This is a genomic window from Algoriphagus alkaliphilus (assembly GCF_900103735.1).
GTDB lineage: Bacteria > Bacteroidota > Bacteroidia > Cytophagales > Cyclobacteriaceae > Algoriphagus > Algoriphagus alkaliphilus.
This window is the reverse complement of record NZ_FMXE01000020.1, coordinates 1-57,057: the sequence shown is the minus strand read 5'-3', so window position 1 is coordinate 57,057 and position 57,057 is coordinate 1. Positions and strand designations below refer to the sequence as shown.

Below are 57,057 nucleotides of genomic sequence, written 5' to 3'. Positions count from 1 at the left end.
AACGAACATGATACCTGCAAGCATGAACAAAGCGATTAACTTTCTCATAATGTGTTTTGAATTAGACTTTTGATAAGGGTTAAATGGTTTCTAGATTAAAATCGAACTTTAAAGTTATGATTTTTTAAATTCAAAAAACAATGGGCTCTTTTAACTTTTTTGAAAGAATCCCCTGTTTAAATCGAAATTAAGGCAATTTTTACATGAATGGATTAATTAAAACCTCTTTTTGATTTTCATAAAACCAATTCTCATTGTATACCAAAGGAATTTTTAAGCAGTTACATTTAATTAACTTTATTAAGATTCAAGCTTATCCATTTTTTATCAAATTACCCAACTCTTTTCTGCTTTTAATTAAAAAGAAAAATCTCATGCCGATTCATTGGCGGAATTTTTACCAAAAAAGATCTAATTAGGCATTCCAGAATAGAAATATTAACAGAACACTCTCTCCTTATTTTTTTCGGTCGATTTGCTTGAAGGCAATCGGATGTCACTTTTTTAAAAAATAAAAAAAGCCAGCCTTTTGGGGGCTGACTTTCCGCAGAGAGAGAGGGATTCGAACCCTCGATACCCTTGAGGGGTATACACACTTTCCAGGCGTGCTCCTTCAGCCACTCGGACACCTCTCTGTGTTGATTCTTCGCTGATTTTGCGAATCGGAGTGCAAAGAAAATTATTATTCCCGCCGATTCCAAACCCATTTCCAAAATTCCGGTAAAATCACGCAGTAATCTCTCCTGCTATGGACTGGGTTAATTTTTTACATATTTCTTCCCGAGTGTAATTCTGCCCCAATAAATACATCATTTTGGTCACAGCGGCTTCAGTAGTCATATCTGCACCACTGACTACACCTACAGCCAATAACTCCTTGCTAGTCTCATATCTTCCATGGATCACTCGACCACCATTACACTGGGACACATTCAGGATGATCACTCCTTTTTTGATCGCTCGATCCAGAGATCTCATAAACCAAGCTTCCGAAGGACTGTTTCCTGACCCATAAGTCTCCAATACCACCCCTCGAAGCCCATCAATATTGAAGCAAGCATCCATAATTTTGTCCGTAATCCCCGGGAAAAGCTTCAAAATCATCACGCGATTATCCAAGTGATTCATTTTAATCAGCTTCCTTTTGGGTTCAAAGGGACGAATGGCATTCATATTATAATCTATCACTATACCTGCCTCCGCGAGTGACGGATAGTTTTCTGACTCGAAGGCATCGAAATGAATACTTTGCACTTTTTTGGATCGATTGCCACGGAGCAACATATGATTGAAAAAAATACAGACTTCCGGTACGATGGGGCGATCGCTGATTTTTGCCGTAGCGATTTCCAGTGCGGTCATCAAATTCTCACGGGCATCCGACCGCATAGCTGAAATAGGCAACTGAGCGCCAGTAAAGATTACAGGCTTATTTAAGCCCTGAAGCATGTAGCTCAACATTGAAGCCGAGTAAGCCATCGTATCCGTTCCATGCAATACGACAAAGCCATCATAGCTGTCATAGTTCTCATAAATGATATAGGACATGTCAATCCAATGTCTCATTGTCACATTGGAAGAGTCGATAGGCTCGGGAAATGAAATCACGGTAATCGCAATATCCATATTGGAAAGGATCGGGATCTTTTCCAGAATCTGTCCAAAATTGAAAGGAACCAGCGCACCTGAGTCGTCATAGGCCATTCCAAGCGTGCCTCCGGTATAAATAATTAAAACAGAAGCTGTTTTTGCAGTTTTAAGACCGGTATTAAGGCGGACAATTTTATAGTTCATAATGAATTTCCTTAAATAATTTCAACGCATTGGAATTGGTAACTTTGGCAACCTCGTCCGAAGAAACCATTAGAAAATCTCCTACGCGCTGTGCAATAGCCGGTAAATAGGCCGGCGTATTTCTTCTCCCTCTGAATGGAACCGGTGCCAAATAGGGCGCATCGGTTTCCAATACCAAATTTTGAATCCCAATAAAAGGAATAACCTGATCAAGACCTCCATTTTTATAAGTTGCCACTCCCCCAATCCCCAGCAAAAATCCGAGTTTTATTATTTTTTTGGCTTGGCCCAAATTCCCGGTAAAACAATGGAAAATTCCCTTTAACGTACCATCCTGTGCTTTTTCGATAATTTCAATTGTCTCATCGATAGACTCCCTACAATGCAATACGACGGGTAGATTCCGATCCTTAGCCCAAGCAATCTGAATATTAAGCGCTTCCTTTTGTCGCTCAAAGGCACTTTTATCCCAATACAAATCTGTCCCAATCTCTCCTACTGCTGCAAAAGGCCGCTTGTTGAGCCAAGCTTCCATGATGTAAAGCTGCTGTTCAAAATCCTCCCTGACATCACAGGGATGAAGCCCCATCATCGGAATACACAGGTCACCGTATTTAGACTCGCATTCGAGCATGCTGTCGATCGTTTCCACATCCACATTGGGCATATAGATCCGTTCTATGCCAGCCTGCCTGATTTCCGCAATGACCTCATCTCGGTCCGAGTCAAACTTGGAAGAATATATATGTGCGTGGGTATCGATTAAGTTCATGCGTATTTGCGGGATTTCCATTCTACTTGACCGGGCCAAAAGTAATAAAGAATCGTCAGGCTAAGGTTCCATATCTGGTAAAAATCAAACAAGAGTAGTGGTATTGTTCCGATTTTTTGACCGCCCTTTTTAGAAAAATAAGCAAGAAACAGGCTCTGAGTAATGATTTTGGATCCAAATAAAATGAACCCAAGTTGCCAATGCAGTGCTATTAATACCAATACTGCCGGGAAGACCAAAAATTGAAGTCCCAGTAAAATTTTCCAAGCCCAGGAAAGTGTCATGGCACCTGCCATCCATCGTTTTCGTTGTTGAAGCAGCGCGTTCAAGCCCTTCTCGGCTTTGGTTTTGACAAGGAAATTTTCGCTGACTTGATGTCTGATGCTATACCCAACCTTTCTGATCGCTTTGGAAATTTCCAGATCTTCCGTGAGCGAAAATGGAATTTTTTCAAATCCTCCACTAGCCAAATAAGCAGGACGGCTGATCACCATATTATTTCCCAAACCGGTGGTGGGAAGTTTTAAATCAGTTACAATTTTGACAATACCCAAGGTATTCCACCAATCGATTTCCTGCATTTTTCCAAACCAACCCTTGCTTTTGACTTGGGTAATACCCAAAACCAGACCTACTTCTTGACCAAAACAATTGATGCCTTCCAGGATCCAATTTTGAGGAACTTCGCAGTCGGCATCTGTGAAAAAGAAAAAATATCCGGAAGCCTTTTCGCATAAAACGGCAAGCGCATTTGCTTTCCCGTTTCTTTGAATTTCATCTTTTGGTTCAGCTTGGATGGATATCAGGTTTCGATTCGCTCCTTTTTTGGCCCATGCCGCAATTAACAGTGCCGTCTGATCAAGGCTCTGATCGTCTGCAATCAAGATTTCAAGTTTTTCAATGGGGTAATTTAATCTCTCCAAACTCCTCAATAGATTTGGAAGGTCTTTTTCTTCATTTCTCGCGGCAATCAAAACAGAGACTTTGGGAAGCTCTTCGGTTTTTATAAAGTGGTCCTTCCAACCCGTTTTTAAAAAAAACAAAAGCAGCAAGTATTGGATGATCAGTAGTCCAACAATCCCCACAAGCCAGATCATCATCACAAAAGACTGGTTTTAAACCCATTGCTACCTAAGAAATCCAGAAAATCGGGAAGTAATTTTCGCAAAATCTCCTTGGTTTTTTGTTGATCATGGAATAGGATTATACTTCCTGAACGGGTATTCTGAATACTTTTGGTCAAAAGCCGAGAAGGTTCAATAGACAAATCAAAGTCTCCTGACAACACATTCCACATCACTACATCTTTCGATTGCATCACTGCTTTCGCTTGTGAATCCCTCATGAGCCCATAGGGTGGACGAAACAGCTGAGTCTTAACTCCCAAGGTAGTGTCTAACACCTGATCAAATGCCTGAATATTTTTGAGGTAAACGGCATCATTGGTTTTCCATCCATTGAGGTGATTGTGGGTATGATTTCCGATCCGATGCCCTTGTTCCAAAACTTCATTCCCCAGTTTTGGGAATTTTTGGAGATTGTCCCCGACCATAAAAAATGTTGCCTTTTGATCCCGAATGGCCAATTCATTCAATACAAAATCTGTGACACCGGGTACAGGGCCATCGTCAAAGGTCAGGTAAACGCGCTTATCCGAGGAATCACCTTTCCAAACCCGTTTTGGAAAAAGCAACTGGACAGCCCGTGGAACAGTGTGCCAAACCATAGTCTAACTGAATCTCAGGCTCAGCAAAGTCAAATCATCCCGTAATGCGACCTTTTTGGTGAAGGATTGCATTTGGCCAAAAAACTCCTGGTGAAAATCTTCGGGATTCATGCCCAGATGCAAGTCCACAAAGCTTTGAAAGCGCTCCTCTCCAAATTCTTCCTCTTCAGGGTTCATCGCCTCTGTGAGTCCATCGGTATACAAATGGATAGTGAAATTGGTCAGGTTTTCTCGCTCCCCTATTTCAAGAAATGGAAGTTCTTCAAAAGCTCCCAAAATTGTTGTTCCAGCCTCTAAAATTTCACTTTTCATAAATTTTTCCCAACAGAGAATCGGCGGATTATGACCGGCATTCACATACCTGAGTTTTTTCGTTTTGCGATTATATTCTCCAAGAAAAAAAGTGATAAATCGTTCACCCTTGGTGTTTTCAATCAGCGTGTAATTCAACTGCTGGATAATTACCCTGAAGTCTGCATCACTGCGAAGCAACGTCCGTAATGCGGCTTGGAAATTAGACATCAGGAGTGCGGCGGAAATTCCTTTTCCGGAAACATCCGCAATGCAGAAGTATACGATATCTTCCGATTTCTCAATCAGGTCATAATAATCCCCGCCCACCATACTGTGTGGATAGTAGGTGACCTTGGCTTTGAGTGCTTTAGTGTTGGGAAGGGAAGCCGGGAAAAGCATCTGTTGAACCTGTGAGGCAATGGCAAGCTCACGGTTGAGAACTTCTTGTTCAAGCTGTTTTCTGGCGAAGCGTTTATTTTCCAAAGCAACCACAAGAATATTGGCCAGGGCTTGCGTGAAATTCAGATCCAACTCTTGTTCCGCCGACTTTCTTTTCAGAAAAAGAATTGCCAGCATGTGGTCTTTATGATAGACAGGCAGATAGGTCTCAAGCTCCTCAAAAGTGTATTCTTCGCTCAGTTGAATTTGAAGTTGTCCGCTTTCCTTTTTGTCTATGACATCTGAAGAATGAAGAGTCTGGGGAATTTTTCTTTTGACACCATGCGAAATTTTTCTTTCAAAAACCTCACTTTTTGCCACGTACAAGATCAGCGACTTGATATCGAGATGGACAAGGCAGGTAAATTTAAAAATATTGATTAGCGTCGCCTCAGACTGATTCTCATTGATCGCCTGAGTGATCTCCAGCAGCGCCTTCAGCTCCAGTTCTTTTCTTTGGTATTTATAGGTCTCGTCGATCAAGGATTATAGCGTATTGTGGGCCATGAGACCCTTTTTGGTTGCGAGATAGAAGAGATTTTTTCCTTCTTTAAATAGATCCACCTGGTCAAACCGCTCCGTATCCGGTGCACTCAGACATTTTATCATTCCCGATTGATATAGGGAATTCAGTGTCTCCAGCAGTAGCTCATCTTCCCATTTCAGGGATTCTTTAATAAAGTCGTAGGTCTGTACAAAATAAAGCTCATCGAGCAAGTCAAATTCCGTGTCGCTCATAATTTTCAATTCAAAAGCTAAATTAAGGATTCTTCAATTGGCACGGCCTTTCCATGTAAATTTTCCCAAAATCGCACCAAAAGCGACAAGAATAACATAGAACGGATGGGCTATTGCGGTTTTGACAAAGTCAATAAATGAAAATCTAAGTGATAAAGTATTCAAAACCATTCCCAATGCCATCCTTTCCGAAAGAATCTTTCCTGTCCAAACCAGTAGAAAAACCATGAATCCTACTTTGCCTAGTCCAAGTAAAATCAGACTTAAAAGCCAAGTAAGTTGGGTTAAAAAGGAAAGCAACGCTGAAAAAGCATGAACAAAACTCCGATGCGCCTTCCATTTTCCAGCCCATCTTATGCGTTGGTTTAGCAAGTCGGATAATCTTTTCTGAGGCTGGGTACAAACCAGACTCCCAATAAAGGGGAGGTACATGCAGCTCTCTTTACCATATCGTGCTGCTATTTTCTTCAGCAGAAACTCATCATCTCCAGACAAATACTGCAAGTTTTGACCATAGGCATTGACGGATTGAAAAGCTTGTCTCCGATAGGCAAGGTTTGCTCCGCTACACATCAATGGCCGCTTGTGACTGAAAAAGAACTGAGTTAGCAGCAAAATACTCGACCACTCAATCTGCTGAAATCTTTGAAAAAAATTATTTTGACCAGCACTGATGACCGGTCCGGCTACCAGCTGAATTTCCGGATCCATAAAAGGCCCCACCATTCGCTCTACCCAATTATTTGGATAGCGACAATCTGCATCCGAACAAAGAATCAAATCTCCTTCGGCGGCTTGAACACCAATTTCAATTGCTCTTTTTTTACCGATACCGGTACTTTGAATGACATGGATCCGGCTGTCTGTCTCAAACTTCTCCTTAAAAAGCAAAAAGGAACCGTCTTCGCTTTGATCATCCACCAGGAGAATGCGTAAATCAGGATATGTCAATTTGGATAGCTCCTCTTCCAGATTCCCGAGATTTTCCAGTTCATTTCTGAAAGGAATCAATAAAGTTACTTTGGGAAAAAAATTATGAGAATCGTCACTGGATTGTTTTTTAGGCCATCTCATTCCAAGTAAGCAAAGCAAAACAAAATAGCACCCTGTCCAAAGGAGGTAAAAACTGATCATCTTTTCGGCTAACTTGCGGCAGTGAGTAAAGAAGAGAAAAAAGAGCCAAACGAAAAAATTATCCTAGGCATCGATCCGGGTACGAATGTGATGGGCTACGCACTGGTCACGACTGAGGGTAAAAAGTATAAAATACTTCAATATGGCGTCATTCACCTTAAGAAGTACGAGACCCATGAGCTGAAACTGAAGAAGATTTTTGAGCGGGTCACAGGAATTATTGATGAATTTTTGCCCGACACAATGGCCTTGGAAGCTCCGTTTTATGGGGCAAATGTGCAGTCCATGCTGAAATTAGGAAGAGCTCAAGGAGTAGCTATGGCGGCCGCTTTGGCGCGTGAGATTCCCATTACCGAATATTCTCCAAAAAAAGTAAAGCAATCCGTCACAGGGAACGGAAACGCGTCAAAAGAACAGGTGGCTGCAATGCTACAAACTTTGTTCAATCTGACTGAATTGCCAAAAATGCTCGATGCTACCGATGCATTGGCTGTGGCGCTTTGCCATCATTTCCACGAGGGAAGAGTCCAAACCCGAGGCAGAAATGAAGGCTGGAAATCATTTATCGAAGACAACCCAAACCGAGTTAAAAAATGAATCCCAGCCTGATGGCCGGGATTAAGATTTAGTAGTTATTCATTATTACTTCCAAAAGAATACCCTAAGGAGATTTTGAATACCTGATTTTTGACATCTGTGTTGTAGTAATTGAGAGAACTGAGCCCAAAATCGTAGCTTGCCTGTGCATTAAGACCCATTGGCAACTTTACCTGGGCACCGACTACTCCACCGAGGTCATATCCTCTGATGGCTGCAGAACTGTCAAAAGTATCATCACCCAATTTGTAAACGCTTGATGCTAACAAAGAAGCCTGAGGACCAGCGAAAATATTGACGGACGGGATCAAATTCAACCGCACAAGAACCGGTATATCTATATAACCTAACTTCTCATCGACTGATCTACCGGTGCCAGCCTCTGTCGCTTGATACCCTTTTTGGGAATATTGGATTCCAGGCTCAAACGAAATAAAATCAGTCCCAATCGAATAATAGGCTCCTAAATGAAATCCGGCTTTTGCTTCAAAATTGGTATTTGAGAAGTTAGCTGAATTAAAACCTGCCCTTACTCCAAATTGTGCCTGTGCTGTGGCCGCTATTCCGACCAGAAAGAATGCCATCAAAACTTTTCTCATGATTCAAATATTTATAATTTCCGTAAAACTAACGTTTGATAACCCAATTAGTAATTATCCTTGACTTTTTTAAAAAAACAGATGAAGAATAACATTAACATGTTTGACCAGTTTCCGGGCCTTGGCGAGGAAGCTAAAATTGCCTTTGAAAAGGAACTGGATTCACTTTTGGTGGATAAAGGGGGATTGCTTGAGCAAGAAGGGAAAGTTTGTGACCACTTGTATTTTATAATAGAAGGCTCGGCCAGAAGTTTTTACAGAAAAGAAAACAAGGATATAACCGTCTCATTTTCGCTGGAGGGAGAGTTTTTGACAGCGATGCATTCCTTTATTTCCAGAAAACCTTCCTATGAGAATATCGAGGCAATGGAAAAGACAAAGGTTGCACGGATAAAATATGAATCACTTTTAAAACTATTCGAGAAACATCATGACCTCGAACGAACCTACAGGCTGATTCTCGAGCGGTATTATGTTTCACTTGAGGAGCAGTTGATATTTTCAAAATTCAAATCTGCCCGAGATCGGTACCTGGATCTGATGGATTACCGCCCAAAAATTATCCAACGAGCATCCGTCGGACAGATTGCCACTTATTTGGACATGAGCATTGAAACCCTAAGCCGGATCCGGGGAAAAATCTGATTATTTGACTTTCCTCAAAAGATTATTTTATGGCTATGCGGTAGATTTAATTATTATTAACCCAAAGCCTAGAAATCACGATGAGAAACTCTCTGAATTCAATCCTCCTTTTGATCGCGGGACTGGTCTATTTTTCCTGTGGAAGCAGTACTACCGAGCAGACCTTTGACTCATCTAAGTTGACACGAGTGCCCCGAGAAGATGTTGATAAAATCGTTGAAGCCTTCATCATGGCCGAAGATTCCTCCACCATTGAAATCCCTGCAGGATTCTATGAAATGAATACTCAATTGATCCTGGACAACAAAACTGCTGTAAAAATAAGGGGGGCAGGTATGGATCAAACGGTCCTCTCATTCCGAAATCTGAAAGCCGGGGGAGAAGGCGTGAGAATCGTCGGAAACAATATCAGCATAGCCGATCTAAGCATTGAAGATGCACCGGGCGATGGCATCAAAGCACAACATACCGACGGACTGACCTTCCGCAGAATCAACGTCACTTGGACGAACGGTGATAAATCCAAAAATGGAACTTACGCCATCTATCCTGTACAGTGTAAAAATGTGGTGATCGATGAATGTATCGCCTCTCACTCCAAAGATGCCGGAATCTATGTTGGCCAATCCGAAAATATAGTGGTCAAAAACTCCCTTGCTTTTGGAAATGTGGCAGGTATTGAAATCGAAAATTGCGATAACGCGGAGGTTTTCGGCAATACGGCGAGGAATAATTCGGGAGGAATCTTGGTATTCAACCTTCCCGGTCTTCCAAAATCTGACGGTAAGGGCACTAAAATCTACGATAACGACATCATTGACAACAACCATGAAAATTTTGCGACTCCCATGGGCGAAGATCCAAATGGAAATACCGTAACGATGGTTCCTCCGGGATCCGGAGTAATACTCCTGGCAGCTAAAGAAGTAGAGATCTATGGGAACAGAATATTGAGAAATAAGACTTCCGGAGTATCTATTGCAAGTTATCAAATCACCGGATTTCCGGCTGAAGCCCCAAATTGGTCTCCTTATACATCTGATATCTTCCTCCATGACAATAAATACGAGCGCAATTGGTATCGATTCCCGGATTTTTCCAGAGAGCTCGGCAAATTGGTTTTAGTGTATAACGCCTATGGATTTGGCAAAACTCAGGACATTATATACGATGGAATTTGGGATGAAAATATCAGCTCTACCATAAACTCCAATCCCATGAGGATCTGCATACAGGAACCCGACATCGAAAACCTTCGATTTACAAGGTTCTTTTTATTGGATGGCGAAAAAAATATTGATGCCTTCAAAGACTATCAATTATTCCAGAATTGTAAAGTGGCGGTAAAAACAGATATCACCGGTCTTGCAGGGCTATAATTTGGAAGCTATGAAGTTTAGTCAAAAAGTTACGCAAAACGGAATTTTCACGATCAGTCTCATCTTATTATTCTTCATTTTTTTGATTTCCTGTCAAAATTCTCCCGATAAAACAAATTCTCAGCCTTCAGCACCGGAAGAAGTGCTGGCTAAGGAAGCGGCGGACGGCAATTATCCCTACCGCAGACTTTCGACTTATGGATTTTTTACCGGGGAAATAAAACAATTGATACCTGCTTCAACAGTGATTTTTTACCAACCAGCTTCTTCCCTTTTTACAGATTATGCACTGAAAAGCAGATTCTTATTTATTCCTCCAGGAGAAAAAGCAAAAATTAACGGTGAAGACATAGACCTTCCACATGGATCGGTTTTAATAAAAAATTTCTATTATCCCGCAGACTTTAGAAAACCTGTAGAAGAGCGAAGAATAATCGAAACTCGCCTGATGATTCATGAGAAGAAAGGCTGGCAGGCTTATCCTTACATCTGGAACGAAAGCCAAACCGAGGCAGTACTTAAAGTAGTCGGTGGTGAAATCAATGTTCGCTTTATCGACAACCAAGGAAAGGAGCAACTGATCAATTACTTGGTTCCCAACAAAAATCAGTGCAAAAGCTGCCATAACAAAAATGAAACCCTGTCACCGATAGGGATGCAAGTCAAGCATTTGAACAATGAAATAGCATACGGAACCTCCAAGCCCAACCAGTTGGCACATTGGACAGAATTGGGCGTTTTGGAGGGCTTTAATGAACCTGCTGCCCATCCATCTATGGTGAATTACCAAGATACAAGTCAAGCCTTGGTTGATCGGGCAATGGCTTACCTCGACATCAATTGCGCACATTGTCACCGAGCCGAGGGCCCGGCTAGTACATCAGGATTGTTTCTCACCTATGACCAAAGAGATCGGATGAAGTTGGGAATTAACAAAACTCCAATCGCTGCAGGTAGTGGCGCAGGAAGTTTCAAGTTTGATATTGTTCCCGGCAAACCGGATGAATCGATAGTGATTCACCGCATGAGTTCAACAAAAGTAGGTGTAGCCATGCCGGAAATAGGGCGAACTACTGTAGATCAGGAAGGAGTGGAACTTATCCGAAATTGGATTGCGGAGATAAAATAAGAAAGGGCTGCTTTCGCAACCCTTTCAAACCAACGCTCATATTAAAAAGTATAGCCTAAAGAGACTTTAAAGCCCCTGTTATATACATCTGCATTACTGTTTTTGAATATTGGAGTTAATCCGTAATCATACGAACCTTGGACATTTACTCCTTTGGGAAGATTATATCCGATACCAAAGACAAATCCGACATCGGTATCCTTAATGTTGTTTGTGTTTATAGAAACCGTAGAATTTCCAAAATCACCTTCAAACTTGGACTTGACAAGGAAGGAAACCTGAGGTCCTCCGAAGAAATTAAAGCCTTCTCCAACTTTCAATCTTAATAGAAGTGGAACGTCAACATAGTCCAAAACTGATCGGGTATTGGCCGCATCTTTATTTTGAGTTCCTTTGATCGAATAATAAACTCCAGGCTCTAGAGAGATGGCACTGCCCCCCAGGATGCTTGCGTAAATTCCAGCATGGAATCCGGTTCGATTGGTATAATTATTATCCGCAACATCATCTCCTCCAAAATTAAAGAAATTGGCACCTCCCCTGATTCCAATCCCCGATTGTGCACTTGCACTCGCCGCAATTAAAATTGTCAGAGAAAATATTAAAAGAATTTTTTTCATCGGTTTCTGGATTTAATCTGGAATATAAAAACCCAAAACAATGCCAATACCCAATTCCCCAATGTCAGGATGTTTAGTTTAAACGACTGCCTTCTCGATATAACTGGAGTTCATCAAAGCCAGCGCACCCATATATTTTAGCCTAAAAATCACTGTATCACCTACTTTAAGGCCTTTTTGATTCGCTCCAAGGTTAATGATTAACATATCCGAACTGGCTCCCAAAATTTCAATTTCCGGGTCATTAATGATCAAATATTTCGGATCTACGTCAAGCAATCCGATGTCTAAAATTCCCCGAATTGAGGTCTTCCCGTAGAGAGACTCATCAATATCGGCAAATTCCCCCTGTGGGTTGGCCTCCAAAACGCCCGATGGCAAAAGCGGCTTTTCCTGAAGCTCAATGATCTCAGCTTCCAGTTCAAAAACATCCCCCTGCATTCCTTCAATTACTTTTTCGCCTACCAAATCAACTCCAAAATATAAGGTCTCTCCTACCCGGAAATGGTTGATCCCCTTTGGTAATTGGTTGGAAAATATCAGCGGGATCGTCACTGAGGTACCAGCCGAAACCCATGGGATTTTTCGTCCAAATTTCAACTCAATAATCTGCTTTTAGAGCGAAAGTTGAATCAACTTGTCCGTACTTGGCATGACCCCATTCAGACAATTAAGATTGGTTCCCAGTCCAATCACGTCGATTTTCGGTAATTCAAAAATCTCCTCGTAAAAATCTACCAAATTTCCCCCCATCACTCCTTCCCGAAGGTCGCCAGTTTCCACCATAATGATGATTTTGTGGGGTTTGTCCTGTCTTACAGCCTCTTCGCTGATCATTCGGATCGTCTCCAATTCACTGTTCAGACACACATCGGCAAATTTTACCATTTGAGAGACATTCTTTTTGGAAACAGGCTTGATGTAGCCTGTCTGAATGGATCGATTCAGGGGGGGGGTGACCATAGCCAGATTTGAAATCCGGCTATCGTGAATTCCCCGGATTCCCAGATTAATCAATTCCTGTAGAAAAAGTTTATTCCCGCAAAGCAAATTGGATACTACACCCCATTTCACCTCTTTTTCTTCAAAGAGGTTTTTCAAAAACTCAAAGTTGGTCCGAAGTTTTTCAAAATTTAATGTCAGACTTTCCATTTTATTTCCGGTTTAGTCTCATTTCCAAATATTTATTGGTAAAGCCCAATCGCTCATAAAGTTTACGAGCAGGATTGTCCGCTTCGACATGTAGTGCGACAGCACCATTGGCCATTTTGATCTCCAAGTCCAATGGAAAATCCCCCTCCTACATCCGTAGCTACTACAGACAGGCCAATATGCCAACTACCTATCGAACGCCCGCCTACATAATAATCTTCCTGACTGGAGTTCTTTTTCATGAAATAATATCCTACTCCAAGCATGGCGAGCATGTAGGCTATGAAGATCCCCATATCTATGAGATGCATTACTAGTTTGGTTTTGACTCAAATTGATTTTAGAATATAATTTTTCAAAGGTATCTAAATTGAGCCATTTTCCCAATTTTATTTGGTTTTTAAGTAATAAAATGATATAATAATTCAATTTAGTCTTGAAATAGTGAAACAAAAAAAAGCCAGGCCCAAGGCCTGGCTTTCTTCTTTATTTTTTAAAATTAAAGGTTTTCGCTACTTACTACTGCTGAGAAATATTCTCTGTTCATCCGCGCAATATTGGTTATAGAAATACCTTTTGGGCATTCCGCTTCGCAGGCACCTGTATTGGTACAAGCACCGAAACCTTCTGCATCCATTTGAGCCACCATTTTTTCTGCTCTTGTTTTTCGTTCCACTTGACCCTGCGGAAGTAAAGCTAGTTGGGAAACTTTGGCAGAGGTGAAGAGCATTGCAGAGGCATTTTTGCAGGCCGCTACGCAAGCACCACATCCAATACACTGGGCCGCATCCATTGCGAGGTCAGCGATAGTTTTTGGAATAGGAATTTCGTTGGCATCAGGTACTCCACCCGTTCCGACAGAAACATAACCGCCGGCTTGAATGATTCGGTCAAATGCATATCTATCTACCACCAAATCTTTCAGAACCGGAAAGGCTTTTGCCCTCCAAGGCTCAATGGTCACTGTTTCTCCATCATTGAAAGACCTCATATGAAGCTGACAAGTGGTAGTTTGAAGTGGTCCGTGAGGCTTGCCATTGATGTAAAGCGAACAACTTCCGCAGATACCCTCCCGGCAATCGTGATCAAAATGTACAGGATCTTGCCCTTTTTCAGTTAGTTCTTCATTCAACACGTCCAACATTTCTAAGAAAGACATGTCTTTGGAGACATGATCCACCGGATAAGTGGCAAATCCACCTTTGTCCGATGCGTTTTTTTGTCTCCAGATTTTTAAAGTCAATTGCATATTACTATGAATTTTTGTCTTGAAGTTATTTGTAAGAGCGCTGGGTAAGCTTCACATTTTCGAAAACCAAAGGCTCTTTGTGAAGCTCTTCTTCTTGATTTTCACCCATATACTTCCATGCTGCGACATAAGCAAAGTTTTCGTCGTCGCGCAGAGCCTCACCTTCCGGAGTTTGATATTCTTCACGGAAGTGTCCTCCGCAGGACTCCTCTCTGCTGAGTGCGTCATCAATCATCAACTCACCGAGTTCAATGAAATCAGCCACTCGATGAGCCTTCTCCAAGGTGAGATTTAATTCTTCATTGGTTCCCAGCACTTTTACATCAGCCCAAAAATCTCTTTTTAATTCTTTGATCTCGGCTTTTGCTTTCTTTAATCCTTCAGCTGATCGAGCCATTCCACATTCATTCCACATGATTTTACCAAGTATCTTGTGGAAGTAGTCGACGGATTTTTTACCCTTTATTTTCAGTAATTGGCTGATTCTGTTTTTTACTTCTTCAGCTGCCTTGATGAATTCAGGATGATTTGCATCGATTGGCTTAGGAAGGGTCTGAGCCAAATAATCTCCTATAGTATATGGAATCACAAAATATCCATCCGCCAATCCCTGCATCAAGGCAGATGCACCAAGTCGGTTGGCACCATGATCGGAGAAATTCGCCTCACCCAAAGCATATAATCCCGGGATTGTTGTCATTAAATTGTAATCTACCCAAAGACCTCCCATCGTGTAGTGAACCGCAGGATAGATCATCATTGGTACTTGATAAGGATCCTCTCCGGTAATCTGCTTGTACATGTCAAAAAGGTTACCATATTTGGAGGCAATGATGGCTTTGGTGTCACGCTTGATTGCGTCACGGAAATCAAGGAATACAGCTTCACCAGTTTCATTTACACCTCGACCTTCGTCACAGACATATTTTGCATTTCGGGAAGCAACATCTCGAGGGACAAGGTTACCAAAGGAAGGGTACTTTCTTTCCAAGAAGTAATCCCGATCTTCTTCCTTAATGTCATTCACCTTAATTTCTCCTTTTCTGAGTTTTTCAGCGGTTTCTTTTGTAGCCGGAACCCATACCCGTCCGTCGTTTCTCAAGGATTCGGACATCAAGGTCAACTTGGACTGATGGTCACCGGATACAGGTATGCAGGTCGGGTGAATTTGAGTAAAGCAAGGGTTCGCAAAGTAAGCGCCGCGCTTGTGAGCTCTCCAAGCCGCCGTTACATTGGAGCCCATTGCATTTGTTGAGAGAAAAAATACGTTACCGTATCCACCGGTACACAGCAAAACCGCATGAGCGGTGTGAGTCTCTACTGCGCCTGTAATCAAATTTCTTGTAACAATACCTCTGGCTTGGCCATCAATCATAACCACATCCATCATCTCAGAGCGAGGATAGAGTTTCACTTTACCATTGGCTACTTGCCTGCTTAGTGCTGAATATGCGCCTAAAAGCAACTGCTGTCCTGTTTGTCCACGGGCGTAAAAAGTTCGGGAAACCTGAGCTCCTCCGAAAGAGCGATTAGACAACAGTCCACCGTATTCGCGCGCAAAAGGAACACCCTGGGCTACACATTGATCAATGATTTTAACCGAAACTTCTGCAAGGCGGTAGACATTGGCTTCACGGGCACGGTAGTCACCTCCCTTTACAGTATCGTAGAAAAGTCTGAATACAGAGTCACCGTCATTCTGATAGTTTTTGGCAGCATTGATACCACCCTGAGCGGCAATAGAGTGTGCTCTTCGTGGACTGTCATGGAAAGTAAAGGCTTTGACATTATACCCCAACTCCGCCAGGGAAGCAGCCGCCGAAGCACCTGCGAGGCCTGTCCCCACAACAATGACTTCGTACTTTCTTTTATTTGCCGGATTGACCAGCTTGCTGTTAAACTTGTGCTTAGTCCATTTTTCAGCCAAAGGACCAGCAGGTATTTTGGAATCTAGTATCATACGGAACTGTTAATTAGCTCGTGAAATAAATATAAAGCGGCATACTGGCGAAAAGAACCGGCACCAAAACGCAATAAATGCTGCCCAATGTTTTGATAGCAGGAGAATATTTTTTGTGATTTAAGCCTAGAGTCTGAAAGGCAGAAGCAAATCCATGAGATAAGTGAAAACCTAAAAATGTCATCGCAACAACATAGAGTGCTACCATCCATTCTTGCTGGAAAGCTACCTTAACCACACTGTATAGGTCTTTGTACTCTTCTCCGGCGTAAGTCACAATAGGCACATCTCCCCAATGAATTTGAAACCAAAAACTATACAGGTGCCCTGCTAAAAACACCAATATGATCGTGCCTAAAATCCCCATGTTGCGTGATGACCAAGTACTGTTGGTGAATGCCCCAGACTCCGCATAGCCAATAGGCCTTGCCGATTTATTAAGTCTATTTAATGTAATGGAATAAATGACATGTCCGATTACTGAAATGTAAGTCAAGTAAGAAAGTAGCTTTACCGCAGGATTGGTGGTCATAAATTTGGCATACATATTAAATGCCTCTCCTCCATCTCCTTTAAATAACAATAAGTTTCCTGATACGTGGCCAGTCAAAAACAGAATCAGAAAAAGCCCTGTCAAGGCCATGATCAACTTTCTACCGAGGGTGCTTTTCAATGTTTTTGTAACCCAACTCATACAAATTTGTGATTAGTTTAGAACGAAAGTCTTTAATTATTTGTGCTGCCAAATTTACATGCGGAACAGGTAGCAAACAATGAAATCAAATTCCCTTCTCTTATTTTAAAAGGTTCTAAATAGCCTTTAAAACGGATTATCTTTTATTACATATTCAAGCTTTTAACATCCTGATTAATTTTATTGTTTGAATTTCCCGTGAAATTCTCCTTACTTCCTGTTATTTCGTATAGTATAAAAATCTAAACTGAAGAAAAAGGAATTAACATTTAGAATTCCTTTGACGTTTTCAGTTAAAGTATTAGCAAAGTCGACCAAATATGAAATTCAAATTTTCTTTAGGACTCTTTTTTATTTACCTGATCACAGGTGTTACTGCAGCTTTTGCCACACACATCCGAGCAGGTGAAATTATCGCCGAGCGAATTTCCGTTCAAACACTCACTTATCGAATCACAGTGGTAGGATATACTGATACCCGCTCAAGTGTCATATTTGGCCCGGGAACTATAAATTTTGGAGATGGAAGAGTAGTAGAAGGTCTAAACACCCAGAGCGATTTTTCTTTGGTTGAAAATCTTGGAGATCAAATCGAAAAAAACACATTCGTCATCACCCATACCTTCCAGGGTCCGGGGAAATATAAAATTCGCTTTCAGGAATTTAATCGGAATGACCTGACATTGAATATGGATAATTCGGTGGACACCCCTTTCTACGTGGAAACTGAAATCAATATTGATCCTTTTTTTGGTGTAAATAACTCCCCGGTTTTGACTATTCCTCCGGTGGACAATGGAGCAGTAAACGTAAGATACATTCACAATCCGGGGGCATACGATCCGGATGGTGACAGTCTTTCCTATGCGATGGACATACCTAAGCAGCAATTTGAAAGGCCGGTAAATAATTACAGAAGTCCTGCCAGCCCTGAATTCAGCAGAAATCAAGAGAACGGAACGACTCCTGCTTTTTTGAGAATTGATCCGATTTTCGGTGATTTGATTTGGGACGCTCCCGGCACTGCCGGCCAGTTCAATGTAGCCTTTCGAATCATTGAATGGAGAAAAATTGATGGTAAATTCATTCAAATCGGGTATGTGGTCCGGGACATGCAGATCATCATCGAAAACTCCAATAATCGACGTCCTGTACTAATTTTACCTCCCGATCTCTGCGTGGAAGCAGGTACACTCATCCAAAACATCATCCAAGGATCAGACCCGGACGGTGATCCCATAAAAATTGAAGTTTTTGGAGAACCAATTGAGATTACTACCTCTCCGGCAACTTATGATCCAAAGAGTAAATTTCAACCTCAGCCCGGTATAGTAAATTTCAAATGGCAAACAGTCTGTAACCACGTCAGAGCCCGGGAATATGAGGTTCGGGTACGAATCACAGATCAGCCTCGATCGGGACCAAAATTAGTTGATATTAAAACTTGGCGGATCAAAATCGTCGGCCCCCCGCCTGTCTGGAACGAAATCGAACAATTGCCGGGAAGAAATGTGAATTTAAAGTGGGATCCCTATGTCTGTGCCAACTCAGCCAGCGAAATGCAAATTTGGAGAAGAATCAATTCCAATCCCTACCAACCTGACAGTTGTGAGACAGGCATTCGTGCAGGATATGAATTGATCGGAATCACCAATATGGCCACCTTCTCTTTCAATGATTCGAACGGCGGAGAAGGACTTGCTCCGGGCAATACCTATTGTTACCGATTGGTGGCAGGATTCCCTCAACCTAGATCAGGAGAAAGTATCGTGTCGCAAGAAATCTGTATTACCATTGATGTGGACGTACCGATCATCACCAATGTCAGTATTGAAGAAACTGATCCTGCCACTGGAGAAATCTTCATCAAGTGGACTCCGCCTTATGATATTGACAAATTACAATTTCCCGGGCCTTACACTTATGAGCTATTAAGGAGTGAAGGGTTCACGGGAAACACCAACAGGATCTCCTTGGGAGTCACCTCAGATACGCTTTTCACCGACAGCGGATTGAATACTGAAAACTTGGTTTACAATTATCGGGTAGTCTTACTGGATAATAATGTCAAGATTGACACCTCCTCATCCGCTTCATCAGTGCGACTGGAGCCAACCATAATCAATGAAGCAATTGAACTCAAATGGACGTTTAATGTACCTTGGAACAACCAAATTTCAGAATTCAAGCATGAGGTATATCGAAATAGGACTGATCCTGCCGCCGCTGATGCTGATACATTTGTGAAAATTACAGAAGTAGACGTAACCAAAGATGGATTTAAGTACCTCGATAACGGAAGTTTTAACGGCAAACCTTTAATCAAGGAATTGGAGTATTGTTACTACGTGATAACCAAAGGAGCATACAACGTCGCAGGGCTGGTTTATCCATTGGAAAACAAATCTCAAATCACCTGTGCTTTGCCGGATGATAACAGACTTCCTTGTCCTCCTGTCCTGACATTTGAAGGTCCCGAGTGCTCTGCCTATGTAGCCGAACAGCCCTGCAACAGTAACTCCTTTGTTCATAATCTGAGTTGGAAACCAAATTTCACTGGAGATTGCGACGACGAATTGAGCGGATACAAACTTTATTTCACCCCAGACGGGGAAGAAGGAACCTTTAATTTGGTAGGGCAATATTCTTCGTTGAGTTTGAGTGCAAGGCTGAATAATCTCCCTAATTATCGTGGGTGCTATTACATCACTGCTGTGGACCGTTCGGGCAATGAAAGTGCAGCCAGTAATGTGGTATGCGTGGACAATTGTCCTGTGTATAATCTTCCAAATGCATTTACGCCAAATGGTGACGGGAACAACGATACCTTTATAGCTTTCGACAATCCTTTTTCACTATGCCCACGATTCGTATTGGGGGTTGAAATATTCATTGTCAATCGATGGGGAGTGGAAGTATTCAGCTACAACAGTCTAACTTCCAACGAAAATGACCCCCTCATCCGTTGGGATGGTCGGGACAAAAACGGAAATGAATTGCCTGCAAGCACCTACTTCTATTCCGGAAAAGTCACCTTTGATGTTCTTGATCCGACACAGCGAACACGCAGCTTGAAAGGCACTATCCAAATCCTGAGATGACCTCAGAAAAATCTGTCATACTTTTTGACGGAGTCTGTAACCTCTGCAATGCTTCCATTGATTTTATCCTAAAACGGGATACTAAGAATCAGTTTTTACTGGGAGCATTGCAGGAGGATGCGGGCAAAAAACTACTTTCCCGATATGAGGTCAATCCAGAATATCTGGATTCGTTGGTTCTTATCGAAGATGAAAAAATCTATTTCCGAAGCACTGCCGCATTAAGGATAGCCAAAAAACTTCCAGGATTGTGGCCACTTTTCTACACACTTATCATTTTGCCCTCAGCGATAAGAGATGGGGCTTACGACTGGATAGGCAGAAATCGCTACCGATGGTTTGGAAAGAAGAACACTTGCAGACTTCCATCACCTGAAGAAAAGATGAAGTTTCTTTCCTAAACAACCTCTCAGCTCAAAATAACTGGATAATCATCCAATAGATCGGCATGCCGAAAGTCAGATTGAAAGGGAAAGTGATGGCCAATGCCATAGGTACATAGAGCCCTTCGTCCGCTTTGGGATTGGCCAATTTCATTGCTGCAGGCACAGCGATATAAGATGCGGAAGCTGCTAAAATCGCAAAAATTAGCCGGTCTCCCGCTTCAGGCGCTATCCAATGAGTAAGGAAGGCAACCATACTGCCATTGACTAGGGGAATCAAAATGGCGAAAACCGTAGAAAAATAACCGTATTTGAAAAAAGACTTAAGCCTTCTGCCACTGTTGATCCCCATATCAAGGAGGAAAACTGCCAAAAATCCTTTAAATAGATCTGTCACAAAGGGTTTGATTCCTTCAGCTTGCTTTTCATCTGCTATAAATCCTATCCCTAAACTCCCCAAGATCAGAAGCACGGAACCATTGGTAAACGCATGGAAAACTATTTTTCGGATTCCCCCTTTTTCTTTCTGTTCAGAATATTTTTGAAGCAAAATTACCGCAGAAATAATTGCCGGAGCTTCCATCAAAGCCATCACTGCCACCATATGCCCTCCAAAAGTCACACCTTGCATATCCAAAAATGCTACCGCAGCGACAAAAGTCACAGCAGAAATTGAACCGTAAGCGGCTGAAATAGCCGAGGCATTGGCCACTCCCAATCGCTTATTGAGAAGAAAAAAGGTATAAAATGGGACTGTTGCAGACAGAATTACGCCAAAGATCAATGCGTAAACTATCTCAGAACTAAAATCACTATGGGAAAGCTCTTGCCCTCCTTTAAACCCAATCGAAAGCATCAAATAAAGTGCAATAAACTTTGCACTGGTACCTGGTATTTCCAGATCACTTTTCAGTTTGACTGCAAGAATCCCAAGAATGAAAAACAGCAAACTGGGATTGGTTAAATTGTTAATCAGAATTTGAAAATCCATGCCGCAAAAGTCCGACGTAGATTTTTATAATTTTTATTTATATTTTATCTGTTAACCATTAATTATTTTTATGAATGAAATTGAAATTAACTTGAAATAATTTTTGTGGTTCGAAGCTCCCTGAGTAACTCCAGAAAAAGTGAAAAGTAGAAAAGACTTATATTTGCCACGAACCAAAAATTAACGAATGAAAGCATTTGTTTTTCCGGGCCAAGGCGCCCAATTCCCAGGCATGGGGAAGTCCCTTTATGAAGAAAACCCTGATGCAAAATCCCTTTTTGAAAAAGCCAATGAGATTCTGGGGTTTAGGATCACAGAAATCATGTTTGAAGGAACAGATGAAACGCTCAAGCAAACCAAAGTAACGCAACCGGCTATTTTTCTCCACTCGGTCATACTTGCCAAGACCACTCCTGATTTTGCTCCGGAAATGGTGGCAGGGCATTCATTGGGTGAATTCTCTGCATTGGTAGCCAATGGAACCCTCGCCTTTGAAGACGGATTAAAGCTGGTTTATCAACGTGCTCTGGCGATGCAGGAAGCTTGTGAAATCAACCCATCAACTATGGCGGCTATCCTCGGACTGCCTGATGAAAAAGTGGAAGAAATCTGTTCGGAATTCAAGGATGAGATTGTCGTTCCGGCGAATTACAATTGTCCGGGGCAGTTGGTGATTTCGGGCTCTATCAAAGGAATTGAACTCGCATGTGAAAAAATGAAGGCAGCAGGTGCCAAGCGGGCCCTACCCCTGCCCGTCGGAGGTGCATTCCACTCCCCTCTGATGGAAACTGCCCGTGAAAAACTCCAGAAAGCCATCGAGGAAACTCACTTTACTACACCGATCTGCCCGGTTTACCAAAATGTAAGCACCACAGCAGTATCCGATGTGAATGAAATCAAGAAAAATCTGATCATGCAACTTACTGCCCCGGTCAAGTGGACTCAGTCGGTGCAAAATATGGTCAAAGACGGTGCAACGCAGTTTGTAGAATGTGGTCCGGGAAAAGTACTTCAGGGGTTGGTGAAAAAAATCCATCCGGAAGCTGAGGTTTCAAGTATCTAAGAACAGTGAATCCCGCCTAAGTGGCGGGATTTTTTTTGAATAAAAAAAGGATGCTATTTTTTCCAGATTTTCACCTGGCTCAAATCATTACATTCTTCGAGCATCCTCAAGGTATTTTTTCCTGAAATCGGATGTTCTTTCTTAGGTAACACCTCAGCCAAAGGAACCAATACAAACCTGCGATCTTCAATAAATGGATGTGGGATTACCAGCTTTCCAGTATTAATAACTTTCTCACCATAATATAAGATATCAATGTCCATGGTTCTATCTCCCCAAGGTTCTTCTCGAGTGCGGCCCAGGTTGGTCTCAATCTCCCGAATGATTTCGAGTACATCCTCTGGTTCGAATTCGGTAGAAATGATGACAAGTTGATTCAAAAAATCCCCTTTGGCAACTCCACCCCAAGCTGAGGTTTCGAAGATTTTGGAAACTTTCAGCAATTGAAAATGATCATTTAATCCCTCAATGGCACGAAAAAGCAACTTTTCCCGATCACCTTTGTTTCCTCCTAAACTTAACACAACCTCAGTTTGCATCGCTTGTCACTTTTACAATTGTAAAGGTGAATTAAAATGGGCAATTTTCGAATTCAAATAATACATGTATGAAATTTCTAGGCAATGTACTGGCCGTGATCGTCGGCCTTTTCATTTTTACCATCCTAAGTACACTCATTTTCTTTGGAATCATCGGAATGATTGCAGCCTCTTCGGATCAAAAAGTGACTGTAAAAGAAAATTCCATTCTTCATTTGAATTTGAATGGGAGGACTCTCGTAGAAAGAACCGCTGAAGATAAGCTCGATTTGGGTGCATTTGGAAATCCTTTTGGCCCCGATATGAGCGCCGGTTTGATCAATTTAAAAAGGGCTATTTCTGAAGCTAAAACCAACGAAAGTATCAAAGGAATATACTTGAATGTTGGTCTTATTATGGCAGGTCAGGCAAATTTATTGGAACTCAGAGAAGCATTTCTCGACTTCAAAGAATCCGGAAAATTCATCGTCGCCTATGACGAAGCCTACAGCGAAGGGGGTTATTTTTTGGCTTCCGTTGCAGACGAAATTTACCTGAATCCGCTGGGAGCAATTGATTTCAACGGTTTTTCAACCGAAGGAATATTTTTCAAAGGACTCTTCGAAAAAGCGGGAATCAAGCCGGAAGTATTCCGGGTCGGTGAATTTAAAAGTGCCGTGGAGCCTTTTATTTTGACAAAAATGAGCGAAGAAAACAGACTTCAGACACAATTTTTTCTCGACGATATGAATAATCTGGCGGTTGCACAAATTGCTGAATCCCGTGGAATTGCCTTGGACAGTCTGCAAAAGATCAACAAGGAAATGCTTATTCGAAAGCCCCAGGATGCGGTGACTTATAAGTTGGCCACTGCCTTGGCGTATGAAGATCAAGTACATGCCAAGTTGCGTGAAAAACTCGGATTGGAAAAAGACGATGACATTTCTACAATAAACGCCACAGATCTCGGATCTGTAGTGAAATCCAAAAATATCACTTCCAAAAACCGCATAGCAGTAATCATAGCCGAAGGCGACATCGTCGGGGGAAATGCGGAAGGTGTCATCAGTTCTGAAAAGTTTGCAAAGGAAATCCGAAAGGCCAGAAAAGATGATGATATCAAAGCCATTGTCCTTCGGGTGAATTCCCCAGGAGGCTCCATTGTAGCTTCAGATGTCATCTGGAGAGAGATGACGGAGGCTAAAAAGGCAAAGCCCCTAATCGTGTCCATGGGCGAAGTGGCAGCCTCAGGAGGATATTACATCTCCGCTCCTGCCGACACCATTGTGGCACAGCCCAATACCATCACTGGCTCGATCGGGATTTTCGGCTTGTGGTTCAATGTCAAAGGATTACTGAATGAAAAGCTCGGGGTGACCACGGATGTCGTTAAAACAGGTCAGCTGTCTGATTTCATGAATCCTACGCGTGAACTTATGGAAGTCGAAAAAACCATCATCCAGTCAAGTATCGAAGATGGCTATGAGACCTTCATCTCAAGAGTGGCGGAAGGTCGCGGAATGCATCCTGATTCGGTGAAAAAAGTGGCTTCAGGGCGTGTTTGGACCGGTACGCAGGCTAAGGAAAGAGGATTGGTTGACGTACTCGGTGGATTGAATACCGCCATTGAGATTGCTGCAGGAAAAATTGATGCAGGAGACGATTATCGCGTAGTGTACTACCCTGCGAAAAAAACATGGGTTGAGGAATTGTTCAGCTCCTTTGGTGATAAAGTACAGGCAAGAATTCTGCAGGCTCAGTTGGGAGAAAATTTCCACCTGATCGAGAAAGTTAAACAGCTTCAAAACTATCAGGGTATTCAGGTGAGAATGCCCCAGGATATCGTGATTAAGTAATCTGATTAAACACAATACTGTCAGGAAGCAAATTTAATAACTCCATTGGGCCGGATGTCGGGTGTCCGATGTCCGATGAAGCCTAACATTTGGTCTTTTCAGGTAATTTTAAGTCTGATCAAATACTACTGGCAAAGTTCAGTATATGTATATTAAGTATAATTCAAATTTGGATATCCGCATATCCTGGTAAAAACCGATTGATTTATTGAAATCGAGCTTGCTTGGGGCGGACAGGCATGACTAAAAAGTCAAACGCTGGGATGATTATCAACCATGCGAGATTCCATCTGACCATAAAAAATCAATTATAAACAGATGAAATGCCCATGATCCCGTAGGTACGGGATCACACAGGGGAATGATTATAAAAGGGCATTCCATGTGACAGCTAAAAAACAAATTATAAACACATGAAAAATCCGGACTAAAAATCGAACGCTCCAAGAATCAAAAATCTTGGAGCGTTTTTTTATTGCTTCTGCAGAAGGTATTTCCACGCAGTAGAAACATTTCCACTTTCAAGTTCCTCCTTTGCTCTAAGGTGAAGGTGGTCAATCCAAGACTCCGGATCATTTTTAAACCGAATTCGCATTTCCCGGATTTCTTCTGAATTCGAAAACTCAATGACTTCATCTACGGTCGGTAATTCCATCACATTGCCCAGTCTACCCAAGTTGTTCCCGGTCAAAATAGGACTGTTTCGGATCTCCCCTGGAATCTGATCTACCCCAATTCCCAGATTTGTAAGCGGTTTGGGGATCTGAAAAAGCGAATCCGGAGTGATTCTGGAATACCAACTTCCGCCCAACCTTGCCACAGGACTTAACCTGAACGGATCGATGGCTCCTTTTTCATCCAAAACAGATTCATTGATATGAATCGCTACCACCTCACAGATAACAAGATTTCCCGCACCACCTTCAATGCCCAAAGACTTCACTTCATTTACTTTGCATTCCAGGGCAACCGCCGCTTCTTTTACCCGTGGCGGCGCAATCAAATCTGACTTGACTGGAGTAAGTCCTGCTTTTTCAAATTCATTTACCCCTTTTGGATATTCGGTACTGGCCAATGACATCTGCTCTACCCGATCGAAACCGACGATATGAATCACCACTTCGGGAACTTCCAGGACATTTTCGAGCGTGTGCTTGGTAGAATTATCCCGCACTCTTCGGGAGGGCGAAAAAATCAGAATCGGAGGATTGGCACTGAACATGTTGAAAAAACTAAACGGACTCAGATTCACGTTTCCAGCTTTGTCCACTGTACTTGCAAAAGCTATCGGTCGGGGTGTCACTGCACCCTGAAGTAAATTCTGGACTTCGGCTGTACTCAGGTCTTTGGGATAAAAGGTTTTCATGTGATTTTAATTGTTTTTATTGGTCACATGGAATCTCGCAAGGTAAAAAACAATCCTATTGTAACATTTTCGATGCGCTCGATTTCATATATTCAATTTACCATGCAACTTTAAACAGTTTAAGCCATTTTCCACGAAATAGTTCCTGATTTATGTTTCAAAAGACATTTTCCACCCTGTTGTTGACAATCACCCTGATTTTTGGTTTTTCAGAAAATCTGCTGGCACAAAGTCACCGGATCGCCACATTCAATATTCGCTGGGATAATCCCGGAGATGAAGGAAATCTCTGGAAAGACCGATTGCCTCATGTGGTAAGCCTGATCCAATTCCACCAAATCAGCCTGTTTGGGACGCAGGAAACACTCGTTCATCAATTGAAACAAATCAATGAGGGATTGGGCTACTTATCAATCGGAGTCGGACGGGATGACGGGAAGGAAAAAGGAGAATTCTCCCCCATTCACTATGATCCCAAACAGTATCAGCTGGAAGATTCGGGTACTTTTTGGCTTTCTCCCACCCCTGACAGTCCAAGCAAAGGCTGGGATGCCGCCCTCAACAGAATCTGTACCTGGGGCAGATTCAAAGATAAGAAAGGTAAAAAATTCTACGTCTTCAATGTCCACTACGATCATATCGGTCAGCAGGCACGCGAAGAAAGCAGCAAACTTCTTGTCGCCAAAGTCAAAGAAATCAACACCAAAAATCTTCCTGTCATCCTGATGGGAGATTTTAATGTCACACCGGAGAATCCGGCTTATGCTACTATCACCTCAGATCCAAGCTGGAAAGATGCCCGATTGGTTTCAAAAATCCCTGCTTATGGTCCAAAAGGGACTTTCAATAGCTTTGATTGGAACAAAATGCCTGATGGGATCATCGATCATATCTTTATTCAGGGAAAAATACAGGTCATCAGGCATGGGATTCTGACAGACAATTATGGGAAAAAATACCCTTCAGATCACTTTCCGGTGCTGGCCGAAGTGGTTTTTTAAACTATCCCGGAATTTTAAACTTTTCCAAAGTTCAAAACTTTGGAAAAGTTTTATAAGCCTAAAACAAAAAAGTCCCGCCCGAAAGCGAGACTTTTTTTATTCCAGACCTGTCAGGTTTTAAAAACCTGACAGGTCCATTGGTGACAAATCACTCTGCCAAGGCAGCTACTCCGGGAAGCACTTTGCCTTCCATGTGCTCAAGCAATGCGCCACCGCCTGTGGAAACGTAGGAAACCTGATCGGTGTAGCCAAACTTGTTGACCGCAGCAGCCGAATCACCACCACCGATCAACGAGAAAGCTCCATTTCGGGTAGCTTCAGCCACATACTCTGCGATTGCTTTAGTGCCTTTGTCAAAAGACTCCATCTCAAAAACCCCCATTGGACCGTTCCAAAGTACAGTTTTGGACTCCAAAATTGTTTTTCCGAAGAGTTCACGGGTTTTTGGCCCGATATCCAAACCCATCCATCCATCAGGAATTTCACCGCTGTTGGCCATACCCTGATTGGCTGTATTTGAAAAGTCATCGGCAATCACCGTATCCAAAGGAAGAATCAGATTCACTCCTTTAGCCTTTGCTTTTTCCATCAACTCCAATACAAAATCCATCTTATCAGCTTCCAAAAGGGAATTCCCGATTGATCCACCCTGTGCTTTTGCAAAAGTATAGGACATTCCGCCTCCGATGATCAGGTTATCGACCACATCCAACAATCGCTCGATGATCAGAATTTTATCGGCGATTTTGGCCCCGCCCATAATAGCAGTGTAAGGCCGCTCAGGATTGCCCAGAACCTTATCCGCATTCGTCAATTCCGATTCCATCAGGTATCCGGCAACTTTTTCTTTGAAAAACTCCGCAATCACCGCTGTGGAAGCATGCGCTCTATGAGCAGTTCCGAAGGCGTCATTCACATAGACATCGCCCAGTTTCGCCAACTTCCCAGCAAAATCTTTATCACCCTTTTCTTCCTCTTTGTAGAATCGAAGATTTTCCAGCAACAATACTTCTCCTGCCTTCAAAGCTGCGGCTTTACTTTCCGCCTCTGCTCCGATACAATCAGATGAAAACTGAACCGGAGTTCCCAATGCCGCTTCAACAGCTGAAATGATGTGTTTTAAGGAATATTTTTCCTCAGGACCTCCTTTGGGACGACCCAGGTGAGACATCAGAATGGCTGATCCTCCATCGTTCAGAATTTTTTTGATACTGGGCACTGCTGCCTGAATTCTGGTATCATCAGAAACGGTGAAATCTTCATTCAAAGGGACATTGAAGTCCACTCGGACAAGGGCTTTTTTACCTGCAAAACTCAGGCTATCGACATTTTTTACAGTAGAACTCATAGGATTTGTTTAATGGGTTTTGAAAGATTTCTCTTAAAAAGAGCCTGAATTTAAGCCAATTTCGGGCAAAATCCGGCCATTTCTAAGGATCAATTTGGGAATTCTTTGAATTTGGATTTCGTAATCGATTGTTTTGATTGAAATATTGAAAAATTCAAAAATTGAAAAATTGCTAATTGAAAACTGAGACAGCAAACTTCACTGGGCTTCGACTTTTGTCACACTGAGCGAAGTCGAAGTGTCAACCTGACAATTGCGAACTGATCATTGAGACTGTGACTCGGAACTGCTAACTATTTGACAGCCGCTCTTCTAAGCCGGTCATTGATCGCCCTTCCAAGCCCAACCTCAGGCATCAATTCCGCCAAAATCACAGCTGAATTTCCTTCATCCAGCTTTCGCATGGCTGCAAACAGATTTTTAGCTGCTTCGTGAAGGTTTTTATTTGGGCTTAAGGCAATCTGATTTCCTGGTAAGATCCCGGGGAAATAATCAGAATAGCTCAGGACGGCGAAATTGCTTTTTGCCTCTATATTTTCAGCTATCAATTGCCTCAGATCCCCTAAAATAAAAGGTTTTCTAGGCGCATAGTGACTTTCCAGAAGTCCGGGAGCCTGAGGATTACTGGAGCTATGATCTTTTATTATGACTGGACCCACAATCTTTTCGATTTCCGAAACCTCCAATCCTCCCAATCGATAGACCACAATTTCATCTTCCTCCAATCCCACAATCGTGCTTTCCAAACCCACTTCACAAGCACCCCCGTCGAGAATGTACGGAATCTTTTCACCCAACTGAGCGGCCACATGAGCTGGCGCAGTCGGGCTGATGTATCCAAATGGATTGGCACTCGGTGCTGCCAAAGGGAAATCAAGGGATTCCAACAAAGCCAAGGTCAGGGGATGCTTCGGAACCCGAACAGCCACCCGATCCAAACCCGAAGTCACCAAATCGGGAACAATCGGTTTGCGCGGCAAAAGCAAAGTCAATGGTCCCGGCCAAAAATTTTCTGCCAGCATTTTAAGCTTTTCAGGAAAGGATTCCACAAAATCCTCCACGCGCTCAATCGAGGAAGTATGCAGGATCAATGGATCAAATGAGGGGCGGTTTTTGGTTTCAAAAATCAAAGCCACGGCTTCCGCATCCAGCGCATTTCCGGCCAAACCATAGACGGTCTCAGTAGGAATCGCAACTAAGTCTCTTTCCTCTAAAAGTTGTTTTGCCTTTTCAATATCTTTTCCGATTTCCGCCATTTATTCACAAAAATCTGTAATCCAAGTCTGTGCCTCGGCATAGCCCAGCGAAAGTGCCATTTTCAAATCTGCACAACCTTCATTTTTCTGCCCCAAAGCACTCATGCGAGTAATACCAAGGAGGTAGTAGGCTTCTGCATTTTTAGGGTCGAGATTTACGGTATTGGTAAGGGATTCCAAACCATGTATCGGATCGTTCATTCCCAATTCGGCTTTCGCTTTTCTAAATTGAGCCTCTGCTTGGTTTGGATTGTTTTGAAGTACGGTCTGAAAATCCAATAGTGCATCTTCGTACTCTTCCATATTCAGGAGCGCTGTACCCCGATTGAAATAAATATCTGTTTGCGTTGCATCCAATGCCGTGGCAATATTGAAATCTGCGAGAGCGGCTTTGTAGTTTTCCATCTCCATTTTGGCATTTCCGCGATTAAACCAAGCTTTGTAACTAGTGGAATCGGCCTGAATCGCCAAATCAAAAACCGGAATCGCTTCCTGAATTTTCCCTTGCTGAAAAAGTGCGACACCTTTTGCATTTAAGGCGGTTGCATTGGCTGGATTTTTCTCCAAAAGCTGATCAAAATAAGTCACCGCCTCTGGCCAAGCTTGCGTATCCATTTTTTCCAGTCCTACTTTCAGCAATTCTTCCTCACTAGGGCTACAGGCGAAAAGGCTAACACAAAGCAAGCCCAAAATCCATAATCTCATCACGGCTAAATTTTCGGCAAAGATAGGGAAAATGGATTTAGGAGAAGATTTACTTAAGGTACTATTCCTTTTATGATAAACTTTCCGGTGAGTGGAGACACTCACCGGGGCAAAAAGATTGGGGAAATGGATTTAGGAGAAAGGTAACTTCAAGCGCTTTTCCTTTTGGACACCGGTATATTTCCAGTGATTGAACCTTCCGGTGAGTGGAGACACTCACCGGGGCAAAAAAGATAGGGGAAATGGATTTAGGAGAAAGGTAACTTTAAGCGCTTTTCCTTTTGGACACCGGTATATTTCCAGTGATTGAACCTAACTTTACCAGTGAGTGAAGACCTGCCTACCGGAAGGCAGGCACTCACTGAGGCGAAGAGACAGCTAACTTCAATCGGTATTCTTCCGGGACAGAAATCGGCTTCATCGTTTTCATATCCACGGAAACCATGACGCATTTGCATTTCGAAAAAACCCGGGATTCGCCTTTGCTGTCTGTCCCTATCAGGTATTGCTCCAGATCAAAAGATGAATTTCCGATTCGGGTGCACTTGACCAGGGCTTCGACCTTATTCTCCAAGTGGATCGGACGGATGTAATCGATCTCGATTCTACCCACGACCGTCCCGATAGTCATCACATTCCAGTCACACACTGTGTACAAAAAAACTGCTCTGGCATGCTCAAAATAGCTGAAATAAATCCCATTGTTTACATGAAGATAGCCATCGATATCCGAAAACCGGATCTGAACCGGGGTTGAAAAAGAAAATTGAGATTTGAGTTTGGCCGGATCTAGCACTTCCATCAAAGCAGAATTTCTGATTTACTGGTTTTTTCAAGCATCCGAAGTATGGACGGATTGTACCCGATCATGTCCACCACTGAGTCAAATGTAATCCACGCCAAAGAGACACTTTCGTCACTTATGATTAGGGGTTCATTGATATCAGCTTCGAAGAGATAGCGCACATCAAAATGAAAATGCTCCTTCACATGAGGTCTTTCGGGGATAATGTGCTTGTCTAAGTCAAAAATTGTAGAATCTACAAGTTCCAACGAAGTCAGACCACTCTCCTCTTCAGCCTCCTTCAGGGCAACCTCGATCAGATTTTCATTTCCATCGGCATGTCCGCCAAGCTGAAGCCACCTACCCAATTTACGGTGAAGGGTAAGTAAAGTGTGGGTTCTGCTTTTGTTCACTATCCACGCAGAAGCTGTAAAGTGCCCCTCCAATTGCTCCCGCTTGTAGCCCAGCGGATCATGGGTCAGTTCCGAGAAATCCGCAATAAAAGCAGATTCTTCCTCATAGGGTGTCCGATAATTTTGAAGCTGTTGTCTTAATCCTAATCTATCCATTTCAATATTTTTCAAATATGCCATCCATCAATTGGTCAAATGATTTGGCATCCTGATAAAGACGATCGGAATATACCGTCGCCAGTAATTTGATATAACTGGGTTCATTATCAATAGTAACTTTCTCCAAGGAGACATTTCCGTATAGCTGAGAGATCAATTCTCCTTCAGCCGGAAGCTGAATCGGAGGCTTGAAATAGAACTTCTCAGTCACCTTTACCCGATCGTTGATTTCTTCAAATTTTCGATCCAGGCTGACTTGCTCATAACCCAAAGCTAGAAGCCTTTGGCTAAAAGCCAAGAAAAGCCTGGAAAATGATTTCGCATTAAATGGATTTTCATAGGTCACAGCGAAGCCATTGGCATAGGGAGAATCAAATATATGAACCTGTGGTTGCCCGTTAATCCCTGTTCGCTTGAAATGGTAATTTTTGTAAACCAAAGCAAAAAGCTGCGCTGATTCCTCAGATTCTATCCATAAATCGAGGTCTGTTTGTTCTAATTCCTTTATCAAAAAGTTTTCCTTCAGCCTCATCGGGGATTTATCCGAGGGCTTAAATACTTTTTTGAAAAGATCATCAAGGAAACTACTCATGGGATTTTAAAGAAAGAATGTCATCGGCAGATCTGCTCACTTGATCCTGATCAATCAATTGTCGGATCAGACGTAAGTTGGCGTCGGAAGCGGGTTTTTTTAATTTTTCAAACAAAACCCGTTCAGATAACTCGCCCGATTCCGCTAAAGTTTCAAGTATTTTCAGCTTCATTCGGTCTTCTTGGGTCTCCGGAGATTGACTTTTCTTCATTTCTATGCATACATCACAGATCCCACATACAGAATCTGTCTTTTCTCCAAAATATTCCTGAATGAATTGTGTCCGGCAAATCCGAACCTGATTTACGTATTCTACCATGCTTTTGGCTTTTTCCATGGTCAGTTCTTTTCTCGCCTTAATCCTAGAATGGTTGAAGGGAAGTTTGCCTGCATCATAGCGATGAGTCAGAAAAGTAAGCTGCGGCTTGTCTTTACGCTGATCATAATCCATCACCTCGAGTTTTTGGATATCCAAAAGGGCCTTGATCAACTCAGACTCCCGCATCTCGAGGGATTTGGCAAGTTTGCTTTCCTGTATCTTGATGTATTCCGAAAAAAGATTTCCTCCATACGTTCTGAGCATCATTTTGATGATCGGGTCAAGCTTTGCATAGGCGATCTGCACTTCATATAAGCGACTAGGGTCCACACGAAAGTGTACCCGGGAGGGAGCAAAGAAACTCTCATTGATCGCCAAGAAACCTTCCTCCCCCAATACTTTGAGCGCGTAGAATGTCTCCAAAACAGGCAGCTCATAGGTATGGCAAAAGTCTGAAAGATCAAAGTCAAAACTGCTGAGCATGTTACTGCCTACGGCGAGTTGAAAGTAATTAGCCAAACATTGGTACACTCGTTTCAAAAAATCAATTGGAGGATAAACCAAGGCCGATCGATTCAACACCTGCTCAAAATCCTGTTCATTCGCCAGTAAAACAGCAAAGGCCTTTTCCCCATCCCTTCCGGCACGACCGGCTTCCTGATAATAATTTTCAAGATTTTCCGGTAGGTCATGGTGAATGACAACCCGCACATCAGGTTTGTCAATTCCCATTCCGAAGGCATTGGTACTGACCATCACCCTTACTTTATTGGCTTTCCAAGCTTCCTGCCGATCACCCCGATCTGCATTGGAAAGTCCGGCATGATATGCCGCCGCCGAGATTCCCAATTGGGTGAGCGCTTTGGCAATCTGATGGGTCGCCTGTCGGTTTCGCACATACCAAATGGCAGTTCCGGGGATTCGCTTAAGTATTTCGATTCCTTTTTCAAGCTTATTTTCCACCAGCCTAACACTGTAGCTGAGATTTTTCCGCGAAAAGCTCTGATGAAACTCCCGATAAGATTTCATTTCCAGCTTTTCTATAATATCAACACAAACCTGAGGCGTTGCAGAGGCGGTCAAAGCAAGGACATTTACTTTGGGGTGAAAAACCCGGATGGCGGCAATCTCAAGATAAGGAGGACGAAAATCGTAGCCCCACTGAGAAATGCAATGTGCTTCATCCACCGCGATCAGATTGATATTCATCTGCCGAAAGCGCTCGATGAACAACTCCTGCTTGAGTCGCTCCGGGGAAACGTAGAGAAACTTGAAATCCCCATAAATACAATTGTCCAAAGTCGTGTCGATCTCACGATAACTCATCCCAGAGTAGATCGCCGAAGCCTTAATTCCCTTGGCTTTCAGATTATCGACCTGATCTTTCATCAATGCGATCAAGGGTGAGATCACCAGGCAAATCCCCTCCTTGGCTAATCCGGGAATTTGGTAACAGAGGCTTTTTCCTCCGCCTGTCGGCAAAAGCGCAAGCGTGTCCTTCCCCTCCATCACCGAGTCGATGACCTGCTTTTGAACCGGACGGAAATCTTCCAGCCCAAATACATTCCTCAGTATAAGATGGAGGTTCGTTTCCAATTACCAGCTAGGTTTGGTCTTGCTTAAAAATGCGGCAACCCCCTTGATACAATCGGAATGGCCACGGGCTTTTGCATTGGCCTCTGCCGCGAGGTCCAATGCCTGATGCCGGACACTTTCATTCAAGCTTCGGAGCAATCTTTTGGTTTCCTTCATGGAAAAAGCAGAATTTTCAGCAACCAGTTTTGCAGCGAATTCACGCGTCCTTTTTTCCAAAAACTCACCCTCAACTACTTCTGTAATCAATCCCATAGCCACAGATTTGGAGGAAGGGATCAATTCACCGGAAAGCAAGAGTTCGGTTGTTTTAGCCTGACCAATCTGCTCAGTAAGAAAGACCGAAACCAAGGCGGGAATAAAGCCGATTTTCACTTCAGTATATCCGAAAAGTGCTTCCGGCGCTGCAAATGCAAAGTCACACACGCTCACCAAGCCACAGCCTCCGGCCAAGGCATGACCCTGGACTTGAGCGATGACGACTTTTGGGAACTCGTAGATTTTTGAAAAAAGGGCTTTCAGCCGATTGCTGTCTGCCAAATTTTCTTCATAGGAAAAATACTGCATTTGCTGAATATAATCCAGGTCAGCACCGGCACAAAAGGCCTTTCCGGCAGCCTGCAAAATGACCACTTTTACCTCATCATCCTGCTCGAAGGCTGAGAATGCTTTATCCAATTCAATGATTAGATCGGGACTTAGTGCATTTCGCTTTTCCGGCCGATTGAGCGTGATAAATCCGATGCCTTGATTGATTTTGGTGAGTACAGAATTCTCCATGCGTTGATTTGGGCTTTGGGAGTATAAATTACAGGCATAATCTGCCACTGCCAAGTAGCCGGTCAGAAAACTATCTGAAATGCGCCACTTTTTGCATACAGCGAATCCGAAATAGGCAATTCTTTGAATTTAGAAAATGAGAATTCTCTCACAGATTTCGGCTTTACGCTGCCCCAGTGAATTTTTTGGGAGGTGGGATTATAGCTGAAATCCCAAATGGGAAAAGTAAGCACTGAATCGGTTTTGTAGGCCACTGTGGACTCCGGAAGCTGCGGACGCTGAAATGCGATCCGATTTGGGTCAATAGAAAAGCTAATCTGTTCTGTTGGGAAATTTTCGTTCCAAGAAAAATTCTTGCTCCCAATTTTGAGATCCATCAGCGTTCCTTTTCCATCGGAAAATAGCAACATTTCTTGGGCAGATTGATTCCATTCCCTGACCAATCGATCCCCAGACCAAATCAAAAAGAGGCAAATTGAGCTATAGACAAGCTTTCTCCTGTTGCCCAACTCCCAATTAGCCCAGATGATCAAAATGCTCCAAACCAGAAGCATCCCTGCAAATGTAATGGTCAGACGCTCCAAATTGCCGCCAGGAAAAAGCTGAATTGCACGGGTAATCCAGTTTTGAACCCCGATCAGGCCGCTCACAACCCAACCTAAAAAGGCCCCAAGAAACGGAACCCAACTGAACACCAAAAAAGGAATCCCAAATTGCATCACCAGAAATGAAAGTGGAATAATGACCAGATTTGCTATCAAAAAGTAGCTGGGGAAAATATGGAAATAGTAAACCGAAAGCGGAAAAGTCGCCAACTGAGCAGCAATACTTACTGCTGTTAGTTGCCAAAAATATTCCAAAACCATATTGGGAGGAATCCAGAACCGCGCGATCAGTGGCTGAATCAGCAAAATTCCCGCAACTGCTACATAGGATAGCTGAAAGCCAACCTCGAAAATCACATCGGGATTGATTACGATCATGATCATAGCCGAAAATGCCAAAATATTGAATGAGGAGGGTTTCCGCTCCCGCATTTGGCCGACAGTAAATAGTGAAAACATCGTGGCTGCCCGCACTACAGAAGGAGAAAAACCCGTGAGAACTGCATAAGTCCAAATCAGAATTATGACTGCAAACAGATAGCCTTTCTTTTGTTTTGATCTAAGCCGAAGTCCTTTGAGCGGGAAAAGCAAAATCGCATAAATTATCCCTACATGAAGCCCTGAAACAGCCAGAATATGCATGGTTCCGGTCTCGGCATAGGCGTTTTTGATTTCCTTGTCCAAGTTCTCCTTCTGACCCAAAAGCAAGGCCGCTGCAATCTGCTGTGATTCAGGATCAGGAACTTTAGTCTGGACTATACCAACCAATTCCTTTCGAAAATTACTGAGCCAATATTTGGGATGATCCACTTCTGAGGAATCAAAAATGACGAATTTCTCACCGATAAACTGACGAAAATGAATTCCCTTTCTGGCTAAGAAACCACTGTAATCAAACTCGTTGGGGAAAATCGGAGAAGGGATTTTCTCGGGAGATTTTTCAACCAGAATTACCTGACCGGGTACAAAAGGCAGCTTGCCTTTGTGATAAATCAAAACCTTACCCTTGGATTTTTTCCAACCCAAACTGTCACTTACCGCGATGACCTCTAGCAGATTTTCGAAGGAATTCGGCTTTTCCAGATCGTATTTTTCCACGCGGGCGAGATAGGATTGAGCATACTCAAGATTATGATTTACTACATAATAGGAGCCTTTTTTTTGAATTTCCGAAAACAATAAACCTGCCGTGAATAGCATCAAATAGCCTAAAAAGGCGGGAGTCAATTGTCCGGAACTTTCCTTTTGCGAAGCCAAAATCAAATAAGCAATCCACAATACCGCGATGAAAGTAGATGGAATCCAAAGTGGGATATCCGTTTTCGCTTGCGAAAAAAGAACTCCGGCGATCAAAAATGGCAGATACCTCAAAAATGGAAAGTCAGCGAATCTCATTTTTTGAAAAAATTAAACTTAAGGTAAAAAAATATAGGCAAAAAAAAGAGCCTCGAAAGGCTCTGAATAATTAATTTTTAGAGGAATTAGAATCGATAACCAAGGCTAAAACCACCATTCAGCTCAACTCCTGTGAATTTGCTAGACACAGCATCACTAAAATTCCGCGCGACACTGAGATAAGGGCCAAATGCGAAATGTTGAGAAACTTCCCACTTATAACCCGCGCCTGCACCCAAAATAAATGCTGCCATATCAGTGGTAGAAATTCCTCCGGGCGCTGATTCTTCATAATCCCCAAACCTGAATTTCACAAAAGGGTACACATGAAATCTCCCATTAGGGTTGTTGCCAAAATAGAAATTCATCCCCGATTGGATAGAATTGGTTTTGAATGTTTTGCCATTACCTTCCGCGTTATAGCCAAAGCGATCATTAATATGAAGCTGAATATCAAGGGAGTGACTTTCGCTAAGAAATCGCTCATAGCCCACCTCAAATGCCCCAAGTACAATCAGGTTAAGGAAATTGAATTTTACTTCATTTTCAAAATTTCCCAGATTGGGATTTGAAATGCCTGATGATGAAATGACTTGTTGGGAAAACGCTGAAACAGCGAGTGCCATGACAAAAAAAGCGGATAGCGTAATTTTTTTCATAATAAACTAGTTGGTTTAATTTATTTAGACAATGATTAGGCCAATTCCATCTTGTAATGCTGGATATTACATTCTTCAAACATATCTCCTACTTTTTCAAAACCGAATTTGGTATAAAGAGGCATTGCAGAAAGCTGGGCATGAAGGTATTTGGTTTTACCGGCAGCCTCCGGCGTAGATTTCAAATCCTCCAAGACAGCAGCAACAAGCGCCTGTCCCACTCCTTTTCCACGAGCTCCTTCCAAAACAGCAAAACGCTCCAATTTCACGCCGTTTTTAGTAAATCTCCATCTCGCCGTTCCGACAGGTTTTCCATCTATTTTGGCCAGAAAATGCCGGGACTCCTTTTCAAATTCATCATACTCCGCTGCCGGGTCTACCCCCTGCTCTATGACGAAAACCAATTCGCGGATTTTGAAGGCTTGATCAAAGGATTCCTTATTCGTTATTTTTTCGACTATTGGCCTCATACCGTCTTTGTTCTTCTGATTCCTGATTCACCTCGTAGGCCTCGATGATTGCCTTCACAAGTTTGTGTCGGATTACATCTTTTCCACTCAGGCTTACCACGCCGATGCCTTTTACATCTTTCAGGATTCGAAGAGCTTCAGACAGTCCTGATTTTTGTCTGACTGGCAAATCCACCTGAGTCTGATCACCGGTGATGATCACTTTGGAATTAGGACCCATTCGGGTTAAAAACATCTTGATTTGCTCACTTGTGGTATTCTGAGCCTCATCCAAAAGCACAAAAGCATCGTGAAGGGTACGCCCTCTCATGTAGGCTAGCGGAGCAATTTCAATTACCCGGGTTTCCTGGTAATATTTTAATTTTTCGGGCGGCACCATATCCTGAAGCGCATCATAGATTGGCCGCAGGTAGGGATCGAGCTTTTCCTGAAGATCTCCTGGGAGAAATCCCAGATTTTCACCCGCTTCCACGGCAGGGCGCGTGATGATGATCCGCTTAACCTCCCGGTTTTTCAAAGCCCGAACTGCCAAAGCCACAGCGATGTAGGTTTTGCCCGTTCCCGCAGGCCCGAGGGCGAAAACCAGATCATTTTTCATGGCAGCATCTACCAGTTTGCGCTGATTCGGTGACTTTGGTTTGATCACCAGCCCTTTGTTACCAAAGACAATCACTTGATCCCGGTTGGCCTCCTCAAAGGGAACCCCTTCGATATCGAGGTAATCCTTGACATTTTCGGGAGTGAGATGTCCAAACCTGTCAAAATGTTCCAACAGGAGATTGATCAGGTCATTGATCCGCAAAATCTCCGGTGCACCACCTTGGATTCGGATTTCATTGCCACGGGACACAATTTTGCTTTGGGGAAAAGCTTGGGAAATTTGCCGTATATTTTCATTGGCAGTGCCCAAAAACTCAGCCAACGGGACATTCTCTAAAGTGATTACTTTTTCGACCAATCTTTTTTATGATTTAGGTTTACCTTAAGGCAAAAGAATAAAATTTCTATTTTTGTTCGCTCCCCTCAAACAAAATTACACAATTTTAATAGACTTGCTTGTATGGCTTTAGTGACATTCCTCTCTGACTTTGGGGATAAAGATTACTACGTTCCGGCCGTGAAGGCCAAAATGCTCTCGATCAATCCTCAGTTGAATATTATAGACATTTCTCACAGTATCGCCCCTTACGATATCGAGCATGCTGCTTTTGTGCTTCGGTCGACCTTTCGGGAATTCCCCAAAGGAACCGTGCATCTGGTAGGGATCAATACTATCGGCACAATGACTCAAGGGTATATCGGAGTCAAACTGGAGGAACATATTTTTGTGGGTCCAAACAATGGGATATTAAGCCTTTTGGCAGATCAGGATCCCGGTATTCTGGTGAAGTTTGCAGATATCCACTTGAAAGATTCCACCTTCCCTACCCGGGATATTTTAGCACCGATTGCGGCAAAAGTCGCCAGCGGAGCAGCCATTCACGATTTTGGAGGTCCTTTGACTGGTTTTCGCAAATTGATGTCCAGACAGGCCAAAGCCACTAGGGAGCATATCATCGGTCATGTGATCCGAATCGATCGCTACGGAAATCTGCTGACCAACATCCGAAAAGAAGTTTTTGAAAAGCTGAATCCGGGTAAGTTTACTATTCAGTTTGGAAGGGAATCTGTGGACCGCCTTCAAAACGGATACGATCAGGTGGAAGCCGGTGATCCTTTTGCTTTTTTCAACAGCCTGGATGTATTGGAAATCGGGATCAATCACGGTCATGGCGGAAATTTGCTAGGCTTAAAGCAAGACAGTGTGGTTTACATCAACTTTGGACCCTGATGCTGATACGAGTTGTACGAATGAAATTTAGACCCGAGGCGGTTCCTGCTTTTCTGGAAAACTTTGAGGCAAATAAGAATTCTATTCGAAATTTTCCAGGCTGCCAGCATCTGGAATTATGGCAGGATCATGATTCGGAAAATATTTTCATGACTTACAGTCACTGGGAAAGCGAAGAGGCCCTCAATCAGTATCGTGATTCTGAGCTATTTAAATCAGTCTGGAGCTTTACCAGGGCGCTTTTTTCCGAAAAACCACAGGCATTGAGTTCAAAAAAAATGCAGGAAGTCGGCAAATGAGTTTGTAGGAAATCAATTTTGTTTTCATATTTGCAGCCCGTTCAGCAAGGATCGGGAATCATTGAAATGCCCAGATGGCGGAATTGGTAGACGCGTTGGTCTCAAACACCAATGAGGTTACACTCGTGCCGGTTCGACTCCGGCTCTGGGTACAAAGGCTCACAGAAATGTGGGCTTTTTTGTATTAGGATGTATTTTTTTATGAGAGAATTCTTCGTTTACGCTATAAAAAGCTTTTTGAAAAATTATCTACTTAGGGCTTTCGAATAACCCTGAAAGACGATTTCAGGAGCATAATTCTGGAAAAGGCCGAGCCACAAAGCCTTATGCTCCATTTCGATTGATTTATTTGGAAAAAATCGGGACCCACGAAAACGCCAGAATAAGGGAGAAATATCTAAAAAGTGGTGTGGGTAAGGAATTTTTAAAGAAAATGCCCTAACCTTTTCTGACTCATCCCCTCGCCGCCCAGATGGCGGAATGGGTAGACTTGCCTGCGGTAGCCCATAGCCGTCAGTTTAGCAAGCCAAAACACTGGTAGCGAGTTCATTTATGGTTTGGACGTAGATCCCCATTGGGATCTTTCTTCCTTTTGCCCATATTTGTATAATGTTTTTTTAGTTTAAAAAGGCGGTCGATTTCACGGTTTGTCGCCTTTTTTCTTCTCCCAATATACGGATTAATAGGGTATAAATTAAAGATAATCAATGGTTTATACATAAAAAAGACCAGATTTTAAAAGAAAAATTTCTCTTAAATTTCAACCCCAAATCCATCAATTCTTTGGCCAAAGAGGCCGGGTATTCGATCAGGAAGTCGAAGCTCGATGGTTTCGGTTTTCTGTTGAGTTTAATGTTTTCTTATCAACGGGGGAAAGATTTCAGTCTCTTGGACATGGCTTCCTTTCTCTTTCAGGAATTCGGGATTAACATCACAAAGCAGTCGCTTCATGACCGGTTTGCTTCACCCGCTGTCGACTTTCTAAAAAAGTGTCTCGACTGTCTTTTGACTCAAAAGATCAGTTATAGTGGCGAAAAGCAGGCACTCAAAACCCATTTCAACCGGATTCGGATTAAGGATTCTACCAAGTTTGCCCTCCCAGATTCTTTTTCTGCAAAGTACAAAGGGTACGGAGGGGCGCTTCATCACTCCTCTTCGATGATCAGTATCCAATATGAATATGATTTTCTCAGTGGAAAAAGTCTTGATCTCAGGCTAACCTCCGGGGTGATGAATGATCAGTCAGACTCAGCGGATTTTACCCATGATATTCAGGAAAATGATCTTTTTCTCAGAGACATGGGCTATTGTACCCTGAGGTTTCTCTCCAAGATTCACTCAGCCAAAGCCTACTTCCTCAACCGGTTGACACCACAGGTGAATATTTATTTAGAACGGAATTCAAAAGATCCAGTGGAGATCAACTCCTACCTTAAACAACTCAAAAAAGATAAGTTGGAATATCTGGAAGTGTATGTTTTTCTGGGAAAAAAAGAAAGAGTTCCAGTTCGGCTTGTGGTTTCGCTAGCCGATGAGACTGCGTATGAGAAAAGACTCCGAAAAACCTCAAAACAGGCAAAGTCTACAGGGAATAAGGTTTCGGATAAGTTTAAGGCAAGGGCAAGGTTGAATATTATGGTTACCAATGTTCCCGCTGAGATTCTGAAAGGAAAAGACATCAGGAAAGTATATTCCTTACGCCGGCAAATCGAGCTGATCTTCAAAACCTGGAAATCGCTGGTTACCATTGACGAGATTAACACCAAAAAAATCCATCGGTTTGAATGCCAGCTTTATGGAAAATTGATCTGGATTATTCTTAATCTGACCATTTTCAATTGGTTACAAAATCAGGTATTACAAAAGAACAACGTGTTATGCAGTGTTTGGAAATACTTCAGGCTGATCCAAAACATATCGGATCATCTAATCAATGCTTTGAAAAGCCATAAAGAGTTGATAATCTTACTTGATCAACTCAAAGAGTTTACTCCTAAAATTTTATACCTCGAAAGGAAAAAAGGAAAACTAGCCTTAAATGAAATACTTACAACCTTAACCTGACGGCTATGGCCTGCGGTAGGCAGGAAGTCGAAATTCGGCTGTACTCGCTGCGCTGCAAATGGCCTTCGACTCCTGCAACACTGACCCTTAGACTCCGCTCAGGCTGACTGGAGTCGAAGGGTCAGGTTGACACCACCAGTCCTTTTGAGACAGCCTCTTTTGGTTTAATTCAGGTCAGCATCCCCCTGATTGGAGATCACAAACTGAATAAGTTCTTCCAGGGGAATTCCGGCCCGTTCGCTACCGTCCCGAACATCTTCCCTACTAACCTGAGCGGCGAAAGTTTTGTCCTTTAATCTTTTTTTCACGCCCTTCACTTCCATTCCCAAGTAGCCTTCAGGTCTCATCAAAGAATAAGCATGGACAAATCCACTTAGCTCATCAAAAGCATAGAGCATTTTGTCCATTTCAGAGATTGGTTCTACCCCAAAATATCTCGGCCCATGCGAGGCAATCGATCGAATGATTTCCGGGTCAATTTGTCTTGATTCGAGTTCTTCAATGATTTTTTTGCAATGCTGATCCGGCCATTGGTCCCAATCAGCATCGTGCAGCAAACCTGCCAAATACCATTTCTGCACTATCAGCTCCCCGTAACCCTTTGAAGTGGCGAAAGCCTTCATCAAGTGCCCCACTTGCTTCATGTGAATTTGGAGTTTATCATTTTTCACCCAATCGTTCAAGAGTGTTTTCGCCTCCTTTTCGGACAATATATTACCAATATGAAGGGCATTTCCAAAAGAGGAGCGATTTAAAAAAAGCGGATTGTTTTCCATTATAAATATATTTTAATGTATTTTGTATAAATTTTATTGGTTTACATATTTCAAACGAAGATTTCATTTAAGTTTGCACAATGCAGGATTGGAATTCCATACAGGTTTTGAGCAATCTAGCCATTACCTCTGAATATTTTCTCCAGGTGACTTTTGACAAGTCTGGGAAAGTCATGTCTTCTGACTCCGGCATTGGGCCTATTCCGTCACTTTTTGACCACAAAGAAAAACCAATCTATTTCGCAGATTGCTTTTTGGCCTCCGACTGGTCAAAATATGAAAATCAGCGAATAAAAGCTTGGAAAAGCAGCCATCAATCTTTTCTGGTTGATTTACAAAAAATCAATCATCCCGATGGAAATACAGTTTCGACCAAATGGGAATTTTTCTTTATCACCGAGGACTTTGGGACATGCCTTGGACTTGGCCATCCTATTGAACCACTACGTCCATATAACATAGGTTTGGGAGAATTTATTGATGGCACTACAAACGGGAATGAACTGGTAGATATTCTATTAGAAAATAAGCTACTTGGATTTTGGGATTTTGACCCTAGCACCAAAAGAGATTACATCAGCAGAGGAGTGGCACAAATGCTGGGATATTCAGAGAAAGAAATTCATAGCATGAAAGAAATTTCATGGCAAAAGCACATTCATCCGGACGATTTTCAGGAATTATTAAGGGATCTTAATTTACATTTTAAAACTCCCGGAAATCTGCCATTCCGTAAGGAATTCAGGATTGTATCCAAGGGAAATCAAACAATATGGGTCGTGGGCTTTGGCAAAACCACCGACTGGGATTCCACAGGCCATCCCCAGAAAATGCAGGGATTACTCATAGATATCACCGAAAAAAAGAAGCAGGAAATCTGGCTTAGAGAGCACCACTATTTTCTGCGGGACCTGGCTTTTCAACAATCTCATTCGTTAAGAGCGCGAGTAGCAAATATCCTTGGTGTTTTGGAAATACTGGACACGGAGCATCATACTCCGGAATCCAGAAAACTTCTTGAAATCCTAAAAACAGAATCCAAACAGCTCGATCTATCTCTAAAGAAAAGTATCAAGGAATCTGTGAATCAAAATGAATCCTGGGAACGTGGAATTGGTCCATTATGATTACAGGTTTTTGATTTTCCATTTAGCTTTCAGATAGCCCCAAACTATGCTGGGGCTTAGGGCTTTTTTCCTCTAGACACCTCCATCATATCCCACATTTCTTGGGGTATCTGATCTAAATTATTGAACTCTCCTGCACCTTTAAGCCACTCCCCACCATCAATTGTGATTACTTCTCCATTGACATAAGCCGAAAAATCAGAAACCAAATAGGCCGCAATATTTGCCAGTTCCTGATGCTCACCCACTCTGCCCACCGGAACTTTTTTAGCTGGATCGAATTTTTTTAACAAATCTCCCGGCAGCAATCTACTCCAAGCACCCTCGGTCGGAAATGGCCCCGGAGCTATCGCATTGGATCGAATTCCATATTTTGCCCATTCTACTGCAAGGGAGCGGGTCAAAGCTAGTACTCCTGCCTTTGCTGCAGCAGAAGGGACCACATATCCAGACCCTGTCCAGGCATAGGTTGTCACAATATTTAAGAATGTTCCTGCCTGTTTATGTGCAATCCAATCCTTTCCGGCAGTAAGTGTGACCTGAGAAGTCCCTTTTAGTACAATATCCAACACCGTATTGAACGCATTGGTAGACAGTCTTTCTGTCGGACTGATAAAATTACCGGCTGCATTATTAAGTACTACGTGGATTTGACCCAACTCGGATTTTGCTTTTTCCCACATCGCCTCCACTTGATCGATGTCACGGACATCACAGGCTACAGGAATGACTTTGCCTCCGTTTTTTTCCATCATTTCTTTGGCAGTTTCTTGAAGGACATCGAGTTTTCTCGATGTGATGACAAGATTAGCTCCCAGCTGCAAAAAATATTCACCCATAGATCGACCAAGACCTGTACCACCTCCGGTCACAAGAATGTTTTTACCTTTAAGTGCTCCCTCACGTAGCATTCCTTCGTTAAATTTCATGTGTTTATAATTTGGTTTTTAATTGCCACATGGAATACCCCCAGATAATCATGCTCCTGTGTGTCGCTCTTTCGACATGGGTATTTCATGTGTTTATAATTTGTTTTTTAGCTGTCACATGGAATCTCGCATGGTCGATAATCATCCCAGTGTGTGATCCCGTAAATACGGGATCATGCTCGATTTCATGTGTTTATAATTTGTTTTTTAGCTGTCACATGGAATGCCCTTTATAATCATTCCCCTATGTGATCCCGTACGTACCTACGGGATCATGGGCATTTCATCTGTTTATATTTTGTTTTTCAGTGTCTATTTCCATTATCTCGCAACCATCTACCTGAATAAGGCAGGCCAGATTTTATGCCTTTGAATTCTTTCGTTAAAGCCAAGATAGCAATCAGGCGCTGAAATTGAAAGCATCTCATTATTCACTATTCAAATGAAAAAATTCCTTCTTCTTATTTCAGCTTCGATCCTCTCTTGGTCTTGTACAGAAGATGTCAGTAAAGACATCGCCACTGACTTAAGTCAGGAGGCGAATCAGTTTTTTCGGTTTTCTGAAGCATTAAATGAAAGCAGTTACCTCGGAAATATTTCCTTGACTGAGTATTTCAGGACATTTCCGGAAGAATTACCAGGATGCCCTGAAATTATCCTCAGTCCCGGTTCGAGAATCATTGAGCTGAACTATTCTAATGCACAGGAGTGCCAGCAGCCGAATAAAACACTCAGAAAAGGCAAAATCATTCTGGACTTTACGCTTTCCAATACTTCAAACCCGTCTTGGTCGATGACCTATGAAAAATATTTCTTTGGAAAGACGTTAATTGACGGAGTCAGATATTTTGTAAATCCTTCGTTCAATGAAAACAAGGAAACTTTTGAAAATCTACAGGTTGAGCTTGAAAAAAATCTTGGTTTTGTAGCCAGCGGCTCCTTTTCCTATTCCGTGGCAAGGCTTGGTTCAAGGCCCTTTGCGCTCAGTACACGAGGACGAATAGAAGGAATAAATCCTGCGGGGCGTGATTTTTCCTTGGTCATTACAGAAGCAAAAGAACAGTCTTTCTCATGCTACAGGGATGGCTGGGAATTGCCTCAAAGAGGAAAAGAGAACTGGATCATCTCAAGAAGCCCCTCCAGTAGCATAGATTATAAAGTTCGGTTCGAACAGAGCATAAATTGCAATCCCGTTGTGACTTCAACTTTGCCAGATGGAAGATCGCTTCAGTTAAATCCATAAAAAAGCCCCGAATTTCTTCGAGGCCTCTCTAAAGCAACTCTTACTCTGTTAATTAATATCTGTAATATTCCGGTTTGAACGGTCCTTGAACCTCCACTCCTATGTATTCAGCCTGATCAGCGGACAAGGTGTCCAATTCAACGCCCAATTTAGAAAGGTGAAGTGCTGCCACTTTCTCATCCAAATGCTTGGGAAGCACATACACTCCCGGCTGATAATTCTTGTGGTTGGCCCACAGCTCAAGCTGGGCCAAAGTCTGGTTTGTGAATGAATTGGACATCACAAAAGACGGGTGACCTGTTGCGCAACCTAAATTCACCAATCGACCTTCTGCCAAAACAAGAATTTCTTTGCCCTCCAAGTCGTACAGGTCAACCTGCGGTTTGATTACATTTTTGGTATGACCGTAGTTTTTGTTCAGCCAAGCCATATCGATTTCATTGTCAAAGTGGCCGATATTACATACGATCGCCTTGTCTTTCATAGATTTGAAGTGTTCGGCTGTGATGATGTTTTTGTTGCCGGTGGCAGTGACGATGATGTCACCCTCTTTCACGGCATCCTTCATCTTTTTTACCGCAAAACCATCCATAGCAGCTTGCAGTGCGCAGATCGGATCAATCTCCGTCACAATCACACGTGCGCCAGCACCTTTCAATGAAGCCGCAGAACCTTTTCCTACATCACCATATCCTGCCACAACGGCTACTTTACCAGCCATCATCACATCAGTAGCACGACGAATCGCATCCACTAGGGACTCCTTACAGCCATATTTGTTGTCAAATTTAGACTTGGTTACGGAATCGTTCACGTTGATGGCAGGCATTGGAAGCGTACCGTTTTTCATTCTTTCGTAAAGCCTGTGTACTCCTGTGGTAGTTTCTTCAGACAATCCTCTGACACCGGCAACCAACTCAGGGTATTGATCCAATACCATGTTTGTCAAGTCACCACCGTCGTCGAGAATCATATTCAATGGCTGTCTTTCTTCACCAAAAAATAAGGTCTGTTCGATACACCATTCGAATTCCTCTTCAGTCTGACCTTTCCAGGCATAAACCTGAATTCCTGCTGCTGCAATAGCCGCTGCTGCGTGGTCCTGAGTGGAGAAAATATTACAAGAAGACCAGGTTACTTCTGCTCCTAAGGCAACCAAAGTCTCAATCAAAACAGCAGTCTGGATTGTCATGTGAAGACAGCCTGCAACTCTGGCCCCTTTCAAAGGCTGCGATGGGCCAAATTCGGCTCTTAAGGCCATTAATCCTGGCATTTCTGATTCCGCCAACCTGATTTCTTTTCTTCCCCACTCGGCAAGTGAGATGTCTTTTACTCGGTACTGAATGAATTTTTCAGATTTAATTTCTGACATGTTATTGATAGTTAAAGAATTAAACTCTTACAAGAACAGCAAAGTTACTGCTTAAATTTGGGAATAGAAAACTTGCTAAAGGTTTGGGAAGGTGATTTCCTTAAGGCCAAAAAACCGCTCAGAACCATCTTTTAGCATTATTTGAAGTTTTCCATCTTGAGAAACACCGACTATTTTTCCATCAAATTCGATTTCACTTTCTGTGAAAGTTTCCCATCTGTCTTTTAAAAACAAATGACTCAGATATTCCTTCCGAACCTCTTCCATTTTTCCCTTTTTTAAGGAAATGTAACCTTGCTCTAAGTGGGCAACGAGTAGTTTTAACAGCTCCTCAAGTTCATAATGTCCACCTGTAATCAAAGACAAAGAGGTGGCGTTTTTGTTTAGGAAATCCCGTTGATTGATGTTCAGTCCAATTCCAACAACGGCAAATTCCCATGCGGATGAATTGACAATATTTTCAATCAACACACCTCCGATTTTACCACGGTCAGGCACTACCAAATCGTTGGGCCACTTTACTTTCAAGTCAGGGAGGTAGTCTTGAAGCATTCTGCGAATACTGTTAGAAATCACCATGTTAAGAAAAAACTGTTCGGACACATCCAGAAAATCGGGCTTCAAAACCACTGAAAAGGTCAAGTTTTGACCCGGCAGAGCTTCCCAGGTGTTGCCTCGCTGACCTTTTCCCTGAGTTTGATGGTTACAGATTACAATTGTACCTTCATTGGCCTTCCCGGATCGGATCAGTTCGAGAGCTTTGTCATTAGACGAGTGACACTCTGGCAGGAAAAGAACATCTTTCCCCAAAAAAATCGTGTTGGCAAGAATTTTATACATTATTTTTCGGTTGGGCTAATAGGGTTACTTACATCGTCCCGTAATATTAAATCAATATATGACAGCAGAAGCACTGAGCAAGGTGATCGTCAAAGGAATGGAAGAAAAAAAAGCTTCTGAAATTTTAGTAATGGACCTTAGGAAAATAAAAAATTCAGTAACTGACTTTTTTGTAATCTGTTCCGGTAATTCAGACAAGCAACTTGAAGCAATCTCAGAATCAATAGAAGCCGAAATACAAAAGGTAAATGAAACACCTGCACGAAAAGTTGAGGGGAAATCAAACGGCGAATGGGTCTTGATGGATTATTTTGATGTCGTAGTCCATATTTTCCTGAAAGAGAAAAGAAATTATTATGGTTTGGAAGAGCTTTGGGGAGATGCCAAAACCACCCGAGTGAATTAAATGCCCGAATAAACTTTCAAAAGGTTAATCCGTTTTAGCATAATCTTAAAGAATTACCACAAAAGCGATGAGCGAAAAAAATAAGAATAAAAGTTTTGTCCCTAAGGCACCTCAAAAACCCAATTTTCAACTTTGGTTGATTATTGCTGCCGTAATGGTACTTCTGGGATTGACATGGATCCAACAGCGCGGGGCAGTGATTGATATCACGCAGAAGCGCTTTGAAGATATGTACATGTCCGGAGATGTCGCCAAGGTAGTAATCGTCCGAAACATGAACAGGGTAGATGTTACCCTGAAACCTGCCGCTTTACAAAACGCCAAATACAAGACTGAGTTAGAATCCAATTCTTCTTTTTTCAATCCGACAGGGCCACACTATGCGCTGCAAGTGACCACTTCGGATAAGTTTCAGACTGACTTTCAGGCTATGGAAGAAAAAATGCCTGAAGAAAGCAGGATTGGCGCTTCTGTGACCAATGAAGAAAACTGGAGCAGTTATTTCGGAAGCTTTGGGTTCCTGATTTTGCTATTTGTATTCTTCTGGTTTATGATGCGAAGAATGGCCGGACCCTCCGGGCCGGGAGGACAAATCTTCAACGTGGGTAAGTCAAAAGCTCAGCTTTTTGATGCAGAAAACAAAGTCAAGATCACTTTTGACAATGTTGCCGGATTGGATGAAGCTAAAGAAGAAATTCAGGAAATCGTCGAATTCCTCAAAAACCCCGGGAAATTCACCAAACTGGGAGGTAAAATCCCAAAAGGTGCACTGCTGGTAGGCCCCCCGGGCACAGGTAAAACTTTGCTTGCAAAAGCTGTAGCCGGTGAGGCAGGAGTACCATTCTTTACACTTTCAGGTTCTGACTTCGTCGAGATGTTTGTCGGTGTAGGAGCAGCACGAGTGCGTGACTTGTTTAAGCAGGCCAAAGAAAAAGCACCCTGTATCATCTTCATTGATGAAATTGATGCAATTGGTAGATCCAGAGGAAAGGGCCAAATGCCTGGTTCAAATGACGAGCGAGAGAATACCCTGAACTCGCTCCTTGTAGAAATGGATGGCTTCGGCACCGATTCCGGTGTAATCGTACTTGCCGCCACCAACAGACCTGATGTCCTAGACAGCGCTTTATTGAGAGCGGGTCGATTTGACAGACAAATATCCATCGACAAGCCGGATATCAATGGCCGTGAAGCTATCTTCAAAGTGCACTTGAAGCCGATCAAAATTGCTGAGGATATCGACCCTAAAAAGCTGGCTGCCCAAACTCCGGGATTTGCCGGTGCCGAAATCGCCAACGTGTGTAACGAAGCCGCCTTGATTGCCGCAAGAAGAAACAAAACTGCGGTGGATATGCAGGATTTTCAGGACGCAGTGGATCGTGTGATCGGCGGATTGGAGAAGAAAACCAAAATCATCTCCCCTGATGAAAAGAAAATTGTTGCCTATCATGAGGCGGGACACGCTGTAGCAGGCTGGTTTCTTGAGCATGCCGATCCTTTGGTAAAGGTGAGTATTGTGCCTCGTGGAGTGGCGGCTTTGGGTTATGCTCAATACCTGCCAAAAGAGCAATTTCTTTATCAGACAGAGCAGTTGTTTGATGAGATGTGTATGACTCTGGGTGGACGTGCTGCTGAGGAGATCATCTTTGGGAAAATTTCAACCGGTGCACTGAGCGATCTGGAACGGATCACCAAGATGGCCTATTCCATCGTTTCGGTCTATGGAATGAATGAAAAATTAGGACACATTTCCTTCTATGACAGCAAGGCTGACGGTTATAAAATGACCAAGCCTTACTCTGAAGCAACCGCTGAGATGATTGATCAGGAAGTGAGCAAATTGATTCAATCTGCTTATACCCGTACACTCGATCTTCTGAAAGAACACCGGGATCACTTGGAGATTCTGGCCAAAGAGCTTTTGGAAAAAGAAATCCTATTCCAGGCTGACTTGGAAAAACTGATCGGAAAGCGGCCTTTCGACAAGGAGACGACGTATCAAGCCTTCACCAACAAGAAGGACAAGGTGATCATCGCCCCGGAAGAAGTGAAAGAAGAGGCCAAAGAAGCTGAAACCGAGATTGAAAAAGTAGAGCTACCGGAAGTCAAGACAGAAAAATAAGTACAAAAGCCCCGTTCCAATCGGGGCTTTTTTATTTTTGCTCCACGACATTATCTATTTACATGCAAGCTGCACCTCTTGACTTTTCTCTGAAAGGAAAAAAACTCTATTTTGCCTCTGACTTTCATTTGGGAGCACCGAATGAAACGGAAAGTAAAATCAGAGAAAAACGAATCATCCGTTGGCTTGATTCGATTTCAAATGATGCCGCAGCCATCTTTTTGGTAGGAGATATTTTTGATTTTTGGTTTGAATACGGTGAAGTCATTCCTAAAGGGTTTATTCCATTCATCTCAAAGATCTCCCAAATCAGGGAGCAGGGTGTTCCCATCCTATTTTTCACAGGAAATCACGATCTCTGGATGAAAGACTACTTCACCAGAGAGCTGGGAATACCGGTCTATCATCACCCGATTGTGCTATCTGTTGAGGGAAAAAAAATCCTGATCGGACATGGAGACGGCTTGGGCCAGGGGGATAATTCATATAAATTCCTCAAAACTGTTTTCACCAATCCCTTTGCAAATTGGCTGTTCAGATGGCTTCATCCTGATCTTGGTGTTAAACTTGCCAAAGCATGGTCAAGCCGAAGTCGAATCACCAACATGGGAAAAAATGAAAATCGCTTCATGAATGAAGATGAATGGCTATGGCAATATTGCAAAGACCTGGAATCCCGATTTCATCATGATTTTTACATCTTCGGACATCGGCACCTTCCCTTGGAGCTTCCAGTTGGTGAAAAATCGACCTACTTCAATCTGGGGGAGTGGGTCTCCCAAAATACGTATTTGGAGTTTGATGCAGCAGGTGGAAAACTTTTGACTTTCGAAAAATGAAGCAAGCACTGATTCTGGTTTTTTGGCTGCTCTCCAATGTGCTTTTAGCTCAGGATAAACTTGAGTACGGAAACCCGATTTCAGAGATCAAGTTGAATAACTTAGATTTGGTTTCTCTCGATACACGGGACCAAATTTTTGTAAGTAACGCTACAGGTGATGTATACCTTTTTAACAAATCCGGTAAGCAGCTTAACCTCTTCTCTCCTACCCGGCAAGCCAGGATTCACCAATTGGAAGCTTCCTGGACGGTCAATATTTTCACATTTTCGGCCGATCTTCAAGAGTATCGAATCATGGATCGCTTCCTGAACCCGATTGCCGAAAACAGCTTATTACTCAATACCATCACCCTCCCCAAAGCTGCAACCTTGGGAAACAACAACATCATCTGGATTTGGGATGAATCTGACCTATCACTGAAAAGTCTGGATTACCTAAGAAAGATCATCATCCAATCGCAGCCCCTCAATTTGATTTTAAATTCTGTTGATCTGAAAGTGACCGAAATCCGGGAGTTCAAAAACCGCCTATTCATGAATGTCCCGACTACGGGAATTTTCATTTTTGACAATCAGGGGAATTTTATCCAAAAAGCGGATCTCCAATTCGACCAAAGGATGTGTTTCTACAACGAACATCTGTTTTGGGTCGATGGAGAAAATCTGAAAATGTATTCGATTTCGACCAAGGTCGTAACTGATTTGGGACCAACCCCTGTGAAAGGAATAGAATCAGTGCAGATTGGTCGGGAGATTTTGACGTTCATGGTAAAAGATGGAATCAAAGTCTATGCGTTGCCTGAAGATTTGAAGCGAATAAACTGACGTCTGACGCAACTCCTCCGAAGTGAGTGTCCCTTCGCCCATCCTGCCGAAGTGAGTTTTTCCATTCACAGCATGTAAAATTATTTTAAAATTTCTTTTAGACAGGTAATGGAAAAATGAATAGCCTGGGATTCACAAAAGCTGAGTTGAAAATCAAGTGAGTGCTGACCTCAGTTTGGAAAGTTGAAAAGCGAAAAACAGGTGTGTGAACACGCTCACTTGGTCTAAAAGAAACAAAAAAATCACGTGAGTCTCGACACTCACGTGATGATTGTAACTTCTGATCCATCGTTTTTTTCAGAACTTCGGAATCCCTACGAAGTACAAATCAAATCCTCCCAACCCCCCTGGACGGTTGGAGGAAAAGATCATCAAACGATTGCTAAATTCTGGCTGTTCAGAGACGACAGGCCTGTATTCATCAAATTCGGAATTGATCTTTGGACCAAAATTGATCGGCACTGTCCAACCATTGGCAGTTTTCTGGGAATAATACAAATCATACCCCCCAAATCCTCCCGGTCGATCGGAAGAGAAGACCAACAAATCGCCATAGACGAAAGGCATGTGGTCATTAGAGGAAGTATTGAATGCCAGCTTTTGAATAGTTTTTGAATTGCTTTGGCTAAGAAACTGAAGTGGGCTTTGACCTACTGGAATAGCTGCTTCATAGATATCAAACTTACCATCCTTATCAGAGGAAAAAATCATTTTTTCAGGACGCGAAGGTGTAATATCAATTCCTTTTATAAAATCTTCCCCATAAAAACAGGGGTACATTTCATTAGACTTTTCATTCAAAATTTGATGATTTTGAGTAATTCTTGCACCGATAGATGGTTTTTCTTGTTCAGAAAAAATTGAATAAACTCCATCATTTTCTCTACTAAATAGAAGCACCCGATTGCCTTCACTTTCAAGAAAACTGTAAGGCCCCTTTTCATGGGCGGGTGATTCTGTTCTGCGAACCATATCTCTAAAAGATTGAAATTTCGCATCGAAAAGTTTGTTTGAAGAATTAACCAAAAGTATTCCATCAGATCTATCCCAATTAAAATCAATACTTGAAACAATCAGATTAAAATCTAAAGATTGATTATTTCCACGATTTGTTGAAAAAACCAATTGAACCTCGTGGTTTACAAATGGAATATCAGAATTTATATCATCGAAAGATGAGTTAAGTTCACCAAGATTGACAGGATTTTCGGGGAATTGACCTGTATTAAACTTATCACAAGCGAAAAGTAAGATAAGGAGTCCAAAAAGACTTAAGTTCTTTTTCAACTTAGTTATACCACATTCATACCTAAAAGCTAAAATCTCCAAATTTCTCACAGGGAAATCCCCAAAGGGTTTGATTGTATGATTGTTTGATTTCATAAGTTTTCAGAAAAGTTTATGGTTAAATTGAAGAATATCAGAAAAGTAGAGCTAAAAAATAATCAGAGCAATACCCTATATAGGGTATTTTTTGATGGTTTTAAATCTCCGCCTCCGTGAGTGTCGCCACTCACGGTTCAATTTATAATGTTTTTGCTTTCTGCCGAAGTGAATATCTCCACTCACTTCATCCCAAATGGATCATTTGCATTGTCTGTGTGTGGCTTGAGAATCAATTGAGCGGAGACATTCACAAAAGCAAAGATTTTGAATTGGAAGATTAGGAGTGGGAAATCACGTGAGTGGAGACACTCACATGGGCGATTCCTACTACTGAGTTTTCGGTAAAAAAATCTCAGCCATCATGCACCTGACACTGCCTCCACCAAGTTTTTCGATGGTCGGAATAGCAGGACTGATGATGGTCGTGTACTTTTCGATTTGCTGGATCTGTCCCACATTGAGCGCATCCAAGGCAGCTTGAGACATCACGGTGAATTTTTCGCCCCCATCATTGCTTACTTCCAGCATATTTCCCGCAAAATTGAATTTTTGCTTGGCCGTAATCGGAATCAATTTCTTCCCGGATTTAGTCAATGATTCCTGCACCATTCTTCGCTCGGAAGCTTTGGGGATGCTATCCAGGCACACCACTGCCAAATCGGTACCCACGTGCATCATCACATTGGTATGATAGATCTGACTGCTCACACCGTCGATCTCCTGAGAAGCTTCAAAGCCAACCACGGAGTACCCCAGAATCTTGGCTACATAGTCCAAAGGAAAAGGATGCGTGCGTTGGGAATAGCAGGCATAAATCACCTTAGCCTGATGGTCCATCACCATGCTTCCCGTGCCTTCCATGTATTGCCCACTGTCCTCAAAAAAACTCAGGTCAATGATTTCATTCACTTTAAAACCCAAGTGCATCAGTCGCTCGATGATTTCTTTCCTTCGTTCCAGTCTGCGATTCGGAGAAAACATCGGATAGAGAATTAACTTCCCATCGGGATGCGTGCTAAACCAGTTGTTGGGAAAAACCGAATCTGTCTTAACCGGCGAATCCGTATCCTCGATCACCACCACTCTCACACCCTGATCACGTAGCAGAGCTACAAATCCATCAAATTCCGCTCGAGCCAATTGTCGGATTTCTTCTTGGGATCGGGAATCCTGCTTCTGGTAAAAGTTATTTTCAGCCGTCTCCGGATTGAATCCAAAGTTGGCGGGGCGAACCATCAGAATCGTGGAGCTGGTCTGCATAACTTAGTATTTGGCTGGATAGCGGTACAAAACCGGATGAATATTATAGCGCTTTTCACTGATGGTGTAATAGGCTTTTCCGTCCGGCTGAAAGCCAATGGCCTCCCCTTGCGGCTCGGGAACGTAGGGCAATTCCTTCGGGCTTCTTAATAGAGCATCGGCCACGGTTTCACCCTGTTTTCTATCCCAATAGTAAATTTTAAAGTAGTTTTTAATCAGGATTTTTGAACCATCCTGACTGATGTCTGCTGCCGTTGCACTGGTAAATGGGAGTTCGCCCACCGCTGTTGCGACTACCTCTTTTTTTCCAAAATCATCGGATTTCAGGCAGAAAACCGTGTTTTTCTTATCCCGCTTGGACACAATAAACAAATCTCCCGAAATAGGATCCACAAACAAACTCTCTGCGTCCATAGCTCCCTCTGGGTAGGTGAATTTCAAAACCTCGGGCTTTACGGTGATCTTCTTTTCGATTGTAGAGGGTTCCAAAAAGCGATAAATCTTCACAGACTTATGGACACCTGCATTATCCCCGATTTCCGCCACATAGACATAGGATTTTCCACCAGGTCCAGGCCCCACTGCGATATCTTCCCAATCCCGATTTTCTGTATCCTTCAGCACAATCTTCCCGATTTCATTTCCCAGAGAATCCAATATATAGACAGTCGCCTCTCCCCCACTGTCGGTATGCGTGTAGAATTTATCAGGATGATTTTTGGAAAAAGCCAAGCCACTCATTTCCTCCAAAACAGGATTTTCAATTGATCGAATCAGAATTCCGGATTCAAAGATCGAATCAGAAACTTGCTGTGCAAATCCTGAAAATGAAAGAAGTAAAAGGAAAGGAAGTATATTATGCATAGGGAAAAAACATCTTGTCCACAGACGACGGTCCACAGTCAACAACTGTGCGCCGCGGCGTAGCTGGTACCAAGGAACTTCTAATCTCATTTTATTTAATTACTGGGAAGAAAACAGATATTCAAAAATACGAGAAAAGGCGGTCTTTCTCTGAGAAGGTCTCAGTCTGCACTTCGGTTTCGGAAATTGAAATTTATTAAGACCTTAACGAGGAGTTTCAGTGCTAAAGATTAATTTTTTGTCAACGGACCACAGTCGACAGGCAATCGCTGTGGACCGTGGTCTATCGACCGTTGACAAAGAAATTCAAGCCTTAAAAGGCAACTCGTAATTCCGCTTTCCTGTCAACTTATAAATCGCATTTGCCAAGGCAGGAATAAATGGCGGAACAGGTGGCTCCCCTACTCCTGTGGGCTTCTCCATACTTGGAATAATCTCAACAAAGGTCTTTTTGGGAGCTTGCGGCATCCGGATGACCTTGTAGGTGTCAAAGTTGTTTTGCTCCTGTTTTCAACATTGCAGCACCCGAGCTAAATTTTCATAGCCATTAGCTGCTCTTGAAGTTCATTTGGAGTCAATAATTGATGTTTTAGCT

56 protein-coding genes, 2 tRNA genes and 3 pseudogenes (1 of these 61 only partly in view) are annotated in these 57,057 nt (G+C 42.6%); 20 read left to right on the top strand and 41 right to left on the bottom strand.

The genetic code is table 11. From position 1 onward, the window contains the following. The 9 genes from BLQ81_RS14000 to BLQ81_RS13960 form a co-directional block, all read right to left on the bottom strand. Positions 1-48, bottom strand: partial view of a MotA/TolQ/ExbB proton channel family protein gene (locus BLQ81_RS14000; protein WP_092731061.1) — the 5' portion only. The gene continues 750 nt to the left of window position 1, outside the view; the window shows 48 of its 798 coding nt (coding positions 1-48); its start codon is at positions 46-48; its stop codon lies beyond the left edge, outside the window. Between the two features lie 499 nt (positions 49-547). Then, positions 548-635: transfer RNA gene (locus BLQ81_RS13995), tRNA-Ser, on the bottom strand. A gap of 91 nt (positions 636-726) precedes the next feature. After that, positions 727-1,794, bottom strand: coding sequence for an asparaginase (locus BLQ81_RS13990; protein WP_092731059.1), 1,068 nt, complete (start codon positions 1,792-1,794; stop codon positions 727-729). Beyond that, on the bottom strand, positions 1,784-2,566 hold the full coding sequence (locus tag BLQ81_RS13985) for a TatD family hydrolase (protein ID WP_092731111.1): 783 nt from the start codon (positions 2,564-2,566) through the stop codon (positions 1,784-1,786). The genes BLQ81_RS13990 and BLQ81_RS13985 overlap by 11 nt, the downstream gene beginning before the upstream one ends. Beyond that, complete coding sequence (locus BLQ81_RS13980; protein WP_092731057.1) at positions 2,563-3,666, bottom strand: glycosyltransferase; 1,104 nt, start codon at positions 3,664-3,666, stop codon at positions 2,563-2,565. Before BLQ81_RS13980 ends, BLQ81_RS13985 begins: the two co-directional genes overlap by 4 nt. Next, positions 3,666-4,292 carry a polysaccharide deacetylase family protein gene (locus BLQ81_RS13975; RefSeq protein WP_092731055.1) on the bottom strand — a complete coding sequence of 209 codons (627 nt, stop codon included), beginning with the start codon at positions 4,290-4,292 and terminating at the stop codon, positions 3,666-3,668. Before BLQ81_RS13975 ends, BLQ81_RS13980 begins: the two co-directional genes overlap by 1 nt. A gap of 3 nt (positions 4,293-4,295) precedes the next feature. Then, the gene (locus tag BLQ81_RS13970) at positions 4,296-5,507 is read right to left on the bottom strand and encodes a PP2C family protein-serine/threonine phosphatase (protein WP_092731053.1); all 1,212 of its coding nucleotides are present in this window, start codon (positions 5,505-5,507) and stop codon (positions 4,296-4,298) included. Positions 5,508-5,510: 3 nt separating this feature from the next. Continuing rightward, on the bottom strand, positions 5,511-5,762 hold the full coding sequence (locus BLQ81_RS13965; RefSeq protein ID WP_092731051.1) for a hypothetical protein: 252 nt from the start codon (positions 5,760-5,762) through the stop codon (positions 5,511-5,513). A gap of 33 nt (positions 5,763-5,795) precedes the next feature. Further along, entirely contained in the window at positions 5,796-6,836 is a 1,041-nt protein-coding gene (locus BLQ81_RS13960; protein ID WP_262481060.1) for a glycosyltransferase, read from the bottom strand. An 81-nt stretch (positions 6,837-6,917) separates the two neighbouring features. Here BLQ81_RS13960 and ruvC point away from each other — a divergent pair, with 81 nt between their 5' ends. Continuing rightward, positions 6,918-7,493, top strand: a complete 576-nt coding sequence (ruvC, locus tag BLQ81_RS13955; RefSeq protein WP_092731047.1) for a crossover junction endodeoxyribonuclease RuvC — start codon at positions 6,918-6,920, stop codon at positions 7,491-7,493. 35 nt (positions 7,494-7,528) lie between these two features. Here ruvC and BLQ81_RS13950 read toward each other — a convergent pair whose 3' ends face one another. After that, complete coding sequence (locus BLQ81_RS13950; protein ID WP_092731045.1) at positions 7,529-8,092, bottom strand: porin family protein; 564 nt, start codon at positions 8,090-8,092, stop codon at positions 7,529-7,531. 81 nt (positions 8,093-8,173) lie between these two features. Between BLQ81_RS13950 and BLQ81_RS13945 the strand changes: the two genes are divergently transcribed. The 3 genes from BLQ81_RS13945 to BLQ81_RS13935 all read left to right on the top strand — a co-directional run bounded on the left by BLQ81_RS13945 (position 8,174) and on the right by BLQ81_RS13935 (position 11,245). Next, a complete protein-coding gene (locus BLQ81_RS13945) occupies positions 8,174-8,737 on the top strand; it encodes a Crp/Fnr family transcriptional regulator (protein ID WP_092731043.1) in 564 nt (187 codons plus the stop codon). An 80-nt stretch (positions 8,738-8,817) separates the two neighbouring features. Next, positions 8,818-10,116 (top strand): parallel beta-helix domain-containing protein, encoded by a 1,299-nt coding sequence (locus BLQ81_RS13940; protein WP_092731041.1) that lies wholly within the window; start codon positions 8,818-8,820, stop codon positions 10,114-10,116. A 10-nt stretch (positions 10,117-10,126) separates the two neighbouring features. Then, a complete protein-coding gene (locus BLQ81_RS13935) occupies positions 10,127-11,245 on the top strand; it encodes an SO2930 family diheme c-type cytochrome (protein WP_092731039.1) in 1,119 nt (372 codons plus the stop codon). A gap of 41 nt (positions 11,246-11,286) precedes the next feature. Here the strand turns inward: BLQ81_RS13935 and BLQ81_RS13930 are convergent, their stop codons facing one another. From BLQ81_RS13930 to BLQ81_RS13900, 7 genes and pseudogenes are all read right to left on the bottom strand, one after another. After that, positions 11,287-11,865: a porin family protein gene (locus BLQ81_RS13930; RefSeq protein WP_092731037.1), complete on the bottom strand. Its 579-nt coding sequence runs from the start codon at positions 11,863-11,865 to the stop codon at positions 11,287-11,289. Positions 11,866-11,943: 78 nt separating this feature from the next. Further along, positions 11,944-13,017: pseudogene (locus BLQ81_RS13925) on the bottom strand (alanine racemase). Position 13,018: 1 nt separating this feature from the next. Next, positions 13,019-13,132 (bottom strand): annotated as a pseudogene (locus BLQ81_RS22755) (GNAT family N-acetyltransferase); the annotation flags it as partial. A 7-nt stretch (positions 13,133-13,139) separates the two neighbouring features. After that, a pseudogene (locus BLQ81_RS13915) lies at positions 13,140-13,328 on the bottom strand (sodium:solute symporter family protein); the annotation flags it as partial. Positions 13,329-13,516: 188 nt separating this feature from the next. Next, complete coding sequence (locus BLQ81_RS13910) at positions 13,517-14,266, bottom strand: succinate dehydrogenase/fumarate reductase iron-sulfur subunit (protein WP_092731035.1); 750 nt, start codon at positions 14,264-14,266, stop codon at positions 13,517-13,519. Positions 14,267-14,291: 25 nt separating this feature from the next. Further along, on the bottom strand, positions 14,292-16,226 hold the full coding sequence (locus tag BLQ81_RS13905) for a fumarate reductase/succinate dehydrogenase flavoprotein subunit (protein ID WP_092731033.1): 1,935 nt from the start codon (positions 16,224-16,226) through the stop codon (positions 14,292-14,294). A 13-nt stretch (positions 16,227-16,239) separates the two neighbouring features. Next, complete coding sequence (locus BLQ81_RS13900; RefSeq protein WP_092731031.1) at positions 16,240-16,920, bottom strand: succinate dehydrogenase cytochrome b subunit; 681 nt, start codon at positions 16,918-16,920, stop codon at positions 16,240-16,242. Positions 16,921-17,240: 320 nt separating this feature from the next. On the opposite strand from BLQ81_RS13900, the gene BLQ81_RS13895 reads away from it, so the two are divergent. After that, positions 17,241-20,021 (top strand): T9SS type B sorting domain-containing protein, encoded by a 2,781-nt coding sequence (locus tag BLQ81_RS13895; RefSeq protein WP_092731029.1) that lies wholly within the window; start codon positions 17,241-17,243, stop codon positions 20,019-20,021. Then, positions 20,018-20,422 (top strand): thiol-disulfide oxidoreductase DCC family protein, encoded by a 405-nt coding sequence (locus BLQ81_RS13890; protein ID WP_092731027.1) that lies wholly within the window; start codon positions 20,018-20,020, stop codon positions 20,420-20,422. The genes BLQ81_RS13895 and BLQ81_RS13890 overlap by 4 nt, the downstream gene beginning before the upstream one ends. A 13-nt stretch (positions 20,423-20,435) precedes the next feature. Here the strand turns inward: BLQ81_RS13890 and BLQ81_RS13885 are convergent, their stop codons facing one another. Beyond that, a complete protein-coding gene (locus tag BLQ81_RS13885; protein WP_092731025.1) occupies positions 20,436-21,395 on the bottom strand; it encodes a sodium-dependent bicarbonate transport family permease in 960 nt (319 codons plus the stop codon). A gap of 187 nt (positions 21,396-21,582) precedes the next feature. Here BLQ81_RS13885 and fabD point away from each other — a divergent pair, with 187 nt between their 5' ends. Continuing rightward, positions 21,583-22,458 carry an ACP S-malonyltransferase gene (gene fabD / locus BLQ81_RS13880; protein ID WP_092731023.1) on the top strand — a complete coding sequence of 292 codons (876 nt, stop codon included), beginning with the start codon at positions 21,583-21,585 and terminating at the stop codon, positions 22,456-22,458. Positions 22,459-22,511: 53 nt separating this feature from the next. Here the strand turns inward: fabD and folK are convergent, their stop codons facing one another. Then, on the bottom strand, positions 22,512-22,997 hold the full coding sequence (gene folK / locus BLQ81_RS13875) for a 2-amino-4-hydroxy-6-hydroxymethyldihydropteridine diphosphokinase (protein WP_092731021.1): 486 nt from the start codon (positions 22,995-22,997) through the stop codon (positions 22,512-22,514). 68 nt (positions 22,998-23,065) lie between these two features. On the opposite strand from folK, the gene sppA reads away from it, so the two are divergent. Next, the gene (sppA, locus tag BLQ81_RS13870; RefSeq protein WP_092731019.1) at positions 23,066-24,832 is read left to right on the top strand and encodes a signal peptide peptidase SppA; all 1,767 of its coding nucleotides are present in this window, start codon (positions 23,066-23,068) and stop codon (positions 24,830-24,832) included. A 472-nt stretch (positions 24,833-25,304) separates the two neighbouring features. On the opposite strand, the gene BLQ81_RS13865 is transcribed toward sppA, so the two are convergent. Further along, entirely contained in the window at positions 25,305-26,198 is an 894-nt protein-coding gene (locus BLQ81_RS13865) for a flavin reductase family protein (RefSeq protein WP_092731017.1), read from the bottom strand. A gap of 152 nt (positions 26,199-26,350) precedes the next feature. On the opposite strand from BLQ81_RS13865, the gene BLQ81_RS13860 reads away from it, so the two are divergent. Further along, positions 26,351-27,199: an endonuclease/exonuclease/phosphatase family protein gene (locus BLQ81_RS13860; protein ID WP_092731015.1), complete on the top strand. Its 849-nt coding sequence runs from the start codon at positions 26,351-26,353 to the stop codon at positions 27,197-27,199. 148 nt (positions 27,200-27,347) lie between these two features. Here BLQ81_RS13860 and BLQ81_RS13855 read toward each other — a convergent pair whose 3' ends face one another. The 12 genes from BLQ81_RS13855 to BLQ81_RS13800 all read right to left on the bottom strand — a co-directional run bounded on the left by BLQ81_RS13855 (position 27,348) and on the right by BLQ81_RS13800 (position 39,235). Next, positions 27,348-28,547, bottom strand: coding sequence for a phosphoglycerate kinase (locus tag BLQ81_RS13855; protein ID WP_092731013.1), 1,200 nt, complete (start codon positions 28,545-28,547; stop codon positions 27,348-27,350). A gap of 293 nt (positions 28,548-28,840) precedes the next feature. Beyond that, positions 28,841-29,803 carry an L-threonylcarbamoyladenylate synthase gene (locus BLQ81_RS13850; RefSeq protein WP_092731011.1) on the bottom strand — a complete coding sequence of 321 codons (963 nt, stop codon included), beginning with the start codon at positions 29,801-29,803 and terminating at the stop codon, positions 28,841-28,843. Further along, positions 29,804-30,508: a tetratricopeptide repeat protein gene (locus tag BLQ81_RS13845; RefSeq protein ID WP_092731009.1), complete on the bottom strand. Its 705-nt coding sequence runs from the start codon at positions 30,506-30,508 to the stop codon at positions 29,804-29,806. Positions 30,509-30,866: 358 nt separating this feature from the next. Continuing rightward, positions 30,867-31,310, bottom strand: a complete 444-nt coding sequence (locus BLQ81_RS13840; RefSeq protein WP_092731007.1) for an acyl-CoA thioesterase — start codon at positions 31,308-31,310, stop codon at positions 30,867-30,869. Continuing rightward, a complete protein-coding gene (locus tag BLQ81_RS13835; RefSeq protein WP_092731109.1) occupies positions 31,310-31,861 on the bottom strand; it encodes an NUDIX hydrolase in 552 nt (183 codons plus the stop codon). The genes BLQ81_RS13840 and BLQ81_RS13835 overlap by 1 nt, the downstream gene beginning before the upstream one ends. Position 31,862: 1 nt before the next feature. Further along, a complete protein-coding gene (locus BLQ81_RS13830; RefSeq protein ID WP_092731005.1) occupies positions 31,863-32,456 on the bottom strand; it encodes a hypothetical protein in 594 nt (197 codons plus the stop codon). Continuing rightward, on the bottom strand, positions 32,449-34,371 hold the full coding sequence (locus BLQ81_RS13825; protein WP_092731004.1) for a RecQ family ATP-dependent DNA helicase: 1,923 nt from the start codon (positions 34,369-34,371) through the stop codon (positions 32,449-32,451). The genes BLQ81_RS13830 and BLQ81_RS13825 overlap by 8 nt, the downstream gene beginning before the upstream one ends. After that, entirely contained in the window at positions 34,372-35,148 is a 777-nt protein-coding gene (locus BLQ81_RS13820; protein ID WP_092731002.1) for an enoyl-CoA hydratase/isomerase family protein, read from the bottom strand. It lies immediately after the preceding gene. A gap of 62 nt (positions 35,149-35,210) precedes the next feature. Then, complete coding sequence (locus tag BLQ81_RS13815) at positions 35,211-37,148, bottom strand: ComEC/Rec2 family competence protein (RefSeq protein WP_092731000.1); 1,938 nt, start codon at positions 37,146-37,148, stop codon at positions 35,211-35,213. An 86-nt stretch (positions 37,149-37,234) separates the two neighbouring features. Next, positions 37,235-37,807 carry a DUF3575 domain-containing protein gene (locus tag BLQ81_RS13810; RefSeq protein WP_092730998.1) on the bottom strand — a complete coding sequence of 191 codons (573 nt, stop codon included), beginning with the start codon at positions 37,805-37,807 and terminating at the stop codon, positions 37,235-37,237. A gap of 35 nt (positions 37,808-37,842) precedes the next feature. Then, positions 37,843-38,277 carry a GNAT family N-acetyltransferase gene (locus BLQ81_RS13805; RefSeq protein WP_092730996.1) on the bottom strand — a complete coding sequence of 145 codons (435 nt, stop codon included), beginning with the start codon at positions 38,275-38,277 and terminating at the stop codon, positions 37,843-37,845. Next, complete coding sequence (locus BLQ81_RS13800; RefSeq protein WP_092730994.1) at positions 38,246-39,235, bottom strand: PhoH family protein; 990 nt, start codon at positions 39,233-39,235, stop codon at positions 38,246-38,248. Before BLQ81_RS13800 ends, BLQ81_RS13805 begins: the two co-directional genes overlap by 32 nt. A gap of 102 nt (positions 39,236-39,337) precedes the next feature. Between BLQ81_RS13800 and BLQ81_RS13795 the strand changes: the two genes are divergently transcribed. The 4 genes from BLQ81_RS13795 to BLQ81_RS13780 all read left to right on the top strand — a co-directional run bounded on the left by BLQ81_RS13795 (position 39,338) and on the right by BLQ81_RS13780 (position 40,849). Then, on the top strand, positions 39,338-40,108 hold the full coding sequence (locus tag BLQ81_RS13795; protein ID WP_092730992.1) for an SAM hydrolase/SAM-dependent halogenase family protein: 771 nt from the start codon (positions 39,338-39,340) through the stop codon (positions 40,106-40,108). Beyond that, complete coding sequence (locus BLQ81_RS13790; protein ID WP_092730990.1) at positions 40,108-40,407, top strand: putative quinol monooxygenase; 300 nt, start codon at positions 40,108-40,110, stop codon at positions 40,405-40,407. Before BLQ81_RS13795 ends, BLQ81_RS13790 begins: the two co-directional genes overlap by 1 nt. Before the next feature lie 68 nt (positions 40,408-40,475). After that, a tRNA-Leu gene (locus BLQ81_RS13785) sits at positions 40,476-40,559 on the top strand. Positions 40,560-40,651: 92 nt separating this feature from the next. Then, a complete protein-coding gene (locus BLQ81_RS13780; RefSeq protein WP_317042031.1) occupies positions 40,652-40,849 on the top strand; it encodes a GIY-YIG nuclease family protein in 198 nt (65 codons plus the stop codon). Here the strand turns inward: BLQ81_RS13780 and BLQ81_RS22960 are convergent. Next, positions 40,832-40,957 (bottom strand): hypothetical protein, encoded by a 126-nt coding sequence (locus BLQ81_RS22960; protein WP_262481058.1) that lies wholly within the window; start codon positions 40,955-40,957, stop codon positions 40,832-40,834. The genes BLQ81_RS13780 and BLQ81_RS22960 overlap by 18 nt on opposite strands. Before the next feature lie 143 nt (positions 40,958-41,100). Between BLQ81_RS22960 and BLQ81_RS13775 the strand changes: the two genes are divergently transcribed. Then, entirely contained in the window at positions 41,101-42,471 is a 1,371-nt protein-coding gene (locus BLQ81_RS13775) for an IS4 family transposase (protein ID WP_139183637.1), read from the top strand. 164 nt (positions 42,472-42,635) lie between these two features. Here the strand turns inward: BLQ81_RS13775 and BLQ81_RS13770 are convergent, their stop codons facing one another. After that, on the bottom strand, positions 42,636-43,247 hold the full coding sequence (locus BLQ81_RS13770) for an HD domain-containing protein (RefSeq protein WP_092730986.1): 612 nt from the start codon (positions 43,245-43,247) through the stop codon (positions 42,636-42,638). 80 nt (positions 43,248-43,327) lie between these two features. On the opposite strand from BLQ81_RS13770, the gene BLQ81_RS13765 reads away from it, so the two are divergent. Further along, the gene (locus BLQ81_RS13765) at positions 43,328-44,374 is read left to right on the top strand and encodes a PAS domain-containing protein (RefSeq protein ID WP_092730984.1); all 1,047 of its coding nucleotides are present in this window, start codon (positions 43,328-43,330) and stop codon (positions 44,372-44,374) included. Positions 44,375-44,430: 56 nt separating this feature from the next. Here BLQ81_RS13765 and BLQ81_RS13760 read toward each other — a convergent pair whose 3' ends face one another. Further along, entirely contained in the window at positions 44,431-45,303 is an 873-nt protein-coding gene (locus BLQ81_RS13760) for an SDR family oxidoreductase (protein WP_092730982.1), read from the bottom strand. 442 nt (positions 45,304-45,745) lie between these two features. On the opposite strand from BLQ81_RS13760, the gene BLQ81_RS13755 reads away from it, so the two are divergent. Then, positions 45,746-46,546 (top strand): hypothetical protein, encoded by an 801-nt coding sequence (locus BLQ81_RS13755; protein WP_092730980.1) that lies wholly within the window; start codon positions 45,746-45,748, stop codon positions 46,544-46,546. A 52-nt stretch (positions 46,547-46,598) separates the two neighbouring features. On the opposite strand, the gene ahcY is transcribed toward BLQ81_RS13755, so the two are convergent. Continuing rightward, entirely contained in the window at positions 46,599-47,918 is a 1,320-nt protein-coding gene (ahcY, locus tag BLQ81_RS13750) for an adenosylhomocysteinase (RefSeq protein ID WP_092730978.1), read from the bottom strand. Between the two features lie 75 nt (positions 47,919-47,993). Then, positions 47,994-48,758 (bottom strand): biotin--[acetyl-CoA-carboxylase] ligase, encoded by a 765-nt coding sequence (locus BLQ81_RS13745; protein WP_092730976.1) that lies wholly within the window; start codon positions 48,756-48,758, stop codon positions 47,994-47,996. Positions 48,759-48,816: 58 nt separating this feature from the next. Here BLQ81_RS13745 and rsfS point away from each other — a divergent pair, with 58 nt between their 5' ends. From rsfS to BLQ81_RS13725, 4 genes are all read left to right on the top strand, one after another. Continuing rightward, on the top strand, positions 48,817-49,164 hold the full coding sequence (rsfS, locus tag BLQ81_RS13740; RefSeq protein ID WP_092730974.1) for a ribosome silencing factor: 348 nt from the start codon (positions 48,817-48,819) through the stop codon (positions 49,162-49,164). 67 nt (positions 49,165-49,231) lie between these two features. Further along, a complete protein-coding gene (gene ftsH, locus BLQ81_RS13735) occupies positions 49,232-51,286 on the top strand; it encodes an ATP-dependent zinc metalloprotease FtsH (RefSeq protein WP_092730972.1) in 2,055 nt (684 codons plus the stop codon). Positions 51,287-51,348: 62 nt separating this feature from the next. Further along, positions 51,349-52,125 carry a UDP-2,3-diacylglucosamine diphosphatase gene (locus BLQ81_RS13730; protein ID WP_092730970.1) on the top strand — a complete coding sequence of 259 codons (777 nt, stop codon included), beginning with the start codon at positions 51,349-51,351 and terminating at the stop codon, positions 52,123-52,125. Continuing rightward, positions 52,122-52,952: a hypothetical protein gene (locus tag BLQ81_RS13725; protein WP_092730968.1), complete on the top strand. Its 831-nt coding sequence runs from the start codon at positions 52,122-52,124 to the stop codon at positions 52,950-52,952. The genes BLQ81_RS13730 and BLQ81_RS13725 overlap by 4 nt, the downstream gene beginning before the upstream one ends. 297 nt (positions 52,953-53,249) lie before the next feature. Here BLQ81_RS13725 and BLQ81_RS22315 read toward each other — a convergent pair whose 3' ends face one another. The 4 genes from BLQ81_RS22315 to BLQ81_RS13705 all read right to left on the bottom strand — a co-directional run bounded on the left by BLQ81_RS22315 (position 53,250) and on the right by BLQ81_RS13705 (position 56,930). Beyond that, on the bottom strand, positions 53,250-53,924 hold the full coding sequence (locus BLQ81_RS22315) for a TolB-like translocation protein (protein WP_175454235.1): 675 nt from the start codon (positions 53,922-53,924) through the stop codon (positions 53,250-53,252). Between the two features lie 741 nt (positions 53,925-54,665). After that, the gene (gene ctlX, locus BLQ81_RS13715) at positions 54,666-55,598 is read right to left on the bottom strand and encodes a citrulline utilization hydrolase CtlX (protein WP_245693268.1); all 933 of its coding nucleotides are present in this window, start codon (positions 55,596-55,598) and stop codon (positions 54,666-54,668) included. Positions 55,599-55,601: 3 nt separating this feature from the next. After that, complete coding sequence (locus BLQ81_RS13710; RefSeq protein ID WP_245693267.1) at positions 55,602-56,552, bottom strand: hypothetical protein; 951 nt, start codon at positions 56,550-56,552, stop codon at positions 55,602-55,604. 216 nt (positions 56,553-56,768) lie between these two features. Continuing rightward, positions 56,769-56,930, bottom strand: a complete 162-nt coding sequence (locus tag BLQ81_RS13705; RefSeq protein WP_245693266.1) for a hypothetical protein — start codon at positions 56,928-56,930, stop codon at positions 56,769-56,771. Positions 56,931-57,057: the final 127 nt, after the last annotated feature.

Excerpts from the sequence above, each read along its gene's own strand:
- BLQ81_RS13990 (WP_092731059.1), bottom strand. The coding sequence starts at position 1,794 with ATGAACTATAAAATTGTCCGCCTTAATACCGGTCTTAAAACTGCAAAA.
- BLQ81_RS13985 (WP_092731111.1), bottom strand. The coding sequence starts at position 2,566 with ATGAACTTAATCGATACCCACGCACATATATATTCTTCCAAGTTTGAC.
- BLQ81_RS13980 (WP_092731057.1), bottom strand. The coding sequence starts at position 3,666 with ATGATGATCTGGCTTGTGGGGATTGTTGGACTACTGATCATCCAATAC.
- BLQ81_RS13975 (WP_092731055.1), bottom strand. The coding sequence starts at position 4,292 with ATGGTTTGGCACACTGTTCCACGGGCTGTCCAGTTGCTTTTTCCAAAA.
- BLQ81_RS13965 (WP_092731051.1), bottom strand. The coding sequence starts at position 5,762 with ATGAGCGACACGGAATTTGACTTGCTCGATGAGCTTTATTTTGTACAG.
- BLQ81_RS13960 (WP_262481060.1), bottom strand. The coding sequence starts at position 6,836 with ATGAGATGGCCTAAAAAACAATCCAGTGACGATTCTCATAATTTTTTT.
- BLQ81_RS13950 (WP_092731045.1), bottom strand. The coding sequence starts at position 8,092 with ATGAGAAAAGTTTTGATGGCATTCTTTCTGGTCGGAATAGCGGCCACA.
- BLQ81_RS13945 (WP_092731043.1), top strand. The coding sequence starts at position 8,174 with ATGAAGAATAACATTAACATGTTTGACCAGTTTCCGGGCCTTGGCGAG.
- BLQ81_RS13940 (WP_092731041.1), top strand. The coding sequence starts at position 8,818 with ATGAGAAACTCTCTGAATTCAATCCTCCTTTTGATCGCGGGACTGGTC.
- BLQ81_RS13935 (WP_092731039.1), top strand. The coding sequence starts at position 10,127 with ATGAAGTTTAGTCAAAAAGTTACGCAAAACGGAATTTTCACGATCAGT.
- BLQ81_RS13930 (WP_092731037.1), bottom strand. The coding sequence starts at position 11,865 with ATGAAAAAAATTCTTTTAATATTTTCTCTGACAATTTTAATTGCGGCG.
- BLQ81_RS13910 (WP_092731035.1), bottom strand. The coding sequence starts at position 14,266 with ATGCAATTGACTTTAAAAATCTGGAGACAAAAAAACGCATCGGACAAA.
- BLQ81_RS13905 (WP_092731033.1), bottom strand. The coding sequence starts at position 16,226 with ATGATACTAGATTCCAAAATACCTGCTGGTCCTTTGGCTGAAAAATGG.
- BLQ81_RS13900 (WP_092731031.1), bottom strand. The coding sequence starts at position 16,920 with ATGAGTTGGGTTACAAAAACATTGAAAAGCACCCTCGGTAGAAAGTTG.
- BLQ81_RS13895 (WP_092731029.1), top strand. The coding sequence starts at position 17,241 with ATGAAATTCAAATTTTCTTTAGGACTCTTTTTTATTTACCTGATCACA.
- BLQ81_RS13890 (WP_092731027.1), top strand. The coding sequence starts at position 20,018 with ATGACCTCAGAAAAATCTGTCATACTTTTTGACGGAGTCTGTAACCTC.
- BLQ81_RS13885 (WP_092731025.1), bottom strand. The coding sequence starts at position 21,395 with ATGGATTTTCAAATTCTGATTAACAATTTAACCAATCCCAGTTTGCTG.
- fabD (WP_092731023.1), top strand. The coding sequence starts at position 21,583 with ATGAAAGCATTTGTTTTTCCGGGCCAAGGCGCCCAATTCCCAGGCATG.
- folK (WP_092731021.1), bottom strand. The coding sequence starts at position 22,997 with ATGCAAACTGAGGTTGTGTTAAGTTTAGGAGGAAACAAAGGTGATCGG.
- sppA (WP_092731019.1), top strand. The coding sequence starts at position 23,066 with ATGAAATTTCTAGGCAATGTACTGGCCGTGATCGTCGGCCTTTTCATT.
- BLQ81_RS13865 (WP_092731017.1), bottom strand. The coding sequence starts at position 26,198 with ATGAAAACCTTTTATCCCAAAGACCTGAGTACAGCCGAAGTCCAGAAT.
- BLQ81_RS13860 (WP_092731015.1), top strand. The coding sequence starts at position 26,351 with ATGTTTCAAAAGACATTTTCCACCCTGTTGTTGACAATCACCCTGATT.
- BLQ81_RS13855 (WP_092731013.1), bottom strand. The coding sequence starts at position 28,547 with ATGAGTTCTACTGTAAAAAATGTCGATAGCCTGAGTTTTGCAGGTAAA.
- BLQ81_RS13850 (WP_092731011.1), bottom strand. The coding sequence starts at position 29,803 with ATGGCGGAAATCGGAAAAGATATTGAAAAGGCAAAACAACTTTTAGAG.
- BLQ81_RS13845 (WP_092731009.1), bottom strand. The coding sequence starts at position 30,508 with ATGAGATTATGGATTTTGGGCTTGCTTTGTGTTAGCCTTTTCGCCTGT.
- BLQ81_RS13840 (WP_092731007.1), bottom strand. The coding sequence starts at position 31,310 with ATGGAAGTGCTAGATCCGGCCAAACTCAAATCTCAATTTTCTTTTTCA.
- BLQ81_RS13835 (WP_092731109.1), bottom strand. The coding sequence starts at position 31,861 with ATGGATAGATTAGGATTAAGACAACAGCTTCAAAATTATCGGACACCC.
- BLQ81_RS13830 (WP_092731005.1), bottom strand. The coding sequence starts at position 32,456 with ATGAGTAGTTTCCTTGATGATCTTTTCAAAAAAGTATTTAAGCCCTCG.
- BLQ81_RS13820 (WP_092731002.1), bottom strand. The coding sequence starts at position 35,148 with ATGGAGAATTCTGTACTCACCAAAATCAATCAAGGCATCGGATTTATC.
- BLQ81_RS13815 (WP_092731000.1), bottom strand. The coding sequence starts at position 37,148 with ATGAGATTCGCTGACTTTCCATTTTTGAGGTATCTGCCATTTTTGATC.
- BLQ81_RS13810 (WP_092730998.1), bottom strand. The coding sequence starts at position 37,807 with ATGAAAAAAATTACGCTATCCGCTTTTTTTGTCATGGCACTCGCTGTT.
- BLQ81_RS13805 (WP_092730996.1), bottom strand. The coding sequence starts at position 38,277 with ATGAGGCCAATAGTCGAAAAAATAACGAATAAGGAATCCTTTGATCAA.
- BLQ81_RS13795 (WP_092730992.1), top strand. The coding sequence starts at position 39,338 with ATGGCTTTAGTGACATTCCTCTCTGACTTTGGGGATAAAGATTACTAC.
- BLQ81_RS13790 (WP_092730990.1), top strand. The coding sequence starts at position 40,108 with ATGCTGATACGAGTTGTACGAATGAAATTTAGACCCGAGGCGGTTCCT.
- BLQ81_RS22960 (WP_262481058.1), bottom strand. The coding sequence starts at position 40,957 with ATGAACTCGCTACCAGTGTTTTGGCTTGCTAAACTGACGGCTATGGGC.
- BLQ81_RS13770 (WP_092730986.1), bottom strand. The coding sequence starts at position 43,247 with ATGGAAAACAATCCGCTTTTTTTAAATCGCTCCTCTTTTGGAAATGCC.
- BLQ81_RS13765 (WP_092730984.1), top strand. The coding sequence starts at position 43,328 with ATGCAGGATTGGAATTCCATACAGGTTTTGAGCAATCTAGCCATTACC.
- BLQ81_RS13760 (WP_092730982.1), bottom strand. The coding sequence starts at position 45,303 with ATGAAATTTAACGAAGGAATGCTACGTGAGGGAGCACTTAAAGGTAAA.
- BLQ81_RS13755 (WP_092730980.1), top strand. The coding sequence starts at position 45,746 with ATGAAAAAATTCCTTCTTCTTATTTCAGCTTCGATCCTCTCTTGGTCT.
- ahcY (WP_092730978.1), bottom strand. The coding sequence starts at position 47,918 with ATGTCAGAAATTAAATCTGAAAAATTCATTCAGTACCGAGTAAAAGAC.
- BLQ81_RS13745 (WP_092730976.1), bottom strand. The coding sequence starts at position 48,758 with ATGTATAAAATTCTTGCCAACACGATTTTTTTGGGGAAAGATGTTCTT.
- rsfS (WP_092730974.1), top strand. The coding sequence starts at position 48,817 with ATGACAGCAGAAGCACTGAGCAAGGTGATCGTCAAAGGAATGGAAGAA.
- ftsH (WP_092730972.1), top strand. The coding sequence starts at position 49,232 with ATGAGCGAAAAAAATAAGAATAAAAGTTTTGTCCCTAAGGCACCTCAA.
- BLQ81_RS13730 (WP_092730970.1), top strand. The coding sequence starts at position 51,349 with ATGCAAGCTGCACCTCTTGACTTTTCTCTGAAAGGAAAAAAACTCTAT.
- BLQ81_RS13725 (WP_092730968.1), top strand. The coding sequence starts at position 52,122 with ATGAAGCAAGCACTGATTCTGGTTTTTTGGCTGCTCTCCAATGTGCTT.
- BLQ81_RS22315 (WP_175454235.1), bottom strand. The coding sequence starts at position 53,924 with ATGGTTCGCAGAACAGAATCACCCGCCCATGAAAAGGGGCCTTACAGT.
- ctlX (WP_245693268.1), bottom strand. The coding sequence starts at position 55,598 with ATGCAGACCAGCTCCACGATTCTGATGGTTCGCCCCGCCAACTTTGGA.
- BLQ81_RS13710 (WP_245693267.1), bottom strand. The coding sequence starts at position 56,552 with ATGAGATTAGAAGTTCCTTGGTACCAGCTACGCCGCGGCGCACAGTTG.
- BLQ81_RS13705 (WP_245693266.1), bottom strand. The coding sequence starts at position 56,930 with ATGCCGCAAGCTCCCAAAAAGACCTTTGTTGAGATTATTCCAAGTATG.